Raw genomic sequence first — 55291 nt, 5'->3', positions numbered from 1 at the left:
CGCGCCGCGGCGATAGTCGCGCACGCCGTAATGCGCGAGCAGCTTCGTCATCGAGCGCGTCGCCGCGAACACGGCGCCCGCATCCGGAAACAGCTCGGCCGACAGCCAGGTGGTGGAGACGCAGATCGGGGTGCGGTCGGCAAGGCGGATCGCCTCGATCCGCACCAGGGGCGCGCCAGCTTTCAAGCCCAGCTCGCGCGCCAGCTCGCGGGTCGCGACATCCTCGGAAGCCTCGATCAACTGGCCGCGCGGCTCGCGGCCGCCGGCCCCGACGATCTCCGAGAAACGCGTGCGCGAGCGCAGGGGGTAGGCGAGCTTCTGCGCTTCGACATAGGTGCCGCTGCCGCGCTCGGCGCGCACCAGGCCGCGCTCGGCGAGAGCTGCCAGCGCGCGCCGCACGGTGTGGCGGTTGACGCGATAGGTCTCGGCGATCTCCATTTCGCCCGGCAATTTGTCGCCAGCCGCGAAGCGGCCGTCGGCGATGCCGCGCTCGATGCCGTCGGCAACGAGGCGCCACAGCGCGACGCCGGACGATGCAGTGTCTTGCATGCTCATATCGCCGGTCAGCCTAGCCCAGAAATCACGGCTTTGTCACGAAACAGTCATGGCGCTCCCGTATGAAGTTGTCTATTATCATAGACAACTTCGGCGCGGCAAGTTCTGTCAAAAGGTTCGGTGAATCGGGTGACCCAGCACGACAACCAGCAAGCCCAGCGCAAGGCCGCCATGGCCGTGCTGGCGCACGCGGAGGCGGGCGAGATCGCCGCCCGCCTCCGCGACTTCGCTCTTCCGGAGCATCAGGATCTGCGCGCGCCGGAGAACGGCCTCGTCATGCTGCGCGGCCGGGTCGGCGGCGACGGTGCGCCGTTCAATCTCGGCGAGGCCACGGTGTCGCGCGCGGCCGTGCGGCTTGCGAGCGGCGAGGTCGGGTTCGGCTATACGCTCGGGCGGAACAGTGAGAAGGCGCGGCTGATCGCGCTGTGCGATGCGCTGGTGCAGTCCCGTGATTTCGGCGGCGCGGTGGAGCGGGATGTAATCGCGCCGTTGCGCGAGCAGCTTATGATTCGCCGCCAGCAGGCCGCGGCCGAGACCGCCGCGACTAAGGTTGATTTCTACACCATGGTGCGCGGTGAGGGGTGAGATCATGACCACGATTGCGGAATTGCCGCCGGGGTTCGCCGACAAGGTGCTGTCGGCGCAATCGACCTTTCGCTCGGTGATGGACGCGATGGCGCGGCCGGGCTCGGTCCGGCCCATCGTGCCGGGCGCGGGGGCGCCCGGTCCGATGATGCGCGGCACCGCCGCGATCGCGCTGACGCTGTTCGACCACGACACGCCGCTCTGGCTCGATGCGCGGATGGCGGCGAGCCCGGACGTGGTCAAATGGCTGAAATTCCACACCGGCGCGCCGGTGGTGCAGGATAGCTCGATCGCGAGCTTTGCGCTGATTGGCGACGGCGCCGCGCTTCCGCCGCTCGAACGCTTCGCGCTCGGCACCAGCGAATATCCGGATCGCTCCACCACTATCATCCTCCAGGTGGAGAGCCTCGACGCGGGTCGCAGCTTCGAGCTGCGCGGGCCCGGCATCGACGGTGCCGCGACGCTCCAGGCGTCGATCAAGCCGTTCGACCTGTTCGAGCGCCTGCGGTTCAACGAGCCGCTGTTTCCGCGCGGCATCGATGTCGTGCTGGTCGCCGATGACGCCGTGGTCGCGATCCCCCGCACCACGCGTGTCGTGAGCAAGGGAAGCTGAAGCATGTATGTCGCAGTCAAGGGCGGCGAACGCGCCATCGAGAACGCCCATCGCCTGCTCGCCCACAAGCGGCGCGGCGACCACGGCGTTCCGGAGGTCACGCTCGACCAGATCTCGGAACAGCTCGGCCTCGCCGTGGACCGCGTCATGAGCGAAGGCTCGCTGTACGATCGCGAGCTCGCGGCGCTTGCGATCAAGCAGGCGCGCGGCGATCTGATCGAGGCGATCTTCCTGGTCCGCGCCTTCCGCGCCACGCTGCCGCGTTTCGGCGCCAGCGAGCCGGTCGACACCGGCGCCATGCGGGTGCAGCGGCGGGTGTCCTCGACCTTCAAGGACATTCCCGGTGGCCAAATTCTCGGGCCGACCTTCGACTATACCCACCGCCTGCTCGATCCCTCGCTCGCGCAAGGCTTTGCGCCGGAGGCGCCGGCCACGGCCGATGCCTCCACGGCGCCGACGCCGCGCGTGACGGACATTCTCGGCCGCGACGGCTTGATCGAATCCTCGCCCCAGGCCGAGGACGGCGCCAGCGTCGGCGATCTCACCCGCGAGCCGCTGAATTTTCCGGCGAACCGCGACCTGCGGCTGCAGAATCTGGCGCGCGGCGACGAAGGGTTTCTGTTGGCGATGGGCTATTCCACCCAGCGCGGCTATGGCCGCAACCATCCGTTCGCCGGCGAGATCCGCTTCGGCGAGGTCGAGGTGGAGTTCTTCGCGGAGGACGCCGGCTTCGCCGTGCCGCTGGGCGCGATCGAGCTCACCGAATGCCAGATGGTCAACCAGTTCAAGGGCTCCGCGACCGAAGCGCCGTGCTTCACCCGCGGCTATGGCCTCGCCTTCGGCCAGAGCGAGCGCAAGACCATGTCGATGGCCCTGGTCGATCGCGCACTGCGCGCCCGCGAGCTCGGTGAGGAGGTGCGTGCCCCGGCGCAGGACGAGGAGTTCGTGATGTCGCATTCGGACAACGTCCAGGCGACGGGCTTCGTCGAGCACCTCAAGCTGCCGCATTATGTCGACTTCCAGTCCGAGCTCGGCCTGCTGCGCAAGCTGCGTCGGGAGTTCGCGGATGCCCAAGCGCCCGAAGCCATGAAGGAGGCCGCGGAATGAACGCGCCGGCCTACAATTTCGCCTATCTCGACGAGCAGACCAAGCGGATGATCCGCCGCGCCATCCTCAAGGCGATCGCGATTCCCGGCTACCAGGTGCCGTTCGCCAGCCGCGAAATGCCGATGCCCTATGGCTGGGGCACCGGCGGCGTGCAGGTCACCGCCGCGATCCTCGGTCCTGCCGACGTGCTGAAGGTGATCGACCAGGGTTCCGACGACACCACCAACGCGATCTCGATCCGCAAATTCTTCGCCAAGACCGCGGGCGTCGCCACCACGACCGCGACGGAGGAGGCGACCGTGATCCAGACCCGTCACCGCATCCCGGAGGCGGCGCTGAGCGAGAACCAGGTGCTGGTCTATCAGGTGCCGATTCCGGAGCCGCTGCGCTTCCTCGAGCCGCGCGAGACCGAGACGCGGCGCATGCACGCGCTGGCCGAATACGGCCTGATGCATGTGAAGCTCTATGAGGACATCGCCCGCTTCGGCCACATCGCGACCGCCTATGCCTATCCGGTGAAGGTGAACGCGCGCTACGTAATGGACCCGTCGCCGACGCCGAAATTCGACAATCCCAAGATGGACAATTGCCCGGCGCTGCAATTGTTCGGGGCCGGCCGCGAGAAGCGCATCTATGCGATTCCGCCTTATACGCAGGTGGTGTCGCTCGATTTCGAGGATCACCCGTTCGAGCCCTATCGCTTCAACGCGCCCTGCGCGCTGTGCGGCGCAGAGAATTCTTATCTCGACGAGATCGTCACCGACGACAAGGGCAGCCGCATGTTCGTCTGCTCGGACACCGATTATTGCGAGGGCCGGCAGGCCGCGGGCCACCACGGCAGCCTCAGCGCCGCGCCGTACAAGGACAAGGCGCAAGGAGGCGCGAATGGCTGATCCAGACCTGCACGAGAACGACGAGCCGCTGCTGGTCGCGACGTCCCTCAGCAAGTCGTTCGGCCGCATCGCCGCGTGCCGCGACGTCTCGTTCGCGCTCTATCCCGGCGAGGTGCTGGCGATCGTCGGCGAATCCGGCTCGGGCAAGTCGACGCTGCTTCAGCTGCTGTCGGGCCAGCTCGCGGCCAGCGGCGGCCATGTGTCCTACCGCATGCGCGACGGTGTCACGCGCGATCTCGCCACGCTGGGCGAGGCCGAGCGCCGCTTCCTGTTCCGCACCGATTGGGGCTTCGTGCACCAGGATCCCGCGCAGGGCCTGCGCATGGCGGTCTCGGCCGGCGCCAATGTCGGCGAGCGCCTGATGGCGGTGGGTTGGAACCATTATGGCCGCATCCGCGATACCGCGTCGGACTGGCTGACCCGCGTCGAGATCGACGTCGCACGCATCGACGATGCGCCGCGCACCTATTCCGGCGGCATGCGCCAGCGCCTCCAGATCGCACGCAACCTCGTCACCGAGCCGCGGCTGGTGTTCATGGACGAGCCGACCGGCGGCCTCGATGTCTCCGTGCAGGCCCGCCTGCTTGATCTCCTGCGTAGCCTCGTCGCCGAGCTGCACTTGGCCGTCATCATCGTCACCCACGATCTTGCGGTCGCGCGGCTCCTGTCTCACAGGGTGATGGTGATGAAGGGCGGCAGGGTTATCGAGACCGGTCTCACCGACCAGGTGCTCGACGACCCCCGCGAGCCCTATACACAACTCCTCGTCTCCTCGATTCTGCCGCCATGAGCCTTTCGATATGAGTTCTGCAATGACCGCCATGATCGATATCGCCGACGCCAACAAGACCTTCACGATGCACCTGCAGGGCGGCATCGAGCTGCCGGTCGTGCGCGGCGTGACCTTCAAGGTCAATCCGGGCGAGTGCGTCGTGCTGTCGGGTCCGTCGGGCGCCGGCAAGTCGTCGATCCTGAAGATGATCTTCGGCAATTACCGCTGCGACAGCGGCCGGATCGGCATCCGCCATCGCGGCGCGCTGATCGATCTCGCCAGCGCCGAGCCGCGCCAGGTGCTCAACGTCCGCCGCGCCACCATCGGCTATGTCAGCCAGTTCCTGCGGGCGGTGCCGCGCGTTGCCACCATCGACGTCGTCGCCGAGCCGCTGATCGTGAACGGCACGGCCCGCGCCGACGCGCAGGCTCGCGCCGGCGAGTTGCTGCATCGCCTCAACATCCCCGAGCGGCTGTGGCGGCTGCCGCCCGCGACCTTCTCCGGCGGCGAGCAGCAGCGCGTCAACATCGCGCGCGGCTTCATCTCGGATCTGCCGATCCTGCTGCTGGACGAGCCGACCGCCTCGCTCGACGCCGCCAACCGCGGCGTGGTGGTCGAGCTGGTCGCTGAAAAGAAGCGTCAGGGCGTCGCCATGGTCGCTATTGTCCATGACGACGAAATCCGTCATCTGATTGCCGACCGCATCGTCGACGTCACCAGCTTTGCCGCGGCGGCCTGAGGGACATGGAAATGAACGCCAAGCCGAAGGACATTGTGATCGCCAACGCCAGGATCGTGCTGGCCGACCGGGTGATCGAGCAGGGCTGGTTTGCTCTTGCCGATGGCCGCATTGCCGAGATCGGCGAGGGCCGGGCGCCCGCAGGGGCCGAGGATGCCGGCGGCGACCTCATCATGCCGGGCCTGATCGAGCTTCACACCGACCATCTCGAAGCCCATTACGTGCCGCGGCCAAAGGTGTTCTGGAATCCGGTCGCGGCTGTCGTCTCCTATGACGGCCAGCTCGCCACATCCGGCATCACCACCGTGTTCGACTCGCTCCGGGTCTGGCGCGAGGACGGCGCCGAGGAGGTCGACGGCCGCGCCGGCGTGCTGGCCGCCGCGATCACGACCGCGCGCGATGCCAGCCTGCTGCGCGCCGACCACTTCCTGCACCTGCGCTGCGAGATCCCGATGCCGAGCGTGGTCGAGGAGGCCAGGGAGCTGATCGACCGTCCCGACGTCAAGCTGATGTCGCTGATGGACCACACCCCCGGCCAGCGCCAGTTCCGCGACGAGATCAAGCTGCGCGATTATTATCGCGGCAAGGGCGGCGGCAAGACCGATGCCGAGCTCGACGAGCTGTTCGCCAAGCGCTTCGAGTATCAGAAGCAATACGCCGCAACCAATATGCGCGAGATCGTGGCGCTGGCACATCGGTACAACATCCCGCTGGCGAGCCACGACGACACCACCGAGGAGAACGTCGCGGATGCCGTGCGCGACCGCGTCTCGGTCGCGGAATTCCCGACCACGCTGGAAGCCGCGCGTGCCCTGCACCAGGCCGGCATCGACATCCTGATGGGCGCGCCGAACGTCGTGCGCGGCGGCTCGCATTCCGGCAACATCGCCGCGGTCGATCTCGCCCGGGAAGGCCTGCTCGACATCCTGTCGTCGGACTACATCCCGTCGAGCCTCCTGATGGGCGCGCTGCAATTGCCCGAGCATGTGCCCGGCATCAGCCTTCCGGCGGCGATCCGCACGGTGACGAAGGCGCCCGCCGAGGCGGTCGGCCTCACCGATCGCGGCGAGGTCGCGACCGGCAAGCGCGCCGATCTGATCCGCGTGCATGTTGCAGGCCACATTCCCGTCGTCCGCAGCGTCTGGCGCGAGGGACACCGCGTCGCATGAGCGAGACGGCGACCACGGCCGAGGGCGAGGCGGGCGCGATCGGCCCCGGCCGGCTCGTGCTCGTGGTCGGCCCCAGCGGCGCCGGCAAGGACACGCTGCTGCGCCTGGCGCAGGCGGCCTGCGCCGATGATCCCAGCGTTTTGTTTCCGCGCCGTATCGTGACGCGTGCGTCATCGCCCGATGAAGACAATATCGCGATAAGTCCCGACGAATTCGACCGTGCGCGGGATCATGGTGACTTCGCCGTGCACTGGGACGCGCACGGACATTCCTATGCGCTGCCGCGCGAGATCAACGACCATATCCGCGCCGGACGAACGGTCGTCGCCAACGTCTCGCGCACGGTGATCGGCGCGTTGCGCCAAGCTTACGCAAATGTCCTAGTGGTCGCGATCACGGCGCCGCCGGAGGTGCTGGCACGGCGCCTTGCCGCGCGGGCGCGGCAGAGCGATGGCAACATCGCACAACGTCTCACCCGCAGCATCGACGACGCGACAGCGCAGGCCGATGTCACCATCCTCAACGCCGGCAGCGCGGAGGATCACAGCCGCGAGCTCGTGCGCGTCGTCAGGAACGAAGGCCGGCGAGAATAGCCGGTCCACCACGGAGAGAACGGAATGTCGGTGATCGAAACGGTCGAGCAGCTAGAGGCCATCTACGGCGTCACCAACGACGCCTCGACCGTGAAAGTCGCCGACCACGTCACGCCGCTCTATCGCGTCTTCGTCGAGAAGGCCCCGTTCGCAGCGCTCGCCACCATCGGCCCCGAGGGCATCGACTGCTCGCCGCGCGGCGACCTGCCCGGCTTCGTCCGTGTTCACGATCCCAGGACGCTGATGCTGCCGGACCGTCGCGGCAACAACCGTGTCGATTCGCTGCGCAACATCGTGCGCGATCCCAGGGTGTCGCTGATGTTCCTGATTCCCGGCTCCGGCAACGCGGTCCGTGCCAACGGCCGCGCTCATCTCTCGGTCGATCCCGAGCTCCTGGCCTCGTTCGAGGTGGAAGGCAAGGCGCCACGCAGCGTCATGGTGATGCATGTCGACGAGATCTACTTCCAATGCGCCCGCGCCATCGTCCGCTCCGATCTCTGGAATCCCGACAAGCGCATCGACCCCAAGATGCTGCCGACCCCCGGCCAGATCCTCGCCGAGATGAGCGACAACAAGGTCGGCGGCGCGGAATACGATCACGCGTGGCCGGCGCGTGCGGCAGCGACGATGTGGTGATCTTTTTCCCTCTCCCCTTGTGGGAGAGGGTGGCTCGCCGCGCTAGCGGCGAGACGGGTGAGGGGTATCCATCCTCACGAGAAGCGTTGAGCGTGGAGGGATACCCCTCATCCGGCGCTTCGCGCCACCTTCTCCCACAAAGGGAGAAGGAAAGTGGAGATTGCCGCTTTCGCTGCCATCCAATTAAACGCCATCCCGCCCTCAGGAATCGTAGGGTGGGCAAAGGCGCACTTGCGCCGTGCCCACGGTTTCTCACCGATCACACGCAAACCGTGGGCACGCTTCCGCCTTCGCTCTCCGAGCTACGGCGGACAAGTCGCTTTGCCCACCCTACGGCACCGAGAATCCCAAAGACAGGACCGTCGAAGTTCGACAATCTTGAACGCCGCCGGTTCCGCTCGGCGCGCGAAGCCGAGCGTGCCGCGCGCGCGGTATTGTCGGAGCGGAACCGCCGAGCTGATCAACTGCGGCGGCGCGCCCTGGTGCGTGCCGCCTTCTTTGCCGCGGTGGAGCGGACCTTGGCGCCCTTGGTCCGGCTGGCCTTGCGCGCCGCGGCGGAACGCGATGCTGCGGACCGTCTGCTCGCGGCGCGCTTGCCCTGCTTCGACAGCGCGCTGCGCGATGCCGTTGAGCGCGGCTCCTTCTTCAACACGCCTGCGACCGCGCGTGACACCTTCGGGCGCCGCTTCGCGGTGCGCTTGCCCTGACCGACCTCATAGGCATATTGGGCGCTGCGGCGCGTCGCCTTTTTGGTGCGTCCCTTGCGCGGTGGCGGCAGGTCGACGCCGGCGCGGCGTGCCTCGGAGAGGCCGATCGCGATGGCCTGTTTCGTCGAGCGGGCGCCGTGCTTGCCTTGGCGGATCCTGTCGATCTCGTCCTTGACGAATTCGCCGGCCTGCGTGCTCGGCGACTTTCCGGCGCGCTTGTCCTGCCTCGCTTTACGAATGATCTCTTGTCTTGGCATGGTCGAGTTCCCTTCTTGATTGAGAGGGATATCTCACCGCAACGCGCAAGGCAGAAGATCGATCCAGTCAGTTCCTCAGCGCCGCCAGCAGCTCATCCGGACGTTCTGCCATGATCATGTGCCCCGCGCCCGGCACCACCACGGTCTTTGAATGCGGGATTGCCGCGGCGAGCGCCTTGCCGGCTTTCGCCGGCGTCATCATGTCCCGCTCGCCCAGGATCAGCGTTGTCGGCACCTTGACGCTCGCCGCGGCCTGAAGCGCATTCGTATAGGAATTGCAGGCCGACAGATCCTTGAACAGGACGCCAGGCTCGCACGCCTTCAGCACCGCCTGCGCGCCGCCATGCATCCACAGGCCCGGCGCCAGGCTGCCGCCGAGCTCGGCGTTGAAGCCGAGGCCCCAGATCGAGACCATGTCGTTGGCATCCTGCGAGTTGGCCTCGGCGGCCTTCAGCAGATCCGGGCCGACCGTCATGGTCGCGGCGGTGCCGATCAGGCTCAGCGCCGAGACCTTGTCGGGATGCCGGGCCGCGGTCTCCAGCGAGATCAGCGATCCCATGGAATGGCCGATCAGATGCGCCTTTGCGCTTCCTGCCGCATCGAGCAGCGCCGCGGTCCAGTCCGCCATCTCGGCGATGCTCGACAGCGAAGGCCCAGCCGAGCGGCCGTGACCGGGCAGATCAGGCGCCAGCACGCCAAAGCCGTGATGAGCGAACCAGCGCGTATGCAGCGCCCAGGTCGAATGATCGAAGCCGGCGCCATGGATGAACACGACCGCAGGTAGCGACTTGTCGAAGTCGCGGCCGCCGGTTGCGACGAACACATCAGCGCCGTTGATGGAGAGCTTCATGGTGTCAGACCTTTTGCGAGATGCGCAGCGCCTGCGCCAGATCGTCGATGATGTCGCTCGCGGTCTCGATGCCGACCGAGAGCCGCACCAGCTCCTCGCCGATGCCGGCGTCCCTGAGCTGTTCGGCGTCCATCTGCTGATGCGTGGTCGAGGCCGGGTGGATCACCAGCGTCTTGGCGTCGCCGACATTGGCGAGATGGCTGATCATGCGCAGGCTCTCGATGAATTTGCGCCCGGCGGGCCGTCCGCCCTTGATGCCGAAGGAGATGATCGAGCCGGCGCCGCGCGGCAGGAGCTGCTTGGCGAGCTGATAATCCGTGTGCGTCTCCAGAGAGGGATGCAGCACCCAGTCGACCGCCTTGTTGGACTTCAAAGCTTCCAGCACGAGGTGGGTGTTCTGCATGTGGCGGTCCATGCGCACGCCCAGTGTCTCGACGCCCTGCAGCAGCTGGAATGCGTTGGTCGGCGACAGGCAGGCGCCGAAATCGCGCAGGCCTTCGGTCCGCGCGCGCATGATGAAGGCCGCCGTGCCGAATTGCTCGTCGAAGACGATGCCGTGATAGCCGCCATAGGGCTCGGTCAGCACGCCGAACTTGGAGGACGCCCGCCAGTCGAAGCGGCCGCCGTCGATGATCGCGCCGCCGATCGCGATGCCGTGGCCGCCGATCCATTTGGTTGCCGAATGCATGACGATGTCGGCGCCGAGCTCGATCGGCCGGCTGAGATAGGGCGTGGCGAAGGTGTTGTCGATCAGCAGCGGAATCTTCGCGTCATGCGCGATCTGCGCGACCTTGGGGATGTCGAGCACTTCCAGCCCGGGATTGCCGATGGTCTCGCCGATCACGAGCTTCGTGTTCGGCTTGATGGCGCTGCGGAACGCGTCGAGGTCGCGCGGCTTGACGAACGTGGTCGTGATGCCGAAGCGCGGCAGCGTATGCGCCAAAAGGTTGATGGTACCGCCATAGAGCGAGCTCGATGCCACGATGTGGTCGCCGGCATTGAGCAGCGTCGCGATCGCCAGATGCAGCGCGGCCATGCCGCTCGCGGTGCAGATCGCGCCGACGCCGCCTTCGAGCGCGGCGAGCCGCTCCTCCAGCACGCCGGTGGTCGGATTGGAGATACGCGTATAGATGTGGCCGGCGCGCTCCAGATTGAACAGTGCAGCGGCGTGGTCGGAATCCTGGAACACATAGGACGTGGTCTGATAGATCGGCACCGCGCGGGCGCCGGTTACGGGATCCGGATGCTGGCCCGCATGCAGGCTCAGGGTCTCGAAGGCAGGCGGTTTGGGCGCGGGCATGCATGGCCTCGTTGGTCGGTCGGCGATGGCGGCTCTTGTGCCACAAAATCGCGCGCCACGTCAGCCCATTGACAGCGCCGCATCGCCGGTGCGCCCCCTCGCCCCGCTTGCGGGGAGAGGGTTGGGGTGAGGGGGAGTCTCCGCGAGGACGGTGAGAGTCGGACTCGCGGAGGCTCCCCCTCACCCGGAATTCAAGCTTCGCTCGAATTCCGGCCTCTCCCCGCAAGCGGGGAGAGGCGAAGCAGCGCCGCCTGCGTGCTCTGCGAGACTAACCCCCGATCGCCTGCTCGATGATCCGCGCCTCCCGCAACAGAATCTCCGCGACCTCCTGCTCGCGGCGGGGGCCGAGCCGCGTTCGCACCGCGGAGACGGTCATGGCCGCGGCGGGGCGGCCGTCCGGGGTCTTGATCCAGGTCGAGATCGACTTCGTGCCCTGCACGAGGCCGATCTCTCTCATGCCGTATCCCAGCCGGCGCGCGGCGGTGATCTCGCCGAGGACCGTCGCCGTATCGGTCCGGTAAGCCTCGAACCGCTTCTCGTTGGCCGCGACGATCTTTCGCGCCTCCGGCGCCGGCATTGCGGCGAGGATGGCGACGCCCGCGCTGGAGACGCCGAGCGGCCGGCGCGCGCCGACCTCGATCGACAGCACCTGGATCGGATAGACGCCGATCCTGCGGTCGACGCACAGCGTGTCGTTGCCGGTGCGCACGGTCAGGAACAGCGTGTCGCCGATCTCGGCGGAGGCGCGCCGCAACGACGGATTGGCGGCGACCAGCAGCCGCGAGGGACGCGGCCGCGCCAGCGCCAGCTCCGGCACCTGATTGCCGATCGCGTAGCGGCCGCTGCGCGCGCTCCGCTCGACGATGCCTTCCTCGATCAGCACGTGGACGATGCGATGCACGGTCGGGCGGGTGAGGCCGGTCGCCTGCACGACCTCGGCCAATGGCACACCGGCCTCGCGGCCGGCGGCAAGAATGCGCAGCACGGCGAGCGCGCGCCGGATCGCCTGCGCGCCCTGCCGCGGTGTTGCCGCGTTGAGAGCGATCTTGGTTCTGTCCATAATATGGACAACAACGCCACAATTCACTCGACAGGTAAAGCGCGCATCTGGAGATTGCCGCCGAATCGAGTTGCCCTGCGGGGGACTCGACATGGAATTGAAGCGCTGCCGGGAGGTTAACATGAGATTAATCTGGATTGCCATAGCTGCCGCGGCCGCGATGCTGGCGGGGCCCGCATCGGGCCAGCAATGGCCGGCACGCAGCGTCAAGCTGATCGTGCCTTATCCCGCCGGCGGCAATGTCGACAGCGCCGCGCGCATCGTCGCCGACAAGCTGCAGGAAAAGCTCGGCCAGCCCTTCATCATCGAGAACAAGGCCGGCGCCGGCGGCATGATCGCGGGCGAAGCCTTCGCCAAGTCCGCGCCCGACGGCTACACGCTGTTCGTCGGCGCCAACGGCCCGGTGCTGTTCGCGACCGAGATCAACAAGCGCGAGGCCTATAATTGGAAGAAGGACTTCCTGCCGATCTCGACCATCTCGATGACGCCGCTGGTGCTCGAAGTGCATCCGTCGGTGCAGGCCAACACCTTCAAGGAGTTCGTCGAGCTCGCCAAGCGCGAGCCCGGCAAGTTGACCATGGCCTCGCCCGGCCCCGGCACCACCAACCATCTGCTCAGCGAGCTGATGCAGTCGAACCTCGAGCTGCAATGGGTCACCGCGCATTATCGCGGCAATGCACCGGCGATCAACGACCTGCTCGGCGGCCAGGTGCAGTTCGCGTTCGACCAGCTCACGGTCAGCCTGCAGCACATCAAGGCCGGCCTGTTCCGCGCACTGGCCGTCACCAGCCCGCATCGCCTGAAATCGCTGCCCGACGTGCCGACCTTCGCCGAGCTCGGCTACAAGGATTTCGACGGCCAGACCTTTACCGGCCTGTTCGCGCCCGCGGGCACGCCCGCGCCCGTCATCGACAAGCTGCACGAGACGCTGGTTGCGATCCTGAAAGACCCTGGCGTGGTCGACAAGTTCGAGAAGCTCGGCGGCGAAGCCACGCCGATGACGCCGGATGCGTTCAGGGCCTATCTCGAGCGCGAGGATGCCAAGTGGATTCCGGTCGTGCGCAAGGCCAACATCAGGGCGGATTGACCGATGCGGATCGATCCCAGCGAGCTCGGCGCCGAACGCATCTACCGGCTGATGACCGGCATCGTGGTGCCGCGCCCGATCGCCTGGGTCACGAGCCTGTCGAGCAAGGGCGTGCTCAACCTCGCCCCGTTCAGCGCCTTCACCTTCGTCTCGCAGAAGCCGCCGATGCTCGCCATCAGCGTCGGCCGCAAGGGCGCCGACTACAAGGACACCGCGCACAACATCCTCGACACCGAGGAATACGTCATCCACATCGCCGATACCCCGCTGATGTCGGCGGTGCACGACTCGTCGGTCGAGCATCCGCCAGAGATCAGCGAGGTCGAGCATCTCGGCCTGGAGACGCTGCCCTGCGAGCGCATCAAGGTGCGGCGGCTCGCTGCCGCGCCGGTCGCGATGGAATGCCGCTTCCGGCAATGCCTGGAGTTCGGCGATGCCAAGAGCCGGCTGATCGTCGGCGAGGTCGTGATGTTCCATCTGCGCGACGGCCTCGTGAACGACGGCAAGGTCGAACCCAGGGCGCTCGATCCGATCGCGCGCATCGGCGGTCCCCGCTACGCCCGCCTCGGCGAGATCGTGACGCTGAACACGGTGTTCCAGACGCCTAAATCGAAAGACTGAGCGCGCGGGCCGGTCGCCGGCCGGGCCGCCTCGACATCATCGGAGGAATCACAATGCGACTCCTGAGCTATCTCTTGGACGGAGCGCCGCGTTACGGCGCGGCCGTCGAAGGCGGCGTCGTCGATCTCACCAAGCGGATCGGCCGCGACTATTCGGATGTGAAGGCGCTGATCGCGGCCAACGCGCTTGCCGACGCGCAGGAAGCCATCGCCGGGCAAAAGCCCGACTACGCGCTGGACCAGCTCGTCCTGCTGCCGCCGGTGCTGGCGCCGGAAAAGCTCTGGTGTATCGGCGTCAACTACGCCGAGCGCAACGCCGAATACAGGGACAATTCGGACCTGCCCAAATATCCCAGCCTGTTCGTGCGCAGCATGTCGTCGATGACCGGCTCCGGCCAGCCGCTGGAGAAGCCGAAGGTCTCGGAGCAGCTCGATTATGAGGGCGAGCTCGTCATCGTGATCGGGCAGGGCGGGCGTCACATCCCGCGCGACCAGGCGTGGTCGCATATCTTCGGCATGACGCTGTGCAACGAGGGCACGATCCGCGACTGGCTGCGGCACGGCAAGTTCAACGTCACGCAGGGCAAGAATTTCGACCGTTCCGGCAGCATCGGCCCGTGGATCGTCACGTCCGACGAGCTCGACCCGCGCGGACCGCACGACATCGTCACGCGCGTCAACGGCGAGGTGCGGCAGCAGGACACGACCGAGCGGCTGATGTTCCCGTTCGATGTCCTGATCTCCTACCTCTCCACCTTTGCGACGCTCAAGCCCGGTGACATGATCGTCACGGGCACGCCGACCGGGGCGGGCGCGCGCTTCGATCCGCCGCGCTGGCTGAAGGTCGGCGACGTGGTCGAGGTCGAGTCGAGCCGCATCGGCGTGCTGTGCAACAAGGTCGCCGCGGAGAGCTAGATCATGCTGGACACTGCGACGATCGAGCGCCTTGCCGCGCGCCTAGATGAGGCCGAGCGCACCAAGACGTTGATTCCGATGTTCACGAAGGACTATCCGGATTTCAGCATCGAGGATGCCTACGCCGTCCAGCGCGCCTGGACCAGGCTCCAGCTCGGCCGCGGCCGGATCGTCAAGGGCCACAAGATCGGCCTGACCTCGAAGGCGATGCAGAACGCGGTCGGCATCTCCGAGCCGGACTACGGCGTGCTGTTCGCCGACATGTTCTATGCCGATGCGACGCCGATCCCGTTCGCTCGCTTCCACGCGCCGCGCATCGAGGTCGAGCTCGCCTTCGTGCTGAAGGCGCCGCTGCGCGGGCCCGATTGCACCATCTTCGACGTGCTCAACGCCACCGACTACGTCACGCCCGCGCTGGAGATCCTGGAAACGCGCATGCATCGCGTCGATCCCGAGACGGGCAAGACGCGAAAGGTCATGGACACCATCTCGGACAATGCGGCCAATGCCGCGCTGGTGCTCGGCGGCCGGCCGATCCGCCCGATGGATGCCGATCTGCGCTGGATCGGCGCGCTGCTGTTCCGCAACGGCGAGGTCGAGGAGACCGGGCTTGCCGCCGGCGTGCTCAATCATCCCGCCAACGGCATCGCCTGGCTCGCCAACCGCCTCGCGCCGCATGACGAGCATCTCGCCGCCGGCGAAGTGGTGCTGGCGGGATCGTTCACGCGGCCCGTCGACATCCGCCGCGGCGACACGTTCCACGCCGACTACGGCGCGTTCGGCTCGGTGTCGTGCCAGTTCGTCTGAACCAACAATAAGAGGGAGCGCACCATGACAAGTCAAAAGCGGCGCAAAAGCATCCACATCGGCGGCTTCAAGCACGTCAATCCGATTCCGAACGCCTGCCGTATCGGCAATCTCGTGATGTCGGGCGTCATCCTCGGCCGCGATGCGGCTGGGGTCATGCCCGAAAGTCTCGATGCGCAATGCGCCAACATGTTCGCGCATATGAAGGCGACTGTGGAGGCCGCCGGCGGCACCACCGACGACATCATCAAGATGACGGTCTGGCTGAAGGATCGCAGCAACCGCGGCCCGGTCAACGTCGAATGGCTCAAGATGTTTCCGGACGAGCATTCACGCCCGGCGCGCCACGCGCTGCCGATGGACAATATGGATGGCGGCGCGCTGGTGCAGTGCGACTTCACCGCCGTGATCGACTGAAGGAGCGCTTGCATGCCGACCTATCTGCCGTTCGATCCCAATCCGCGCCGGCCGGTGAAGGCGCCGCCGCCAAAGACCGTCGACAGCCAGTTTCACGTGCTGGGTCCGATCGAGAAATATCCGGAACGCCCCGGCGCCGCCTATCGGATGCCGAGTGCGACCTGGGAAGCGGCGCTGCGCATGCACAAGACGCTCGGCATCGAGCGCGGCATCATCGTGCAGACCACGACCTACGGCGCCGATCATGCCGTCGTGCTCGACGGGCTCAAAGCGATGGGCCCGAACTATCGCGGCTGCGCCAATGCGCTGGTATTCGCCGAGGCAAGCGATGCCTACCTCTCCAGGCTGCATGATGCCGGCGTGCGCGGCGCGCGCTTCAGCTTCCGCCAGGAGCTCGGCGCCGTGCTGTCGGACGCCGACTTCGCCCGTGCGATTGCGCGCATCCGCGAGCTCGGCTGGTACGTCAAGATCCAGCCCGAGAAGGATGGCATCATGTCGAGCGTCGCCAAATACGAGAACCTCGACGTACCCGTGCTGATCGACCACATGGCCCGGCCTGACCCGCAGGCCGGCAGGAACGATCCCAACCTGCGCAAGATGCTCGAGCTGCTCGGCAAGGGCAATTTCTGGGTGATGCTGTCGCTCGGCGAGAAGACCTCGAAGGCCGGCGCGCCCTACGACGACGTGATCCCAATCGCGCGCGCCTATATCGAGGCGGCGGTGGATCGCTGCGTCTGGGCCAGCGACTGGCCGCACCCGGTCTCGGTCAAGCAGCCGCCCAACGATGCCGATCTGCTCGAGCTTATGTACCGCTACGCGCCTGATCAGGCGGAGCTGGAGAAGATCTTGGTGCGCAATCCGGCCAAGCTGTTCGGCTTTGCGGATTAGAGAGCCCTAAGCTCGCTCACAAGACGGTGCGCTCCCTCTCCCGCGTGCGGGAGAGGGTCGGGGAGAGGGCTCTCTCCTCCAGGAGATTGTCCCATTGGGGAGGCACCCTCTCCCCAGCCCTCTCAGCGCGAGCGAAGCTCGTCGCGCCCCGCGAGCGGGGGAGGGAGCGCACCTCCGTCGTCGCAAAAGTCGCGCCTGCTCACACCGCCAGCCGATCCCGCACCTCGGCCGCGATCTCGAAAGAGCGCAGCCGTGCGGCATGGTCGTAGATCTGCCCGGTGGTGATCAATTCGTCCGCGCCGGTCTCGGCGATCAGTGCCTTCAATTTCTCTTCCACCACATCGGGCGAGCCGACCGCGGAGCACGACAGCGCTTGACCGACGCCCGCCTTCTCCGCCGGCGACCACAGCGCGTCCATGTCGTCCACCGGCGGCGGCAGCGGGCCGGGCGTGCCGCGGCGCAGATTGATGAACTGCTGCTGCAGCGAGGAGAACATCCGCTGCGCCTCCGCGTCGCTGTCGGCAGCAAACACGTTGACGCCGACCATCGCATAGGGTCTGGCGAGCTGCGCCGACGGCTCGAACCGCGCGCGATATTCGCGCAGCGCCGGCATCATCATCTGCGGCGCGAAATGCGAGGCGAAGGCGAACGGCAGCCCGAGCATCGCCGCCAGCTGCGCGCCGAACGTGCTCGATCCCAAAATCCACAGCGGCACCTTGGTGCCCATGCCGGGCACGGCGCGGATCGCCTGGTTCGGCTGCACCTCGCCGAGCAGCGCCTGTAGCTCCAGAACGTCCTGCGGAAAATTCTCGGACGTGGTCGCGAGGTCGCGCCGCAGCGCCCGTGCGGTGAACTGGTCGGTGCCCGGCGCCCGGCCGAGCCCGAGATCGATCCGCCCGGGATAGAGCGATTCCAGCGTGCCGAATTGCTCGGCGATCACCAGCGGCGAATGGTTCGGCAGCATGATCCCGCCGGAGCCGACGCGGATCGTCCTGGTGCCGCCGGCGATGTGCCCGATCACCACGGATGTCGCCGCGCTGGCGATCCCCGTCATGTTGTGATGCTCGGCGAGCCAGAACCGTTTGTAGCCCCAGCCTTCCGCATGCCGGGCGAGGTCGAGCGAATTGCGGAACGCCTGCGCGGCATCGCCGCCCTGGCAAATCGGCGCGAGGTCGAGCACGGAGAAGGGGATCATGCGGGAGTACCGGGTGGAGGGCTGCGCCATCACATGTAGTGTCGGTGCGCAGGATGGGTAGGGCACTTGCGAAACCTGTCGTCTCGTCGAACGAGCCGGATGGGCTTGGCTTCGCTCGACCCATCCAGCGAGACTGTTCGAGCGGCCCGCGCTCCCGTTCACAACACTGTTATTGCGACCCGTTGCGCCGGTCTTCTCAACTGGGCGTTCCAGACCTGTTATTGTATCTTTGGCGCCGCGATCATACGGCGGTCGCGTGTCCCGGACGCGGTGCAGCGTGAAGCGCTGCACCGCAGAGGCGGGATCCAGCCGCGATTGTGGGCCCCGGCTCTGCGGCGCATCACTGCGTGCTGCACCGCGTCCGGGGCACGTGAGTTCATCGTACGGTGTCGCACCCGTCGCCAGGAGGAACCGACATGACCATGGTCGCACTCAACCGCCGCAGCCTGCTAGTCGCCGGCGGCTCCGTCCTGGCGAGCGGGGTTTTCGCGACCGGCGTTTCCGGCCTGCTGTTACCCGCCCGTGCGAATGGCCTCGCGCCCACTGAATCGATGTCGGGCGGGGCGAACAATTACCGCAAGGGCGCGGCGATCGTCGATCGCATCGGCAAGGGCGGCTTCTGGATGAGCGGCACCGTGCGCCGCGCCGGCGACGGGGCTCCGCTCGCCGGCCAGCGCATCCAGATCTGGGCGCACACGGTCGAGGGCCGGGAGCACGAGCCGCAGAGCCACGGCGCTACGCTCACCGACAAGGACGGCAAGTTCCGGCTCGAAATGCCGCAGATCATACCGATCTTCGGCCAGCCGCATGGCCACCTCGCCTATGACAGCGGCGAGTTCAAGACCGTGTTCCTGCGGCCGGTGATGCGGAGCGCCAAGGACACCAGCCTCGAGGCGCATTTCGTGCTGCAGCCGGCCTGATCGGGCGCGCCAATGGCGGGATGGAGATCGGCTCGGGCGATCCTGATCTGGGTCGCCCTGGCCTTGGCCATCGGCGTGCCGACTGCGCTTGCTGCGACCAGCGAGCAGCTCGCCTGGCGCGATCCGGTCTACATCCTCGCCGGCTTCGCCGGGATCATCGCGCTCGGCCTCGTGCTGGTGCAGCCGCTGCTGATCGGCGGATATCTGGCGCCGCTGTCGGTCTATCGCGGACGGCGGGCCCATCACTGGATCGGCGGCGCGCTGGTGCTGGCCGTAATGATCCACGTCGCCGGCCTCTGGATCACCAGCCCGCCTGACATGATCGACGCGCTGACCTATTCGTCGCCGACGCCGTTCTCGCCGTTCGGCGTGACCGCGATGTGGGCGATCTTCATTGTCGCAGTCCTGGCCCTGCTGCGCCGGCGGTTAGACCTGCGGCCGCGCACCTGGCGCTTCATTCACATGCCGCTGGCGATCATCATCGTCGTGGGCAGCGTGGTCCATTGCCTCCTGATCGAGGGAACGATGGAGACGTTTTCGAAGGCCGTGCTGTGCGCAGCTGTTCTCGCGGCGGCCGCGAAAGCCATGATGGATCTGCAGGTGTGGCGAAAGCGGAGGACGCTGCGCGGGGAAGGCCCGTAGCCCGGATGCAGCGAAGCGAATCCGGGACAAGCGCGTCTGCGGCGAGGGCCTGGATTACGCTTGCGCTCCGTCCGGGCCATGCCGCTCTGCTTGTCCCGAATGGTGACGGGGCGTAACCTCGCGCCATGAACGCCACGGCCCCAGATCTGAAAGCGTTCCTGCTCGCGACGCCGTTCTTCGGCGGCCTGTCGGACCCAGGCCTCGACCTCCTGGTGTCGATGCTGGCCGAGCGCCGCTTCGAGCCCGGCGCGACAATCGTCGCGGAAGGCGAGCCGGGACGATCGATGTTCATCGTCAAATCCGGCCGGCTCGCGGTGAGCAAGCGGGCGAGCTCGGGCCGCGACGTCCCGATTTCCGTTCTCGAGCGTGGAGACTTCTTCGGCGAGATGACGCTGATCGAAATGCAGAACCGCTCGGCCAATGTGGTCGCGGAGGTCCCGACGGTGCTGTACGAGCTGACCGCCCAAAGTCTCTACACCTGCTACAAGGCCGACATCCACGCCTATGTGATCGTCCTTCAGAACATCAACCGCGAGCTGTGCCGGCGGCTGCGCCGGTCGGACGAGCGGTTCGCCGCGCGGCTGGCGAGTGACGGTTGATCGTGTGGAGTGCGTCCGCCATCGCTCCTTGAGCCAGGGCGGACTAGTCGCTCTATACGTCCTACGAATAACGGGCCTTCCATCCGCAGGCAGGCAATCGCATATGGGAGCGATCGCGCCCGTGGCCATCCTTCGAGACGCCCGCCGTTGGCGGGCCCTCAGGATGAGGGCCGGGTGCGCGGCAAGAGTCCAACAAGCACCAATGCTGCTTAGCCTCATCCTGAGGAGCTTGCGCAGCAAGCGTCTCGAAGGACGAGGCGCGCGCGCAGGTCCCGCGGAGCGCTATTTGCAATTGCCCTGCAAGGGGGCGGCGACCCGTCGGGCAAAACACCCAAACCTCCGTCAACCCCCTTCCGCAAAAATATTCCACTTTACCGAAATTCGGAATTACGGCATACTTCCGCCATCCCGGCCCAGGGAGAGGGGCGATCGTACGTCGCAACGAACGTGGGCCGGGCTGCGGTGGACGCGGCTGCGTCGGGCACGGCAAGGCGGACCAGGGCGGGTGAAGCTCGTGAGGTTCTTCTCCGTGCGACGAACGGCGCAGTGTCCGGCGAAGCCCTTTGGGCCAAGCCGGGCTGTCGCGTACGGCAAAACCATGTCGTCCTGGCTGTCGTTGCTACAGCCAAGCTTTCGCGAAGATGCATCGGCCAACCGGACGCGGTGCATCGGTTTTCGCGAGGTGACGGAGGCCAGAAGGAACTCGGCTCCGGGGAGAGCAGGCATAAGCCGTCAACCCATCGCGCAGGGAAGGCCGGGTGTTTTCCGGCCCACCTGTTTTCCGCCTGCGCATTTGCGTGTGCAAATTCTTTCGCGCAGCGGACCGCGGGTGCCAGCCGGCACCCGGCCTTCCCTGCGCCCTCTTCACAAGAGAGGGCGAAACAGAAGAGCAAAACTCGGGCGCTTCAGGCCGCGAGAACGCCGATCCATGCGTGATCGACGCGGGGAGAATGATGCTGCCAGACAGATGCACACAATCATTCCATTTTGCATCAATTTGATCGCATTTTATTCGGCCGGCGATGTGATCTTGTGTGGCACTCTTGCGCGGTGCCGTTGACGTCGAGGAGCAGGCGATGCCTTGGTCGATGCAATCCAGCACTTTGAAGTTCAACACTTGGGTACGTAACACTTGGGTACGTTTCGAGCCGGTACATGAACAGGATGCTTATCGGCTTTGCCGTCGTGCTGATCGGCGCTGTTGCGGCGGGAACCTCTGTCGCCAAGAAGCAGGCGTTCTTCGAATCGCATCGGTGGAGCCGTCAAGTCATCCTTCACTATACGCTGGCCCGGGTCGACGATCCCATCATCGTTCTCGGTGACAGTGTGGTCGAAGCCTCGGCGCTGCCGCGCGAGCTCTGTGGTCATGCCATCGTCAATGCCGGCCTGGACGGTGCCTCCACGACCAGCGACTTGGGTAATTGGTTGATGGATGTGCTCGACGGCAGACCTGCCGCTGCGATCGTGATGGCACTGGGTATCAACGACGCGCTCGGAGCCGCGCGCGATTTGTCGGAGTTCAAGGCGAACTACAGCGCATTGATGGCGCAGCTGTCCGCGACGAAAGCCCGCATTGTCGTGCTGGCGGTCCCTCCACTCGAGGTTTCACCTCGTCTGGCCGCCGAAGCGCAGACGAAAGCGATGCGCCTGATCGAGAGCTATAATTCCGCCTTGCCTGAACTCGCCAGCCGTGGCGGCGCGACCTTTGCCGCGCTGCCGCCCATGCCGGTGCCGCACACGATCGACGGGGTGCACCTGAACGCCGCCGGGTATCAGCAGTGGAATCAAGCCGTCTTGCAGGGAGCATCCGTCGCATGCAGGGCGAGCTGACAGCGTCGGTTGCTCCTGCCCGGGCGAACAAGCTCCTCGGATTGGAGCTGTTGCGCTTCCTGACGGCGTTCGCGATTCTGGTGTTTCACTATCGCCAATTCGCCTTCGTTGGCGACAGGGAAGTGGGGCTTCTCCAGGATCATCTGCCGCTTTATTGGCTGCTCGCCCCGCTCTACGGGAGCGGGCCCTATGCAGTCCGCATGTTCTGGTGCATCAGCGGCTTCATCTTTTTTTGGAAGTATCGCGACGCGATCGCCGATCGGGTGCTCGACGGCTGGAAGTTTTTCGTCCTGCGCTTCTCGCGGCTCTACCCGTTGCACCTCGCCACGCTCCTGCTCGTGGCCCTGTTGCAGCCCCTCTATGTCGGGCTCCATGGATCGTCTTTCGTGTATCAGAACAACGATCTCACCCATTTCGCGCTGCAGCTCCTGATGGCCGGCACTGCGACGTCGCAGGATGCGCTGAGCTTCAACGGTCCGATCTGGTCGGTCTCGGTCGAAGTGCTGGTCTATTTTGTCTTCTTCGTGCTGTTGCTGGCGAGCCGTTCCTGGTGGCTCAATGTGGCGCTGATCGCCATCAGCCTGACGATTCCCGGAGAGGTCGCGGACTGCTTTACCTACTTTTACGTCGGCGGGCTCGCGGCGATGGCGCGCCAATCCTTGCAGTCGTCGCCCGCTCATGCGCTGGCAGCCGAAGGCACCGCCTGGCTCGCTGTCGTGTCCGCGGTCTGCGGATATTGGCTGATGGGCGGCCAGCTGCGATCGATCGGCTTGCTGCTGCTTCTGATCTGTACGCCGCTGCTGCTCTATAGTCTCTCGCGCGACATCGTTTTGCCGGTCCGGCTTCAACGAATTGTCGAGGCGGCCGGCAACGTGACCTATTCAAGTTACCTGCTGCATTTCCCGATCCAGCTGGCGATGGTGCTGGGCTTTTCCTTGGTGCAGGCCCCGATCCCGCTCTACGACGACGCATTCTTCGCAACGTTTATCGGCATCACGCTGCTGGCGTCGCATTTCACCTACCGCTATTTCGAAGAACCGGCGCAGCGGCTGATCCGTGCCGCGTTGCTGCCGCTGCGCGGTGAGGCTGTCCGCCGCCCGGCCATGGCGTGAGCACGCAGCGGTGCTCCGCAGCCATAACCCTGGCTCAGGCCCGAATGTTCGATAAGATCAATGTTCACAGCAGGATGGATGGTGCTGCCAGACAGGATTGAACTGTCGACCTCTCCATTACCAATGGAGTGCTCTACCACTGAGCTACGGCAGCATGTGCTGGTGAAGAATCGGGCGCCCGAAGGGCCCTGCCAAGCGGGCCGATATCTGCCACAAGCCCCCCTCCCGCGCAAGCTCGCTCGGCCCGTCAAAACGAGAAAATCGGGCCGATATCGGGGCCAAAATGCTCGTTTTGGCTCGAAACCACCGGCTTTCCGCCGATTCGAGGTCCGCTCATCCCCACCAACTGGCCAGGTGGCCAAGCGATCGGATTCGGTTCATTTCGAGTTTCGCACGATCGGATCGCGAGGCACCTCTTGAGCTGCCGCAATCTCTGGGCATGCTATCGCCGATGGCCGGTATCGGATCCCCAATGATCGACGAGAACGAGAAGAGCGCGCGCCAGGCGAAGGCGTCCCGGGACGACCGGCTGAAATCGGCGCTGCGCGAAAATTTGAAGCGGCGGAAGCTGCAGGCGCGCGAACGCGCCGCAGGCGCTGAGCCCTCCTCAAACGACGATGGTTCCCTCAATGAGGGGACCGCCGGGAAGGCCGGCACGTGAGACATTGGAATGGTGAGAATGACGATGGGGCAGGACGGACGGCAACCAACCAATGGTGACGCGCTGATGTCGCGGTTCACGCGCCCCGAACAGACTTTTCCAGCGCTGACGCCGGCCGAGATCGAACGGATCAGGCATTTCGGCGAGGTCCGCAGCTACGAGGACGGCGAGTTCCTGTTCGAGACCGGCAAGCCCGGGCCCGGCATGTTCGTGGTGCTGAAAGGCCATGTCGCCATCACCCAGCGCGACGGGCTTGGTCACGTCACGCCAATAATCGACCAGGGGCCGGGGCAGTTTTTGGCCGAGCTCAGCCAGCTCTCGGGCCAGCCGGCATTGGTCGATGGCCGCGCCGAGGGCGAGGTCGAGACGCTGCTGCTGCCGCCGGACCGGCTGCGCGCGCTGCTGGTCGCCGAGGCCGAGCTCGGCGAGCGCATCATGCGCGCGCTGATCCTGCGCCGGGTCAATCTGATCCAGGTTGGCATCGGCGGCCCGGTGCTGATCGGGCCGCCGCATTCGGCCGGCGTGGTGCGGTTGCAGGGCTTTCTCACCCGCAACGGCCAGCCGCATCATCTGCTCGATCCCGAGCGCGATCGCGACGCCGCCGAAGTGATCGCGCGTTACTCGCCCAAGCCCGAAGACTGGCCGCTGGTCGTCGCGGCCAATGGCACGGTGCTGCGCAATCCCAGCGAGACCGAGCTTGCGCGCGCCATCGGCATGATCGGCGGCGCCAAGGATGATCGCATCTACGACGTTGCCGTCGTCGGCTGCGGGCCGGCCGGGCTCGCCACCGCCGTGTACGCGGCGTCGGAAGGGCTGTCGGTCGCCGTGCTCGACATCCGCGCCTTCGGCGGCCAGGCCGGCGCCAGCGCGCGCATCGAGAACTACCTGGGCTTTCCCACCGGCATTTCCGGCCAGGCGCTGACCGCGCGCGCCTTCACCCAGGCGCAGAAATTCGGCGCCGACATCATGATTCCCGTCACGGTGAAGTCGCTCGACTGCACGCGCACGGACGGCGCATTCTCGGTGGCGCTCGATGGCTGCGATCCCCTGCGTTCGCGCGCGGTGGTGGTCGCGAGCGGCGCGCGCTATCGCCGGCCCGACATCGCAAACCTCGACAAGTTCGAGGGACGCGGCGTCTGGTACTGGGCCTCGCCGGTCGAGGCGCGGCTCTGCGCCGGCGAGGAGGTCGCCCTCGTCGGTGCCGGCAATTCGGCAGGACAGGCGGCCGTGTTCCTGTCCGGTCATGCCAGGAAGGTCTTGATGATCATCCGCGGCGGCGGGCTCGGGGCCAGCATGTCGCGCTATCTCATCGAGCGCATCGAAGCGACGCCGAACATCGAATTGATGTTCAACACCGAGATCACCGCGCTCGAGGGCGACGAGACCTCGCTGCTGCGGCGCATCCACTGGAAGAGCCGGCTGTCCGACGACGTTGACTCCGCCGACATCCGCAATCTCTTCCTGTTCGTCGGCGCCGATCCCGCCACCGCCTGGCTCGACGGCTGCGGCGTGACGCTCGATCGCGGCGGCTTCGTCGTGACCGGCGCGCAGTCCGAGCAGAACCAGGGCCGCCTCGTGGCGCCGCTGGAGACCTCGGTGCCCGGCGTCTATGCCGTCGGCGACGTCCGCTCCGGCTCGGTCAAACGCGTCGGCGGCGCCATCGGCGAGGGGGCCCAGGTCGTGGCCTCCCTGCACGGCTATCTCGGCGACGCCGCAAAACCGGCGCTTTAGGCAACGACAAGTCAAGAGAATGGCAAGTCGAATGTGACTTGCCATCGTGCAGGCAACTACAGACTATCCCCTCGTCCTGAGGGGCTGCGAAGCGGCGTCTCGAAGGATGAAGGCCCGGATATGGCCGGGCCTGCATGGTTCGCGCGGCGATGCGCAAGCATCGTCCGCAGGGGCGCTCACCTGCCTCCTCACCATGAGGACCTAAGACGGATCAATAAAACGCTTAACGGGAGGACTAAATGGCTGAAGTTGTCGTGCTCTACAAAACGCCCAAGGATGCTGCCGCCTTCGACAAGTATTATGCCGAGACGCACATTCCGCTCGCCAAGAAACTTCCCGGCCTGAAGAAGTACGCCGTCAGCAAGGGACCGGTCGCATCCCCGACCGGGCCTTCCGGAATCCATCTCGTCGCCATTCTCACCTTCGACAGCGTGGCCGATATCCAGGCGGCATTCGGCAGCCCGGAAGGAAAGGCGACGGGCGCAGATGTGCCGAAATTCGCCAGCGGCGGCGCCGACCTCTTGATCTTCGACACCAAGGAAGTGTGAGACTTCGACTCAACTTTGGTTGAAAGCTGCTCGCATTTTGTGACAGCGATGCAAAAAATTCAGCCATGCGTTTGTCGATTCGCACGATGACGCATGGCTTCGCACATCCATGCGACGACAACGCAGATGGTAATCCGATGAGGACCGTAATACGACTCTCCTGAATCTCAATGGAGCGTAGGAGAGATGTCATGGTCCTTGGCTTGAGCCTGCCCGCCTTAACGATGGTCCATGTCATCATCAGCCTGATCGCCATCGCCGCCGGCCTCGTCGTGATGTTCGGTCTGCTCGGCTCGAAGCCGATGCCGGGCCTCACCGCGATCTTCCTGGCTTTCACCATCCTCACCAGCGCCACCGGCTTCCTGTTTCCGTTCGAGAAACTGCTGCCGTCGCACATCATCGGCATCATCTCGCTGCTGCTGTTCGCGATCGCTTGCGTCGCGCTCTATGGCATGAAGCTCATGGGCGTCTGGCGTCCGGTCTATATCGTGACCGCGATGATCTCGTTGTATTTCAACTGCTTCGTGCTGGTGATCCAGTCGTTCCTCAAGGTGCCGGCGCTGGCCGCGCTCGCGCCTGCCGTGCCGCCGGCGCCGCCGTCGGGTCCGGTGTTCGCGGTGGTGCAGGGCATCGTGCTGGTATTCTTCGTCGTGCTCACCGTCGGCGCCTGGCGCCGCTTCAAGCCGATGGCGTTTGCCTGATCGGTCCCCCCTCGTCATTCCGGGGCGAGGTGAAGCATCGAACTCCGGTGCGCAATCGCGCGCCTGAGAATCTCGTTCAACAATCTCTGGATTCCGGGTTCGCGCGGACGCGCGCCCCGGAATGACACTTAAGGAGCCCCACAATGCCTACCATCACCACCAAGGACGGCGTCGAGATCTTCTACAAGGACTGGGGCAGTGGCCAGCCGATCGTGTTCAGCCACGGCTGGCCGTTGTCGTCGGACGACTGGGACGCGCAGATGTTGTACTTCGTCACGCGCGGCTACCGCGTCGTCGCCCATGACCGCCGCGGCCACGGCCGCTCGGCGCAGGTCGCCGACGGTCACGACATGGATCATTATGCCGACGACCTCGCCGCCGTCACCGCGCATCTCGACCTCAAGAACGCCATCCATGTCGGCCATTCCACCGGCGGCGGCGAGGTCGTGCACTACATCGCGCGCCACGGCGAGAGCCGGGTGGCGAAGGCGGCGATCCTGTCGGCGGTGCCGCCGTTGATGGTGCAGACCCCCGCCAATCCCGGCGGCCTGCCGAAGAGCGTGTTCGACGATCTCCAGAAGCAGCTCGCCGCCGGCCGCTCGGCGTTTTACCGCGACATCGCGGCCGGCCCGTTCTACGGCTACAACCGCGACGGCGCAAAGCCGTCGGAAGCGGTGATCCAGAACTGGTGGCGCCAGGGCATGATGGGCGGCGCGAAAGCGCATTACGACGGCATCGTCGCGTTCTCGCAGACCGACTTCACCGAAGACCTGAAGAAGATCAACGTGCCCGTGCTGGTAATGCACGGCGACGACGACCAGATCGTGCCTTACGCCGATTCCGCGCCGCTCTCGGCCAAGCTGCTGAAGAAGGGCATCCTGAAGACCTACAAGGGTTTCCCGCACGGCATGCCGACCACCCACGCCGACACCATCAACGCGGACCTGCTGGCGTTTTTCAGGGAGTAGAGGCGCAACTCGCGCACCAATCTGCGCCGCTCTCTGTCCTCCCCTTGCGGGAGAGGGGGGCTCGCCGCGTAGCGGCGAGCCGCGAGTCCGTCAGAGGACATCCCGATGCAAGTCATCATCTTCGGCGCGACCGGCATGGTCGGACAGGGCGTCTTGCGCGAATGCCTGGTCGACCCCGGAATCGACAATGTGCTCGTGGTCGGCCGCAGCCCGACCGGCGTGCGCAACGCCAAGCTCGTCGAGATCATCCACGACGATTTTCTGGACTATTCGGCGATCGAAACGCAGCTGACCGACTTCGATGCCTGCTTTTTCTGCCTCGGCGTCTCCTCGATCGGCATGAGCGAGCAGCGCTACCGCCACCTCACCTATGATCTCACGCTTGCGGCAGCGACGACGCTGGCGCGCCTCAACCCGCAGATGGTCTTCACCTATGTCACCGGCGCCGGCACCGATTCCACCGAGCAGGGATCGCGGATGTGGGCGCGGATCAAGGGCAAGACCGAGAATGATCTGCTCAAGCTGCCGTTCAGGGCCGCCTACATGTTCCGGCCCGGCGCGATCCAGCCCCTGCATGGTGCCCGTTCCAAGACCGCCTGGGTGCAGGCGGTCTATACGGTAACCTGGCCGCTCTGGTCGGTGCTGCGACGGCTCTCGCCGCGGCTCGTCACCTCGACCGAGCAGATCGGCCGCGCCATGATCCGCGTCGCCCGGGAAGGGTATCCGCGCAAGGTGCTGGAGATGGAGGATATCAATAGCCTCTAGCCGGTCGGCCCGTTAGTTTGTGCGGAAATTTCACGGCCCGCGCGCGTTGAGGCCTGCCCATTCCGAAGGAGAAGCGTCGGCGATGTCGCCCCAGCTCAAACTGATCGCACTCGACGCCGACGATCTCGCCGTGATCTCGACCCATGTCCAGGACGCCCGTGTCCAGGCCTCCGATATCATCTGGCGGCAAAGCGAGAAACGGCTTGTGGTCGGAATGAGCCGGCTGGACTGGGAGCAGACGCTGGAGGGCGAGGCCGAGCCGCGTCGGCTGGTCGCCGCGCTCCGCTTCGACCGCGTGCTCGCCTGCAAGTCGCGCAACATCGATCTGGCTGCTCCCGACACGGTGCTGGACCTCGTCGGCATCGAATTTCACCCGAGGGGCGGGCGCGACGAGGAGCCCGCCGGCAGTGCCCTGCTGTTGTTCGCCCAAGGCGGCGCCATCCGGCTCGATGTCGAGTGCCTGGAATGCGAGCTGACCGACCTCGGGGCGGACGCGCTGGGAACGGGGGTGGAGATCGAGGGCGAGACGTGAAGCAGCCGGTATACCAGCCGCACCGCCCCAGGCCTGAGCCAGAACGGCACCCTGCAAGGGTTGACGCCGCTTCCCCGCCGCGCCATTGAGCATGGGACCTGGTGCGCCAATCCGCCCCAAGACCAGCCAGAAGCCAAGCCAGACATGCCCGTTCGTCTCGACCGCAGCAGCGCCGATTTTGACCAGCGATTCGCGGCCTTCCTCGCCGCCAAACGCGAGGCCTCGGCCGACGTCGAGGCCGCCGCGCGCGCCATCGTCGACGACGTGGCCAGGCGCGGCGACGCCGCCCTGCTCGAGGCCACCGCAAAGTTCGACCGCCTGAAGCTGGATGCATCCGGCCTGCGCGTCACCGCCGCCGAGATCGAGGCCGCCACCAAGGCTTGCGATGTCGCGACGCTGGATGCGCTCAAGCTGGCGCGGGACCGCATCGAGACCTATCACCGGCGGCAATTGCCGCAGGACGAGCGCTTCACCGACGCGCTCGGCGTCGAGCTCGGCTGGCGCTACACCGCGATCGAATCGGCCGGCCTCTACGTGCCCGGCGGCACCGCGGCCTATCCGTCCTCGGTGCTGATGAACGCGGTGCCTGCCAAGGTCGCCGGCGTCTCGCGCCTCGTGATGGTGGTGCCCTCGCCCGACGGCAAGCTCAATCCGCTGGTGCTGGCGGCCGCGCATCTCGGCGGCGTCACGGAGATTTACCGCGTCGGCGGGGCGCAGGCCGTGGCCGCGCTGGCGCACGGCACCGCGACCATCGCGCCGGTCGCGAAGATCGTCGGCCCCGGCAATGCCTACGTCGCCGCCGCCAAGCGGCTGGTGTTCGGCAAGGTCGGCATCGACATGATCGCCGGCCCGTCCGAAGTGCTCGTGATCGCCGACGACACCGGCAATGCCGACTGGATCGCCGCCGACCTGCTGGCGCAGGCCGAGCATGATGCCAGCGCGCAGTCGATCCTGATCACCGATTCGGCGCGCCTTGCCGCCGACGTCGAAAAGGCGGTCGAGGCGCAATTGAAGACGCTGCCGCGCGCCGCGATCGCCAGCGCGTCCTGGGCTGATTTCGGCGCCATCATCATGGTGAAGAGCCTTGCCGACAGCATTCCGCTCGCCAATGCGATCGCCGCCGAGCATCTCGAGATCATGACTGTCGATCCCGATGCGCTCGCCTCAGAGATCCGCAACGCCGGCGCCGTGTTCCTCGGGCCGCATACGCCCGAGGCGATCGGCGATTACGTTGGCGGCTCCAACCACGTGCTGCCGACCGCGCGTTCGGCGCGATTCTCCTCAGGCCTGTCGGTGCACGACTTCATGAAGCGCACCTCGATCCTGAAATGCGGCCCGGATCAGCTCCGCGCGCTGGGGCCTGCCGCGATGACGCTCGGCAAGGCGGAGGGGCTGGACGCTCATTCGCGCTCGATTGGATTGCGCCTCAATCTGTCATGACAAAGCCGCCCGAACAGGACGACTCCAACAATCGCATCGTCGGCGTCACGCTCGACGAGGAGTCGATCGGCCGTTCCGGGCCCGACATCGAGCACGAGCGGGCGATCGCGATCTACGACCTGATCGAGCAGAACCTGTTCGCGCCCGAGGGCGCGGAGGGGAAGGGCCCGTTCACGCTGCACATCGGCATCACCGGCAACCGTCTGATGTTCGACATTCGCCGCGAGGACGGCACGCCCGTCGTCGCGCATCTGTTGTCGCTGACGCCGTTCCGGCGGATCGTGAAGGACTATTTCATGATCTGCGACAGCTATTACCAGGCGATCCGCACCGCGACGCCCGACAAGATCGAGGCCATCGACATGGGTCGTCGCGGCATCCATGACGAGGGATCGCGCACGCTGCAGGAGCGGCTGAAGGGCAAGGTGCGGGTGGATTTCGAGACCTCGCGCCGGCTGTTCACGCTCATTACCGTCCTGCACTGGAAGGGTTAGGGCATGGCCCGGAAAAGTGTGCAGCGGTTTTCCGACAAGGCCATGCCCTCCATCGATAGAGGCTAGGCGCGATGGCGGCGCCGCCACGCGCACGCGATCCGCAATCGGTGCTGTTCGCCTGCGCGATGAACAGCGTGCGCTCGCCAATGGCCGAAAGCCTGCTGCAGCACATGTTTCCGCAGGGCCTCTATGTGAAGTCCGCGGGCACCAGAAAAGGCGAGCTCGATCCGTTCGCCATTGCCGTGATGGCCGAGCTCGGCCAGGACATCTCCGCCCACAAGCCGCAGACCTTCGAGGAGCTGGAGGACTGGGAGGGGCTGAATTTCGACCTCATCATCACGCTCTCGCCCGAAGCACACCACAAGGCGCTGGAGCTGACGCGGACGCTCGCGGCTGACGTCGAGTACTGGCCGACCCAGGATCCCACCACCATCGAGGGCAGCCGCGACCAGAAGCTCGCAGCCTATCGCGACGTCTGCGACCAGCTGTTGATGCGCATCCGCCGGCGCTTCGCGAAGGTGGGCGCGGCGTCAGACTGACCTCGTGCCGGGCGCGGCGCCTCCTCCCCCTCGCCCCGCTTGCGGGGTGAGGCAGCCGTAACACCCGCGTCACAGACCGCGGGCACAGCCATCTCGGCAATCTCGAATCACCAAACCCCGGGTTCCCGGGTTGTGAAATCTGCCCCCTTCCGATAGGTTCCGCGCGCAATTCACCCCCGCTTCATCCCCCAAATCACCTGATGCTTGGCCGCCCCAAATTCGTACTTGCCTCCGGTTCGCCGCGGCGCCTGTCGCTGCTCAACCAGGCCGGCATCGAGCCGGATGCGCTCCGGCCGGCCGACGTCGACGAGACGCCGCGGCGGGGCGAGCTGCCGCGCGCCTGCGCCAATCGGCTGGCGCGGGCCAAGGCCGATGCGGCGCTGAAATCGGTGCAGCTCGACGACGAGCTGCGCGGCGCCTTCATCCTCGCCGCCGACACGGTGGTCGCGGTCGGCCGCCGCATCCTGCCCAAGGCGAATCTGGTCGACGAGGCGGCGCAGTGCCTGCGCCTGCTGTCGGGCCGCAACCACCGCGTCTACACCGCGATCTGCCTGGTCACGCCGCGCGAAGCCTTCCGCCAGCGCCTGGTCGAGACTCGCGTCCGCTTCAAGCGCCTCTCGGAAGACGACATCCAGGCCTATATCGGCTCCGGCGAATGGCGCGGCAAAGCCGGCGGCTACGCCGTGCAGGGCATCGCCGGCTCGTTCGTGGTGAAGATGGTCGGGTCCTACACCAACGTCGTCGGCCTGCCGCTCTACGAGACCACCACGCTGCTCGGCGGCGAGGGCTTTCCGATCCGCTTCGGCTGGCTCAATTCCACCGCCGTGTGAGCCGGCAGGCCGCGGCCCGACAGAATCGCGAAAACAACCCCATGCACAGTAGAATGGCCCGACGGGGCGCATGCACCGTCGCCCCGGGAACCCGTTTGCCGACAGGCTCTTGAACCCTTTCACCCCGCGCAAGCTGCCGACATCATGGACGACCAGGTCAAAAAGCCCGCCAGCCCACTCAAGACCTGCCCGATCTGCGGCAAGCCGCAATCGGAAGCCACCCGCCCGTTCTGCTCCTCGCGCTGCCGCGACGTCGACCTGAACCGCTGGCTCAAAGGCACCTACGTCATCCCCGGCCGCGACGACGACGTCGATGACGTCGAATAAGAAGGAATATCAATTAGATAGTTAACAGTCCGCCCCGCCGCGCGCCAGCCGCCCCACCTTATGCACAGCCGGGCCGCGCCCGGCGGAGCCCCGCCGAAGCCTCTTGGCGAAGCCGGGTGGACAGGCCGCTTCCGGCCCACTATAACCCGCCCGCTCGATGGGCTTTGGCCCCTCTCTTGGAGCACGCCCAGGTAGCTCAGTTGGTAGAGCATGCGACTGAAAATCGCAGTGTCGGTGGTTCGATTCCGCCCCTGGGCACCATTTACAGGCAATCCGAGCAAAGTTGCGAATTGCCCGAGATATGCCACGTCAGCTTCGCGGCGGAACGGCCATTCTTGAATGTCAGACGCGAGCGCTCAAAGCCGACCGGGACAAGCCGGTCGATCGCGAAGTTTCCAGAAATGATCAGATCGTGAGTTTTGCCGCAGCTTGCGCGTTTGCGCTCTGACTAGCTTATCTCGCGCTCCAGCGCTCGCAACCGGATCAAGTTCGATGCGGCATCGGCAATGGTGCCGAGCGCCTCGCGTTCATTTGCGCTCAACTTTCTCGGCTTCACATCGATCACGCATGTTGACCCCAAAGCAAAACCGAGGGGGTCGCGGACGGGGGCGCCCGCATAGAAGCGAAAGCCGTACGGCTGAGCCAGTGTGGGGTTCTGCGAAAACTGAGGTGCCTTCGAAAGATCTTCGATGACGGTCAATTCGTTGGCGACGAGCGTTTCGTTGCAAAACGCCCAATCGCGAGGCGTCGTTGATCCATCAAAACCCGTCCGCGATTTGAACCACTGTTCGCGCTGCGTGATGAGCGTGAACATCGCAATCGGGGCCCGAATCGCATGCGCCGCCAATCGGACGAGCCTGTCGAAATCCGGATCGGGGGGAGATCCAAGCAGCCCCGATTCCTTGACGGCTGCCAATCGTGCGCGCTCGTTCCAAGGCGTTCGAAAGGCTGACGTGACATCTTTGCGCCTGGTCTTCATCAATTCCTTGACGACGACTGCGCTTGTCGCAGGGACATCAGGCAACATTCCGAGTTGAACACGATTTGACCCTTGCGGGACAGGATCATCACGGCCTGACTTGGTGAGACTGACGATCGCCGTTTGCGCGAGATTGACGTCCCGGTACAGCAATGAGACCAGCCGTCTGCGCTCGCCCTCGTCTGCATTTTCGACAACGATCAGCATGGGCGGCGTGAGTGCAAGCCACTCTCGGACCTGCTGGACATCTTCCGTCACATGAAGGAGCAGGCCCAAGCCCGGAAGACCAGCGTTGAGCCAATCGGCGCCGCGCCCCTTGTCCGCCAATACGATTGCGTGGGCTCTGACCCCCGATTGCTGTTGCGCAGGACGCTCGATCAGGCTGAGCACAGCCTCTCGCGGTATCCGTCGATGTCCCCCCGGCGTTTTCCACGATGGAAGCTGCCCGCTCTCCACCCAGAGTTGGGCGGTACGGGTCGAAATGCCCAGCAGATGTGCCGCCTCGGCGGTCGTCAAAATGTCTTTCACACGATCATCCAATGTGTGAACTTACATAATGGATAGCGCCGAATTCGCAATAAAGGGAAGATAGCTGGCAAAACGTTGCGTTCGGCCCATATTCGCGTGCTGGATCGACCGACCCTCGGCGCCTGGTCTCCCGGCGAGCGGCCCTAGATGCAGCGCTCGTCGGAAAACTCGTGTCGGGCCTCTGCACAAAAGGCTCAAATCTGGGCTGTCAGGGGGCCATAAGACCGCTGGTAAAAATGCGTGCCCGCAAAGCGCAGGAGGACGTTTCTCAGTCTGCGGGGGAAGCGACGCATCTTGTCCCGAGACACACATTGGCGGTGAACCCAATCTACCCGTTTTTTTCGCCGTGTCTGGTATCGCAAGAGCGCCGTATCCACGCACAGCGCATCCGCAAGTTCGTTGGCCAGAACGATGGCATCTTCGACTGCCATGCTCGCGCCCTGAGCCATGCTCGGTGGAGATGCGTGCGCAGCGTCTCCCACGAGCACGACCCGGTTCCGGCACCAGCTGTCCAATTGGAGGCTCATCAGCTCTCCATAGTGAACCTGCGCCTGCGCGCACAGCTCGAGGACTGGACAAAGCGGACCCGCGATGTCCTCGAATAGCGGCCTCAAGGGTGTCGCTGGTGAGTAAGACTTGCGATGCTTTTCGTCAGCCGACTTGTCGGCGTAGACGTAGAGTTCAGAGGATGACACGGGTTCGAAGAGAAGGCTCTTCGTAGTTCCGAGCATCAAGGTCCATTGCTTGATGTGACAGATATTCGGCACGATGGACCGCCAGCATACGTTTCCCACATATTGAGGCGCCGGCGCCTCCGGGAAGACAGACCGCCTCACCGTGGAATTCACGCCGTCGGCACCAATGACCAGATCATACTCCTCTGTTTCGCCATCCTGAAATGTCACGCGACTGCAGTAGCGACCGCTGCTGATGTCGAGGATGTGTCGGTGCTGAATGACGCCGTCGCTCACCCCGTCCTTGAGTAATTCCCAGAGGGCTGAGCGCTTCATGCTTCTGCACGGCGCGACACCGCGCCAAAATTCATCCGCGTCGATCTCGCTGAGCAGGCGGCCCTCCTCATCGAAGAACCGCTGGTGAGAGATTGGATATGAGATCTCCATGAGCGCGTCGCGCAGTCCCAGCTCGCCGAGTGCCCTGACGCCGTTGCCGGGAAGAAACAGCGCAGCGCCACCGACGCCGGCCAGATTGTTTCGCTCGACAATGCGGGGCTGGAAACCCCTTTGAGACAAAGCTCGGCAGGTCGCGAGCCCGGCGATGCCGGCTCCTACGATAAGTATACGCATTTCATCGTCCGATATTGATTGATTTCAGCGGAGCTCTCTTCGAGCTTTCGCATTTCAGGCGTTGCGAGCAGATGCGACGGAGATCGCCGCTCGGTGATCGATCCGGCTGCCGCTACAATTCAGGCCGTGAGGCACGATGAGAAGCTACCGAAGCCTCGTCTCCCAGCGGACACCGATCAATTGCTCCGCCTTCCTGTGAGCTCCTTCAAAAACTCCGACAGCAGGTGATTGACGATGTGCGGGACTTCCCAGAAGGGGGAATGCGTCGCATTCGGAATGCGGAAGCATTTTCCCCTCCAGAGGTTCGCGTAGCGAACGCTGTCGACATAATCGAGGTTGATGATTGCGTCGTTCTCGCCATTCACGATTGCGGTCGGGACGGTCGTCAGTTCGAGTACCGCGCGTTGATTGACGCCTGCACCGCTTCTTGCGGCACTGAAAAGATTGCCCCTGAACTCGCGATCGGCTCGCTCGATGGCCCGCTGCATGAACGGCTCAAAATCGCTGCCGTATACCAACTCCGCGAATTCCCGTGCCTCTTCTGACGTGAGCTCTCCCCTCGATGCCAGGCCGTTCAATGGCTTCGACACGAACCCTTCCGAAAAATTTGAACCCACTGCTGGCGTCCCCATCAGAAACTGTCCGCGCGAGATATTAGAGCGTGACAGCATCTCGATGGCGATATGTCCGCCGAGCGAGGCGCCGACGATCGCTGCATGGTCGATGCCAAGCTCACCAAGAAGCTCGATGACAAGATCCGCCAGTCCAGGACGCGAGTAGGTTCGCGCGCGATCCTTGGCATCTTCCGAATCGCCATGGCCGGGCAGATCGAAGCTGATCAGATGGTAGCTATCCAGCAGCGGTGACAACATCTGCTTCTGAAATACCGCCCGGCATGCCGAATTTCCATGAATGAAGACGACGGGAAAGCCGGCTCCTCTCGTTTCGACAGCGATCGTTCCATGAGAGGTTTTGACTTTGAGAGTTGTTGTTGGCATGTCCATTTTCTGCACACTGCGCCGGCCCGACGACAGGCGAACGGGCTGGTCACGCTGATGAGGTAAGTCGTGGCGTGCTTGCGTGCACGCCTCGCGGTTATGTTGGATGCCTCGCCGGAATCAGGCGTGGTGAGTGGCTTCGAGGCCTTGCGCATGGGACAAGCCGTGCTGTGCCCGGATCAGGTCTGCAGCCCGCTCTCCGATGACGACGCACGGCGCCATCGTGTTTCCCGTCGTGATGCGCGGCATGATCGATGCGTCGGCGACCCGAAGGCCCTCGATGCCGTAGACCTTGAGCCGGCTGTCCACCACGGACATGCTGTCGCGTCCCATCTTGGCAGTGCAGGACTGATGCCAATAGGTGACCGCTGACTTGCGTATGAAATCGATCAGACCCGGACGATCGCGTCGACCTGGCGCTGCCTCGCCGCTGACGAGCGGAGCGAAGGCCTCGCTGTTGCCGACCTCCCGACACAATTCCACCGCTGCCAAAGCAGCCGCCAGATCTTCCGGCTCGCTCAGGGAGTTCGGCTCGATGAGAATGCGATCGCTATGGTCCGGCCCGGAAAGACGCAGCCAACCCCGGCTTTTCGGTTGTGCAAGCCCGGTGAACATCGTCCAGCCATGTTCCGGCGTGGCGATCTCCGCTTCCGCAGGCGCCGGCACCGCAAATTCGAGCTGGCACTGCAGGATGTCCGGCTGAAGCAGCCGGGAATCGCTTTTCCAATAGAGCGTCGCTTCGCACCCCCCGCCACCGACAGCCTCCGGCTTGCGGTAGGCCCAGGTGCACCCAAAGGCGAGATGATCCTGATGATTGCGACCGACCCCCGGCAGATGCTGAACGACCGGGATGCCGTGGAGCTTCAGCTCGTCGCTCGAGCCGATACCTGACTGCATGAGAACCTTGGGCGTCTGGACGGCCCCCAGCGACAGCACCGTCTCGCACGTTGCGCGAAACCGACGGCGCGCGCCATTGACCAGAGCTTCGATGCCCGTGACCGTCTTGCCGTCGAACAGCAGACGCGTGACCAGCGCATCGGTGAGAACGGTGAGATTCGGCCGCCCCATCGCCGGGTGAGCATAGGAACGGAAAACCGACTCCCGCTTGCCGTCACGAATCCTGAGTTCCGCGATCGACGCCCCTCCCGGACCTTCCATCATCTCGCCGTTGGCGCTGTCGAAAACCGGAATGCCCATGAGGCCGGCGGCATTCACCAATGCGCGTGCGACAGCCTGAGGTGCGTCCGGTTGCGCAACATAGACCGGGCCGCCGCTTCCGCGTCGAACTGCATCGGGCGCACCGCGCCAATCTTCGATCCGGCGATAGTAGCCCAGCACCGACTCGTAGCCCCACGCATCGTCGCCCGCTTCCGCCGCGAAGTGATTCCAATCTTCCTTGTGGCCACGTGCCCACACCATCACGTTGATGCTTGAGCCTCCCCCGAGCCCTCTGCCCATGCTGAGCGGCAGTCTTCGGCCGCCGAGCCCGGATGCGGGCTCACCGACGAATCCCCAATCCCGCGCACTGCCGAGGTTGACTGGCCACTGCGACGGATCGGAGACGGAGGTGCAATTGTCGTCGCCGCCGGCTTCGAGAAGCAGAACGCGTGCCCTTCCGTCTTCGGCGAGCCTGGCCGCAACAACCGATCCGCTGGATCCAGCCCCGCAGACGATGAAGTCGAATTCGGTACCGCTCTCTCCCGCACAGGAGACGCCGTTTGATGCTGCCTCGTGGCGCCGAAAGGCTTGGGATGCGTCGTTCATCTGGTTGACCTCTGTCGATGAGTTCGAGTGACGAGGCGTGCCTGATAGATGGATCAGATTTCAAATTCAACAAATTTATCAATTCCAGCAATTTTTGACTCGCCGAAATTTGGTGCCGAGCATCATGGCAAGCGATTGATACGACGCGGTTTTTGTGACCGACTCGCCAAAGCTCTAGGAAATCGAGCCTGGGCCCGTTGCTTTCAAACGATTTCGTGATGTGTCGGTCCGAATGCCTCAGTTGCGGGAGGCGCGATGGGATCTGCCGCCATTCATCACGGTCAACTGCGTTCGACGTCCGCTTGCTATCGGTGGGGTTGTTGAACCCACAGCAACAGTGAGACGCTCGCCTGACGCCTTCTGCCGGCCGCGATCGGGACGAGAAACAATGACAATCGGGAGCGGCACGCGTTGCCGCTCCGCATCGAGCGGGATACCCCATCTGGGGTAGCATCGCCTTCGCTACGCCGTTGGCACGGTTCCGCCGTCGATGGTGTATTCAGCGCCGGTTATTGCCGAAGCACGATCGGACGCAAGGAAGGCGATGAGGCTGGCGACCTCGTCCGGAGTCGTCGGGCGGCCTAGCGGGATGCCGCCGAGCGACTCCATGATGATTTTTTTGCCGCCCTCGTAGTCGGTGCCGGCATGCTCGGCCAACCGATGGGCAAGCGCCGCCGACGCTTCCGTTTCGATCCACCCTGGCGAGACCCGCACGACGCGGACGCCCTTGGCCGCAACTTCCTTCGAGAGCGCCTTGCTATAGGTCGAAAGCGCAGCCTTTGCGGCGGCATAGGCCGTCGTCGATTCCGGCAGAGGAAGTTGCCTTTGAATGGAGGATACATGAATAACGACGCCGCTTCCCTGAGCGATCATGCCCGGCAGAAGATGCTTGTCGAGGCGGACGGCCGGGAAAAGATTGAGATGGAGTTCCTCGTGCCAACCGGCGTCGGTGATCGCCATGAAGCCGCCTCCGGGCGCTGACGATCCGCCGAGCATGTGCACGATAATGTCCACGCCGCCAAGTCGCTCACCGACGGCTTCGGCAACGGTCGAGCAACCCTCCTCCGTGGTGAGATCGGCCGCGACGAAAAGTGCCTCAGGCAACGTTTCCGTACGGCTACGCGCGCATGTCATCACTTGCGCGCCCAGCTCGCGGAACATCTTCAAAGTCGCGGCGCCGGCGCCCTTGGTTCCGGCGGTGATCAGCGCGCGCTTTCCTTTCAATGTGAGAAATTCGGCCATTACCCGATCTCCAGGCCGGCGATTTCACCGTTCGCAATCGTGAAGGTGTAATTGAGCACGGCAGGGCTCCCGGGAAAGCGGCCCGTCACTGTTGCTCTCACTCTCAATTTATCGCCCGCGCTTGCGACCTCGACCGGTACGGCGACGTGGTGATATTTGTCCTTGGCGGCTCTCCACCAAATCCGGACTGCGTCGCTCCCCTGGTGAACAACGCCTTCGTCCGTCACCGATCCGTTGCGAGAGAACGCTGCGACTAGGGCGTCTGGATCGTTGCGAGTATCCGCGTCAAAAAACGCTTCGATTATGCGGGGCAAATTCAACATCTCGATCCTCCAGTGCATGAACCTGCCCTCAGCTAGCACTCGACCATTGCTGCAATAAGTGGGATAAATCGGGATGAGGAATTGAATGGTTTGGGATAATGGAGCGTGCGGGGCTGAACGATCTGGAAGCGGTCATCGCCATTGCGCGGCGGGGAAGTTTTCGGGCTGCCGCGATTGACCTTGGCATGTCCACCACTGCGCTGAGCCATGCGATCGCGAAATTCGAGGAACGCCTCGGTGTCCGCCTGTTCAACCGGACGACCCGCAGCGTATCGGTGACCGATGCAGGGCGGTTGTTCGTGGAGCAGGTTGGCCCCGCACTCCAAAATCTCCAGGGGGCATTGGACGCGGTGCGATCCCAGCGCGAGACCCCGTCGGGCACGATCAGGATCAATGCGGCCCCGTTCGCCGCCCGGGAAATCATATCCCCGCTCGTCATCGAATTTCTGCGCCGCTATCCGGACATGAATGTCGATCTGGTCACCGAAGGTCGACTGGTCGATGTCGTTGCCGACGGCTTCGATCTCGGCGTTCGGGTCGCCAACCTTGTGCCCAGCGACATGATCACTGTGTCGCTTGGCCGCGCGCAGCGATATGCCATTGTGGCGTCGCCGGAATATCTGAAGAATCATGGCCGCCCGCGCGTGCCCCCCGACCTTTTGAACCACCGATGCATCCGGGTCCGGCTGCCGGATGGAGCGTTGTTCCGCTGGCGGTTTGAACGGGACGGAGAAGCGATTCAAATCGATCCGCCCGGCCCAATTGTGCTCGACGAAGTGACTCTTGCTCGCGTTGCCGTCGCCGAGAATATCGGTATTGGCTGTTTTATGGAGCAAAGCGTATTGGCCGACATCAAGGCAAAGCGCTTCGTGCGCCTGCTGGACGATTGGACGCCCCCTTTTCCCGGACTGTGCCTGTATTACCCCGGACGTAGAAATCCGTCGGCAGGGTTGAAAGCGTTCCTCGCTCTGGCGCGCGAGCTAGCGAGTTCATCTGCGCCAAAGTTAGGCAATGGGATCGAGAATTGACGACTTAGATGTCCGCTCCACGTCACGAACGGCATTGCCAGTTTTAGAACGTCATCGCTGCTCAATTACATCATGATTTCAATGACATACAAGTTCGTATTTATGTCCGTAGTGGCGCACCATTCCAACGCTAACGATCGCCGGGCGCCCGCGAGATACTTGCGGCGACATCAGGCCGGTTCTTCTCCAGCCAGGCCATAGCCTCCGAACCATCGACGACACACTCGAAGGTTTCCCAGGTTGGGTCCTCCAGCGATTCTGATTGCAGGCGCTGCGCGGCATACTCAACGAGGTCATGCAAGCGCGCATATCCTGGTCGGCCCTCGAGGGATTCCGCGATCGCGGCGCTGGACCAGCCTTGTCGGGCCAACTCGACAATGCTTGGCGCGTCAGCCGCACTGAACCATGGTGTGGCATCGAACTCGAGGCAGAGGACGTTGTCGGCGGTATGGCAGGTCGCGTGGGTCATTGGGTCCCTTTCCGTCGTGCATCAGCCCTTGACCAAGTCCCCCAGCAAATTGGCCGCCACCGTCAGCTTGGCGAGCGTCAGGCCGCTGGCCGCGATTTCCTCGACCGAGCGGCGGATGCGCGTCGCCTCAGGATGAGCCGCAAGCCAGTTGCCGGCGGCCTCTTGGCCGGACTCGCCGTTTGCCAGCATGTTGGCGACCAGTCTTCTTTCCGCGGCCGCGATCTGGTCGACGGCGCGATCGATCGCGAGACGTTCATAATTGTCGTTTGCCGGCACACTGCGCGCGGCGGCGATGATCCGATCGAGCCTGAAATCGGCCTCGACGGCGAAGAAGGTCGTGGCGGCGTCACCGATGGCCCGGCTGGTGCGCTCCGCGACGGTGACGATATCCGGTGCGGAGACGAGCACGTCGAGATCGGCGAGCTCTGCGGCAAGTCCTGCTGGGACGCCGGCACCGATCAGATCCTGCCGCCGCTTGGTGCGCCCAGCCTGCAAGTCCTGCGGCAGGGTCTTGTCGAGCCCGGCGGCGACCTCCCGAATTCCGGGACTGAAGTGCGCGATCACGGCGTCCAGACCGGCTTTGAAATCAGCATTGCGCACGTACCACACCATGCGTGAGAGCAGGAGATCCTGGATCGTCGCGTAGAGGCCGAGTTGCAATTGCCCGTCGATGCGGGTGTCGAGTGCATCGATCGCGGCATTGAGCCGCTGGAGGCCGTAGGATTCATTGACCGCGACGAAAGCCATGACGATGGTGGCGACATCGGCATCGGTCTCGTCGGCCAGGCGCACGACACAGGCCGGACCGCCCCGGTTGATCACGGCATTGGCGAGACTGGTGGCGATGATCTCCCGCCGCAACCGATGCAACTGCACCGCCGTGGGGAATTTCTCCTGCACCTGGCGCGGAAAATACTGGGATAGTTCGCGGGCGAGATAGGGATCGTCAGGCACGCCGGTCGCGAGCAGGTCGTCGTAGAGCGTCAGCTTGGCGTAAGCGAGCAACACGGCAAGCTCGGGCCGTGTCAGGAGCTGGCCGCGCCTGGTGCGCTCGGTGATCGCCGCGTCGTCGGGCAAGAACTCCACGGCGCGGCTGAGTAGGCCGCGCTGCTCGAGCGATTGCATCAGGCGGGTGAGGAAGCCGATCTCGGCCACGCCCTTCCGTTCGGCCAGCGAGAGCGCCAGCGTCTGAAGATAATTGTTGCGCAGCACGAGTGCGCCAACCTCCTCGGTCATCGCGGCGAGCAGGCTGTTACGGTCGCCAAGACTGAGGTGTCCCTCGCGCTCGGGGCGCGCCAGCGCGATCTTGATGTTGACCTCGACGTCGGACGTGTTCACGCCGGCCGAATTGTCGATGGCGTCGGTGTTGAGCTTGACGCCCTTCTGCGCCGCCTCGATACGGCCGCGCTGGGTGACCCCGAGATTGGCGCCTTCGCCGATCACCCGCGCACGGACATCGGCGCCCGCGATGCGGATCGGATCGTTGGCGCGGTCGCCGGCCTGATCATCGCTTTCCGAGGACGAGCGAATATAGGTGCCGATGCCGCCAAACCACAGGAGGTCCACGCGGGCCTTGAGGATCGCTGTCATCACCTCGAACGGCGTGGCCTGCGGCTTGTCGAGATCAAGCAGTGCGCGCACTTCCGGTGCAAGCGGGATCGCCTTGAGCGAGCGCGAGAACACGCCACCGCCTTGCGAGATCAGGGACTTGTCATAGTCCTGCCAGCTCGATCGCAGCAGGCCGAACAGGCGCTTGCGTTCGGCGAGGCTGATCGCCGGTTCAGGCGATGGATCGATGAAGATGTCGCGGTGATCGAACGCCGCGACGAGCTTCGTCGCCGGCGAGAGCAGCATGCCGTTACCGAAGACATCGCCCGACATGTCGCCGACGCCGGCAACCGTGAACGGCTTGGTCTGGATGTCGGCGCCAAACTCGCGGAAGTGACGCTTGACCGCCTCCCATGCGCCTCGTGCCGTGATCCCCATCTTCTTGTGGTCGTAGCCCTGGCTGCCGCCGGAGGCGAAGGCATCGCCGAGCCAATGGTGCTTCTCGGTCGAGATCGCGTTGGCGATGTCGGAGAAGGTGGCGGTGCCCTTGTCGGCTGCGACGACCAGGTAGGGGTCGTCACCGTCATGCCGCACGGTCGAGTCGGGCGGCACTATGGTGTCGCGGTCAAGATTGTCAGTGAGTTCGAGCAGCGTGCGAACGAAGATACGATAGGCTTCGGTGCCTTCCGCCATGAAGTGGTCGCGACTCGAGGGCGACGGCAGGCGCTTGGGCACGAAGCCGCCCTTCGCGCCGACCGGCACGATCACGGCGTTCTTCACCTGTTGTGCCTTCACGAGGCCCAGGATCTCGGTACGGAAATCCTGCGGCCGGTCGGACCAGCGCAGACCGCCCCGCGCGACCTTGCCGAAGCGCAGATGAATGCCTTCGACGCGGGGCGAGTAGACGAAAATCTCGTACAATGGTCGCGGAGCCGGCAGGGCCTCGATCTTGCGCGCGTCGAACTTGAAGGAGATCACCGGATGCGGGTGCCCGTCCTGACCGACCTGCCACAAATTGGTGCGGATGGTTGCCTGCACCAGATTGGTGAAGCGGCGCAGGATGCGGTCTTCATCGAGCGAGGCGACGGAATTGAGCTGCTCCTCGATCTCGGCGACGAGGGCCATCTCGCGCGACGATCGCTCCGCAATCGTGAGTCCAAGGCGCGGATCGAGGCGGCCCTGGAACAGGGCAACGATGTTGGCGGTAATCGCGGCATTCTTGCGCAGTGTCTCCCACATATAGTCCTGGGTGAACGGAGCGCGGATCTGATGGAGGTAGCGCGACAGCGCGCGGATCGTCGATACTTCCCGCCAGCTCAGGGCTGTGCGCAGGATCAGTGCGTTGAATCCGTCGGATTCGGCGCGATCGCGGACCACTGCCATGATCGAGGCTTCCAGACGATGGTTGAATTCATCGTTGATTGCGATCGGCTTTCCGTCGCTGGTCTCGATTGTCATATCGTGCAGCCATGCCGGCGACTGCCAGGTGCGCGGCACGATCTGATAGGTGCGTTCGTTGACCACGTTCAGGCCGTGATTTTCAATCACCGGCACGCGATAGGATAGCGACAGCGGCGTGGCGTCCGAGAAGACCTTCAGGCCGAATCGTCTGGGATCGTCGTCCCCCTCGAGGCGGTAAACCGAAATCGTCACCGGTCTGGCTGAGGAGAGCTTTTCGATGGTTGCGATGTCGGCGAGCGCCTGTTCGGCGCTGAATATCTCGGTGTAGCCGGCGGAAAAGGCCTGGGCATAACGGCTTGCGAGCATGCGCGCCCGCATGCCATCTGCAGACGCAGCCAGCGCGACCTTCAACTTGTCGGCCCAGGTCTCGGCAATGGCGCTGATCCCGGCTTCGAGGGTCGGGCGTTCGACCACCGGAGTTTTACCTTCATATCGGCCGATGATGTAGTGGACGCGCGCAAGCGAACCTTCCGGGAAGGATACGTAGGAGGCCGACAGGATCCCCTTGTAGACCTGCGACAGGAAGGCGCCGACGCGCGTGCGCACGTCGGTGTCGTATTTGTCGCGCGGAATGAAGCAGAGGATGGAGACGAAGCGATCGAACTTGTCCACGCGTGCCAGCACCCGGACGCGGGGGCGCTCATAGAGGATCAGGATCTCCACGACGAAATTGTAGAGCGTGTCGACGTCGATCTGAAACAGATCGTCGCGCGGATAATCCTCGAGAATATGCGTGAGCGCCTTGCCCGAATGGCTATTCGGGTCGAAGCCGGCACGCTGCAGCACCTGCACCACTTTGTGGCGGGCATAAGGGATTTGCTTGACCGAGCGGGTATAGGCGCCGGAGGTGAACAGACCGACGAGGCGCAATTCCCCTTCGAGCCCGCCGTCGGGTGTGTAGAGCTTGATGCCCACATAATCCATCCGGATGCGGCGATGAACGCGGCTGGAGACGTTGGCCTTGATGACGATGAGGAGGCTCGGCTCCCGCATGAACTCGCGAATTTCCGACGTCATCACCACCATTTCGTGACCGCGGCGCAGGACCTTCACCTCGGGATCGCGCAGGATGCCGAGGCCCTCACCGGTCGTGATGTCGTCCGACGCATCGCTGTCGGGCGAGAAACGATATTCGCGCACGCCCAGAAAGGTAAAATTGTCTAAGCACAGCCATTGCAGGAACTGGCTGGCTTCGGCGATCTCGTCGATCGGCAGCGGAGGCGGATCGGTCGCGAAGGTCTTGATCGCCTGCTCGATGCGGGCACGCATGGGCTTCCAGTCGGTGACGCAGGCGCGCACGTCATTCAACGTCATGGTCAGCTCATCAACCAGCTTTTGGCGGTCGGCGTCGACGTCCATGCGGGCGATGTGCAGATGAATGAGGCTTTCGCGGGCGCCCTTTGCTCCCTCCAGGCCTTCGCCATGGAAGCGCATCAGCTTGCCTTGCTCGTCGCGCTCTACCGCGATGATCGGATGAGCGACCAGGGTGACCTCGATACCCTGCTCGGCAAGCTCCGCCAGGGTGGAATCGAACAGGAACGGCATATTGTCGTTGAGAATTTCGAGCACGGAGATCTCGCGGCCATCCGGCATCATCGGATTGACGATGCGAATATCGGCGTGACCCGCCGTGCGCCGCTGTACGTGCTCCCAGGCCTGCTCGGCCAGGAAGGCCAGCGAAGCGGCGTCGTGGTTGGCGAGATCCTCGCTGTTGGTGTGGCCGAACAGGAGTTCGGCGAAAGTCCGGGGCGTGTTGCCTAGCTGTACGCTTCCCGCTGCATCGCGAATGAGGGTCGACCGGGCCTTGTCGTCGCGCCACGCTTCCATAACGTCCTCCATCTCTCGCAGCGTCCGATCGCAATCGCGATCATCAGCTTGCTTCTGGAGTTCATCACTTCGAGCGCCGTCATCTTGACCGCGATCCGGCGCCGCGAAATCTGCCCTCGGCACCTGATCTTACCACTCCGAGCGGTCAAGGCGCGCGGAGTCGCGGCGAAAAGCCCTACGACCGCTGCGTCGTCGGCGTCATGATAAATCGTAAGTACATTCAATGACATACGAGTTCGCAGGTTTGTTCGGAGTGGCGCACCGTGTTCCTGGCGTCGGTCATCTCCGAGATGTACTACGACCTTCGGTCGCTGTACGTGTCCGGCTGCGACTGATATGATCGTAAGACGGTAAACGGCAGCTCGCCACCATACTTTTCTGCGATGCCGGCCTTCTGATCGGACCTCGATCCCGCTCGCGCCTCTTTGCATTGCCTCGACAACAACGCTGAACAAGTTCGTCAACAGCTGCCGCGTCCTCGCTCACACTGGGAGTTGTGCCATGGCTGCATCGGATTGGCGTCTCGAAGGCGAATGGATGAAGAATTGCACCTGCGCGTTTGGCTGCCCCTGCGATTTCAACGCGCCGCCTACCAAGGGCTATTGTAAGGGCATGGTCGGCATGCGGATTGCCAAAGGGCATTTCGGGGCGACCAGGCTCGACGGTCTCTGCTTTGCGATCACGGTCGATTTCCCCGGGGCGCTGCATGAGGGCAACGGGACAATCCAGCCCATCATCGACGAACGCGCCACGGCGGAGCAGCGTCAGGCGCTGTTCGAGGTCTTTTCCGGCAAGCATTCAGCCGAGGGCACGCTGTTCCAGATCGTCAGCATGATCGTCACCAAGATCCACGATCCGGTGTTTGCGCCGTTCGAGTTTTCCTTCGACAAGGACGGGCGCGTCGCCAAGCTCGTGGCCAAGGGCGTGCTCGAGACCGATGTCGAGCCGATCAAGAATCCGGTGACGGGTCAATCGCACCGCATCCAGGTGGTCATGCCGGAGGGCTTCGAGCACAGGGCCGCCGAGGTTGCGTCCGCCAACATCCGCTCGACCGGCGCGATCCCGTTCGAGACCAAGGGCACGCACAGCTCGCTCGCCAATGTCGTGCAGACGCCCGAGGGCGTTGCGGCATGATGCAGCGCCGACATCGGGACGAGATCTCGATGTCGGCTCCTCATCGCGATCCCGGACAAGTCCATGCAGGGGCGCTTGATGCTGGAACATCTGCTCCGTCGCGACCGGCTGGTCGTCGCGATCGGGACCGCCGCAGTGGCGGCGCTCGCCTGGGCCTATCTTGCGAGCGGTGCCGGCATGGATACCGAGATGATGGCGGACATGCCGGACATGGCGCCGATGCCTTGGACGCCGCTCTATGCCGCGCTGCTGTTCGTGATGTGGTGGGTGATGATGATCGCGATGATGGCGCCGAGTGCAGCGCCCACCGTGCTGTTGTATGCGACCGTCAAGCGCAAGCAGGAGACCGAGTCCCGCGCCGCGATCGATGCCTGGATCTTCCTTGCCGGCTACCTCGTGGCATGGGCCGGGTTCAGCCTCGCTGCGGTCCTGGCGCAAGGGGCGCTCGAACGCTACGGGCTGTTGTCGATGGCGATGGCAAGCACCAGCGCGATCCTGGGCGGCGGCATCCTGGTTGCCGCGGGGCTCTATCAGTTCACGCCGCTCAAACATTCCTGCCTGCGCTATTGTGAGAGTCCGTTGTTGTTTCTCAGCCGGCACTGGCTGCCCGGCACGCTCGGAGCATTCCGGATGGGACTTCGCCACGGCAGCTACTGCATCGGCTGCTGCTGGTTTCTGATGGTATTGCTGTTCGTCGGCGGCGTGATGAATCTGACCTGGATCATCGGCATCGCGCTCTATGTCGCCGCTGAGAAACTGCTGCCGTTCGGCCGACGATTGAGTCATGCGGCGGGCGCGATCCTCGTCCTGTCCGGTATGATCGTCCTGGCACGCGCGATGTGAGAAACCGGTACAGAGTTGAAATATCGTCTCCCATTTTACCAATACCGCGTGGTTAACAGCGGACCTCCGTGATCATACGGAGATCGAAAGTTAAAGAATTGACCTCGGCCCGAACCGAAACTTAAGGCTGTGATGCCTAGCTTTGGGCTATGAACCGGTCCGCGCGCCGCTTTCGGCCGCGCTGGTCCCCGGGGCAATCGAGGCAGAGACGGGCGATGCCACTACTGGCGGTGAGCGCAGTTCTGCCCCGGCGGCCGAGGCGAGGGCGCATTTCGTGATTCCGGCAAGGTCAGTCCGCAAAGCCGGAAGGACGATCCTGCGGAATGCTCCGCTGCAGATCGCATTGTTCTTCCTGCCCCTGATCTGGATCGGCTATTTCGCGATCACGTCATCGGAACGCACGGATGCGGTCGAGCAGGCGCGGTCGCACGGCAACAGCGTCGCCGAATTGTTCGAGGAGAACACCGAGCGCATCTTCGAGCGGGTGGATCAGTCGTTGCTGGTGGTGCGAGCGCTCTACGCCCAGGATCCGATGACCTTCAGCCTGAAGTTCTGGTCCGACAAGGCCCGCATCGCCACCGGTGACGTCGTCCAGTTCGCCCTGATCGGGTTGGACGGGTACATGATCGAGACGACGGCGGGCTATTCCGGCCCGCCCCTCTACCTCGGCGATCGCGAACACTTCATTCGTACCATGTCGCAGTCCGAGGATCGCCTCTACGTGGGCAAGCCGGTGCTGGGCCGCGCGTCCAACAAATGGACCATACAGCTCGCAAGGAGGATCTTCGACCTCGCAAGGAATCCGGCAGGCGTGGTCGTCGGCTCGATCAGCATCGAGATGGTCGGCCGGTTCTACGACACCGCAAAGCTCGGCGCCGGCGGAACGCTGGTGCTCAGAAACGCAGACCAGGTCGTACTCGCCGCGCGCGGCATCGATGCGGGCTCCGTGTTGGGGCAACGTTCGCCGAACCGCGTCGGAGGCGAGCTGGGGGACGGCTTCTACGCCCAATACTGGAACGAAAACCACCCCAGCCGCCCTGACAGGCTGGTGACCGCACGCAGATCGCGGCTCTTTCCACTCATCTTCACGGTAGGTATCTCGGAGCGCGAGATCTATTCGCGCGCGGACGCCAGGCAGAAGGTCTATCTCGGCGGCGCACTGCTGCTCACGTTCATCATTCTGACTGCGATGCTGTTCTACTGGCGGCGCCAGTTGGCGCTCGATCGCGCCCAGCGCGAGCTGCGCGAATTTGCCAGCAAGTTCGAAGATGCGCTCAGAAACCTTCCCCAGGGGTTGAGCATGTTCGACGGCCGCGACCGCCTGATCGCATTCAATCGGCAATGGATCGAGCTTTACGGCCTCGCGCCGGAGGAGATTCGAATCGGCGTGGATTTCCGCGAAGTGTTTGCGAGACAGACCGCCGTCCTCGACGTCGAGGCTTACCTGGCCGATCTGAAGCAACGGCTCACCCAGTCGGAGCACACCTCGAACACCGTGCAGTTTCCGGATGGGCGGGTTGTCTATATTTCCTACGGACGGCGCGAGGATGGCGGGTGGGTCGCCACCCATGAAGACATCACCGAACGCAAGGCATCCGAGGATCGCATCGAAAGGCTGGCGCATTACGACAGCTTGACCGGACTTTGCAATCGCAATCTGTTCAAGGAGCGCATCGACCAGGCGCTCGCGAAGTCCGGCGCCTCGGAAGCTCCCTTCGCCGTGCTCCTGCTGGATCTCGACAAGTTCAAGTCGGTCAACGACGCGCTCGGTCACCAATGTGGCGATGCGTTGCTGAAGCAGGTCGCGGACCGGATCAAGGCGCAGATATGCGACACCGACACGGCGGCGCGGATTGGCGGCGACGAGTTTGCCGTAATCTTCGCACCGGGCCGGGCCGCGATGCAGGACGGGGCCGCCAGCCTCGCCGCGCGGCTGGTCAAGGCCATCGCCGAGCCTTGTCACATCGACGGCCATCCCGTCGTGATCGGCTGCAGCATCGGCCTTGCTCTCGTGCCCGAGCACGGCACGCGCGTCGATGAGGTTCTTCGCAATGCCGATCTGGCGCTGTACAGCTCGAAGAACGCCGGCCGAAACTGCTTCCAAGTCTACTCGGCGGAGCTCAAGGCCGAGGCCGATCAGCGCAACGTACTCGAGATCGAGCTGCGTGAGGCGATCTGGCGCGAGGAGATCGAGGTGTTCTATCAGCCCGTGATCGAGCTCGGCACCGGCCGCGTGAAGTCGGTCGAGGCGCTGGCGCGCTGGCAGCACGCGACCAGGGGCTTCATTCCACCGGCCGAGTTCATCGCAGTCGCGGAGGCTGGCGGGCTGATCGTCGAGCTCGGCAATCAGGTGCTGTCCAAGGCCTGTCGAGATGCGATGACCATGCCGGTCGATGTCAGGGTCGCGGTCAATCTCTCCGCCCTGCAGTTCGCCGGCACCGATCTCGTCGATACGGTGAGGTTCGCGCTGGCGCAGAGCGGGCTGGCGCAAAGCCGGCTCGAGCTCGAGATTACCGAGAGCGTGTTCCTGGCCGACACGCAGGAAAACCTCAGGACGCTTCAGCGCCTCAAGGCGCTCGGCGTTTCCATTGCGCTCGACGATTTCGGTGTCGGTTACTCGTCCTTGTCCTATCTGACAGCGTTTCCATTCGACAAGGTCAAGATCGACAAGTCCTTCATCGACCGGATTGATCGCAGCGAAACCGTCGCCGTGCTGAAATCCATCGTGCAGCTTGCCAAGACCCTGAAGCTCTCGATCGTTGCCGAGGGCGTCGAGGCTTCCGAGCAGGCCGCACGGCTCCGCGCCCTCGGTATCCCGCTCGGCCAGGGCTTTCTCTTCAGCAAGCCTGTGCCCTTGGCCGACCTGTCATGGCAAGGCCACGCACCGCAGCGGGGACGGCAGGCGGTGGCGTGAGGCGTTCCGGCTCCCGGGTGAGGCCGCACTCGCCAGCGACCGCGCATCGCCCTGAGCACCAACAGCTTGTTGGCCGGGCTTGACGAGCCTTCGCAAGGGCTCCGAGAGGGCCATGACGTCAGCTCTCCACCGCCCGTGCATTGCGGGTTGATTCCGGGGCCGGAACGCGCCCCCCATTCCTGGCACTCTGCTTGCTCAGTCATGACCAAAGCCGGGCCTCGGCAGAGAGGCCCGTTTCAGGTTGAGGCAAGCGATGCAAGAAGTGTCCCGTACTGGTACTGCCGGCGAACTCCGGCTCGATGCGTTGATCGCCGATCTGTGGTGGCGCGTTCGGCTCTTGAATACGGATATTCTCGAAGTGGAAGCCAAAGCCGGGGTGTTCGACGCCCAGCAGCCTACCTATCCGCTGCTTGCGCTTAACCTTCGCGCGCGGCGGGACAATCTGGTCGCCACCATCGGTGTGCTCGAGCGGCGCGCGAAATCGCTGTCGGAAGCGGCTTGAGAGCAGCCTTCGGTGACGTCGGGAGCGGCAGCGATGCCGCGCCTGGCGAGATCGACGCATCGCTACCGCGACAGGCAATGCACTGTCTTCCTTAAAAGCCCGACAATCGCCGATGTCCATTCGCGATTGTGAGGCCTGAGCACGCGCCAGGTTGGCGCCGCCATGCTATGGCTGTTCGCGCAACTTCCCGCGAGGACTTCCATGCTTCCCATTCCCGCCGACATCTTCACCGAGCCCGAGGACGTCTCGCCCGACGGCCTTGCCAATCTCGGTCCGCTGCGCCGCCTCGCAGGCCGTTGGCAGGCGGACAAGGGCATCGACATCAATCCGAAGGCGGAGGGGCCGGAACGGCGGAGCTTCATCGAGCGCATCCGCATGGACCCGATCGATCCGCAGGCCAACGGCCCGCAGCTGCTCTACGGGCTGCGCTATCACATCCACATCAACACGCCGGAGGAAGACATCACCTTCCACGACCAGGTCGGTTACTGGCTGTGGGAGCCCGCGACCGGGCTGATCATGCAGACGCTGGCGATTCCGCGCGGGCAGGTGCTGCTGGCCTCGGGCAAGGCGGGGCCTGACGACAGGACCATCTCGGTCACCGCCAAGCGCGGCGACACCGCCTACGGCATCTGCTCGACCGATTTTCTGGAACAGGCGTTCCGCACCGATTCCTATCGCTGCGACATCACCTTCAACGACGACGGCAGCTGGACCTATCTGATCCAGACCGAGTTGTTCGTGCGCGGCGCGCCGTTCAATCATCGCGACACCAACACGCTGCAGCTGGTCGCGCCGCCAAAGCTCAATCCGCTCGCAATGATCGTCAACAATCGCGCCAAGGGCGATGAGAGCGGCGTTGAGCCGACGGTGTAAAGCGCATTCCGGAGAGTTGCATGAAGCCCTACGTGATCTGCCTGATGCACGCCAGCCTCGACGGCCGCACGCATCCCAGCCGCTGGCGTCCGAAGGGAGCGGGCACCGACTGGTTCGAGAAGATCCATGAAGAGCTCGGCGGCGATGCCTGGGTGATCGGCCGCGTCACCGGGTCGGAGTTCGCCAAGGGCCAGCCCTATCCTGCGACAGACATGAAGTTTCCGCGCGAAGACTGGTTCGCGCGGCGCGACGCGAAAACCTATGGCGTCGTGCTCGATGCGCAAGGCAAGATCGGCTGGGGGCGCTCGGACATCGGCGGCGATCCGATCGTCGTCGTGCTGACCGAGAGTGTGCCGGATTCGCATCTCGCGGGGCTCCGCGGCGAGGGCGTGTCCTACATCTTTGCCGGCAAGTCGGAAATCGACCTGGCGCTGACGCTGGACATCCTCAACCGCGAGCTCGGCGTGAAGCGCCTCCTGGTCGAGGGCGGCGGCGTCGCCAATGGCGCGTTCCTGCGCGCCGGCCTGATCGACGAATTCAACCTGATCCTCAGTCCCGCGATCGACGGCGCCAGCGGCGCGCCCTTCGTGTTCTCGTCGACGGAGGCGGACAGCGACAAGCGCGCGCCGATCGCGGCGATGACGCTGGAGAGCACGCGCCCGCTTGGCGGCGGCGTCCTGCTGCTGCGCTATCTGATCAAGAACGATCCGTCCGCCGCAGGCCGGTGAAGCCCGCCATGTCCGAGACGTCGGAGCACATCGTCATCGTCGGTGCCGGCGCGGCGGGCCTGATGGCGGCGCGCGAGCTGGCGCGTGCCGGCCGGAAGGTGACGGTCCTGGAGGCGCGCACGCGCTGCGGCGGCCGCATCCATCCGTTGCCGGCTTCGGAGTTCGGCTATCCCGCCGAGGGCGGCGCCGAATTCGTCCATGGCGAGGCGCCGGTCACGCGCGGATTGCTGCGCGAGGCCGGGCTGTCGCTTCGGGAGATCGAAGGCGAGCAGTGGAGCTTTGACGGGACGAGGCTCTCGCGCGAACGGCGCGGCGATGCCCACGAGGCCAGGCTGCAAGCCGTGCTGAGGGATTTGCAGGACGATCTCCCCGTTGCCGAATTCCTGCGCCGGCATTTTGCCGGGGACGATTATGCGCCGATGCGCCGTTCGATCGAGCGGATGGTCGAGGGCTACGACGCGGCCGACCCCGAGCGCGCCTCGACGCTGGCGCTGCGCGAGGAATGGATGGATGGCGGGCACGCACCGCAGGCGCGCATCGATGGCGGCTATGGCGCGCTGGTCGACTTCCTGGCGGCGGACTGCCGCAGGCATGGGGTCACCATCCGTCTCGGCTGCGTGGTGTCGGCGATCGAGGAGGACGGCCGCGGGGCTGTCGTTCGCTGCGCCGGCGGCGACGGATATGGCTGCGGCCGTGTGATCCTCACCGTGCCGCTGCCTCTGCTGCGCGAAATCGCCCTGCCGACGAGCGCGCGTGCGAAGCTTGCCGCCACCGGCGACATCGGCTTCGGCAACGTCATCAAGATCCTGCTGCGCTTCGCGCGGCCATGGTGGCGCGAGCGGCAAATGGATCTCGCAGGCATGACCTTCCTGTTGTCCGAAGAGAAGATCCCGGTGTGGTGGACGCAATATCCGAGCCGGCATGCGATGCTCACCGGCTGGTTCGGCGGCCCGCGCACGGTGGAGCTGGACGGCCTCGATCCGCCAGGATTGATCGAGGCCGGGCTCGATTCGCTCGCCGCCATCTTCAGGCTGCCGCGCGAGGACGTCGCGGGCGAGCTGGTGGCGGCGGCGGCCACCAACTGGGCGCACGATCCCTTTGCCCGCGGCGCCTATTCCTGGGCGACCCCGCGGACGCGCGCGGCGCAGGCGATTCTGGCGCGCGCCGACGGAAGGGTGCTGTTCTCCGGTGAAGCGCTCTATCGCGGACCCGACATGGGCACGGTGGAAGCGGCGCTGGCGAGCGGCCTGGAGACGGCGGGGATGATCCTGCGGAAATAGAGAGAGGCCCGCATCGCTGCGGGCCCCCTGTCTCAATCGCTGCGGGCCTCGTGTCTCACCAGCGTCCGCCGCCAAAGCTGAACGTCACGCCGGGGCCGCCGCCATAATATCCGTACGGTCCGCCGCCGTAATAGCCGTGATGGCGCGGGTAATAGCCGTAGCTTTGGTAATAAGGCCGGTAGCCGTGCCGCCAATGATGATGGTGACCATGCCAGCGATGGTGCCTGCGGTGCGCGCTGATGTCGGTGGTCTGGCTTTCCTGCGCGCTCTGCTTCGCGCTTGAACTGCCGGCCGCGTTCGCCGCCGATCCGCCGCCAAGCGCCGCAGCTCCGACCGCCATCGCGACAATGAGATACTTCATGTCATCACTCCAGTTGAATGTCGCGAGACAACAAATACGCGCCGGCTGCGTTCCGGCGTCGAAACGACGCAGACGCTGGTTCCGATGAACGTACGTTCACGTTCGTGAACGATTCAACCTCGCGCGATCGATCGTCGCGCCGCCTTGCCTTAGTATCGCCCCAGGTCTTACGCCGCGACGAATGACGCGATCATCTCACTGGTCTTCACGATGCGGGCGAACTCGCCGTTGTTGGCCTCCGGAATACGAAAATTGCGCGAGCCATGTGCTCACGGATGCGGATCTGGAAAGCCGTGCCGTTCGGAGAGTGCGGCGAGGATCGCGTCCTTGTCGGCGATCAAGGCGCGGCCCTGATGGCTGCCGGTCTGATGCGGCGATGTCGCTCCGTCTGTAAGCACCAGCAGCGGCAGCGACTGGTTCTGCTCGCCGACCAGTGTGATCACCGGCTGCCGCGGGCGCGGCCACGGAATGCGCTCGACGTCGAGCTTTGCGGCAAGTTGCGGGAACGAGGCCAGCACGCCCTCGATCAGCGCGCAATGCCAGCAATAGAACAGGCGTCCCGGAAAAGCCGGGTCCTCGAAACCCGGGCGCAGCAGAAACAGGCGGTCGCGCGTCATGGGTCGCTCCAAAGCATGGCCGCCTTGCTGAGGATCAAAGCGGCAAGGACTGGCCGGCCTAGTGTCGAGACACCAAATGGTTGGGAATCGATGCGATGCGAGAGAACGCCATGCCGGGGCCGACGAGTCAACCGGACGGCCTTGCCGGGATCAGGACGCTG

General features: G+C 64.8%; 57 protein-coding genes and 2 tRNA genes (2 of these 59 only partly in view). 42 read left to right on the top strand and 17 right to left on the bottom strand.

The genetic code is table 11. From position 1 onward, the window contains the following. Nucleotides 1–555, bottom strand: the 5' portion of a protein-coding gene (phnF, locus tag AC066S_RS09170) for a phosphonate metabolism transcriptional regulator PhnF (RefSeq protein WP_126260294.1). Its footprint begins 174 nt before the window's first position; the window shows 555 of its 729 coding nt (coding positions 1–555); the start codon lies at nt 553–555; its stop codon lies beyond the left edge, outside the window. Nucleotides 556–675: 120 nt separating this feature from the next. Here phnF and phnG point away from each other — a divergent pair, with 120 nt between their 5' ends. The 9 genes from phnG to AC066S_RS09125 are packed head-to-tail and all read left to right on the top strand — an operon-like array spanning nt 676 to nt 7662. Beyond that, nucleotides 676–1140 carry a phosphonate C-P lyase system protein PhnG gene (phnG, locus tag AC066S_RS09165; RefSeq protein WP_126260383.1) on the top strand — a complete coding sequence of 155 codons (465 nt, stop codon included), beginning with the start codon at nt 676–678 and terminating at the stop codon, nt 1138–1140. Between the two features lie 4 nt (nt 1141–1144). Continuing rightward, nucleotides 1145–1753, top strand: coding sequence for a phosphonate C-P lyase system protein PhnH (gene phnH, locus AC066S_RS09160; protein ID WP_164718909.1), 609 nt, complete (start codon nt 1145–1147; stop codon nt 1751–1753). A gap of 3 nt (nt 1754–1756) precedes the next feature. Beyond that, nucleotides 1757–2860: a carbon-phosphorus lyase complex subunit gene (locus AC066S_RS09155; protein ID WP_126260296.1), complete on the top strand. Its 1104-nt coding sequence runs from the start codon at nt 1757–1759 to the stop codon at nt 2858–2860. Then, nucleotides 2857–3753: an alpha-D-ribose 1-methylphosphonate 5-phosphate C-P-lyase PhnJ gene (locus tag AC066S_RS09150; RefSeq protein ID WP_126260297.1), complete on the top strand. Its 897-nt coding sequence runs from the start codon at nt 2857–2859 to the stop codon at nt 3751–3753. The genes AC066S_RS09155 and AC066S_RS09150 overlap by 4 nt, the downstream gene beginning before the upstream one ends. Further along, nucleotides 3746–4543, top strand: coding sequence for a phosphonate C-P lyase system protein PhnK (gene phnK / locus AC066S_RS09145; RefSeq protein WP_126260298.1), 798 nt, complete (start codon nt 3746–3748; stop codon nt 4541–4543). Before AC066S_RS09150 ends, phnK begins: the two co-directional genes overlap by 8 nt. A 22-nt stretch (nt 4544–4565) precedes the next feature. Further along, the gene (gene phnL, locus AC066S_RS09140) at nt 4566–5264 is read left to right on the top strand and encodes a phosphonate C-P lyase system protein PhnL (RefSeq protein WP_478269467.1); all 699 of its coding nucleotides are present in this window, start codon (nt 4566–4568) and stop codon (nt 5262–5264) included. A gap of 11 nt (nt 5265–5275) precedes the next feature. Further along, nucleotides 5276–6433, top strand: a complete 1158-nt coding sequence (locus tag AC066S_RS09135) for an alpha-D-ribose 1-methylphosphonate 5-triphosphate diphosphatase (RefSeq protein ID WP_478269466.1) — start codon at nt 5276–5278, stop codon at nt 6431–6433. Further along, nucleotides 6430–7026 (top strand): phosphonate metabolism protein/1,5-bisphosphokinase (PRPP-forming) PhnN, encoded by a 597-nt coding sequence (gene phnN, locus AC066S_RS09130; RefSeq protein WP_126260301.1) that lies wholly within the window; start codon nt 6430–6432, stop codon nt 7024–7026. The genes AC066S_RS09135 and phnN overlap by 4 nt, the downstream gene beginning before the upstream one ends. 24 nt (nt 7027–7050) lie before the next feature. Then, nucleotides 7051–7662 carry a pyridoxamine 5'-phosphate oxidase family protein gene (locus AC066S_RS09125; protein WP_126260302.1) on the top strand — a complete coding sequence of 204 codons (612 nt, stop codon included), beginning with the start codon at nt 7051–7053 and terminating at the stop codon, nt 7660–7662. Between the two features lie 460 nt (nt 7663–8122). Here AC066S_RS09125 and AC066S_RS09120 read toward each other — a convergent pair whose 3' ends face one another. The 4 genes from AC066S_RS09120 to AC066S_RS09105 form a co-directional block, all read right to left on the bottom strand. Further along, complete coding sequence (locus tag AC066S_RS09120; RefSeq protein ID WP_478269465.1) at nt 8123–8626, bottom strand: DUF6496 domain-containing protein; 504 nt, start codon at nt 8624–8626, stop codon at nt 8123–8125. A gap of 67 nt (nt 8627–8693) precedes the next feature. Continuing rightward, complete coding sequence (locus AC066S_RS09115) at nt 8694–9476, bottom strand: alpha/beta fold hydrolase (protein ID WP_478269464.1); 783 nt, start codon at nt 9474–9476, stop codon at nt 8694–8696. Between the two features lie 4 nt (nt 9477–9480). Then, nucleotides 9481–10776, bottom strand: coding sequence for an O-acetylhomoserine aminocarboxypropyltransferase (locus AC066S_RS09110; protein ID WP_478269463.1), 1296 nt, complete (start codon nt 10774–10776; stop codon nt 9481–9483). Between the two features lie 268 nt (nt 10777–11044). Continuing rightward, complete coding sequence (locus AC066S_RS09105) at nt 11045–11836, bottom strand: IclR family transcriptional regulator (RefSeq protein ID WP_478269462.1); 792 nt, start codon at nt 11834–11836, stop codon at nt 11045–11047. A gap of 121 nt (nt 11837–11957) precedes the next feature. Between AC066S_RS09105 and AC066S_RS09100 the strand changes: the two genes are divergently transcribed. Genes AC066S_RS09100 through AC066S_RS09075 form a run of 6 tightly spaced genes read left to right on the top strand, consistent with a single transcriptional unit; the run spans nt 11958 to nt 16570 of the window. Next, the gene (locus tag AC066S_RS09100) at nt 11958–12923 is read left to right on the top strand and encodes a Bug family tripartite tricarboxylate transporter substrate binding protein (protein ID WP_126260307.1); all 966 of its coding nucleotides are present in this window, start codon (nt 11958–11960) and stop codon (nt 12921–12923) included. Nucleotides 12924–12926: 3 nt separating this feature from the next. After that, nucleotides 12927–13544 carry a flavin reductase family protein gene (locus tag AC066S_RS09095; RefSeq protein ID WP_478269461.1) on the top strand — a complete coding sequence of 206 codons (618 nt, stop codon included), beginning with the start codon at nt 12927–12929 and terminating at the stop codon, nt 13542–13544. Nucleotides 13545–13597: 53 nt separating this feature from the next. Further along, nucleotides 13598–14458, top strand: coding sequence for a fumarylacetoacetate hydrolase family protein (locus tag AC066S_RS09090; RefSeq protein WP_478269460.1), 861 nt, complete (start codon nt 13598–13600; stop codon nt 14456–14458). Between the two features lie 3 nt (nt 14459–14461). Next, nucleotides 14462–15265 carry a 2-oxo-hept-4-ene-1,7-dioate hydratase gene (gene hpaH / locus AC066S_RS09085; protein ID WP_478269459.1) on the top strand — a complete coding sequence of 268 codons (804 nt, stop codon included), beginning with the start codon at nt 14462–14464 and terminating at the stop codon, nt 15263–15265. Between the two features lie 24 nt (nt 15266–15289). Next, a complete protein-coding gene (locus AC066S_RS09080; protein WP_478269458.1) occupies nt 15290–15682 on the top strand; it encodes a RidA family protein in 393 nt (130 codons plus the stop codon). 12 nt (nt 15683–15694) lie between these two features. Continuing rightward, entirely contained in the window at nt 15695–16570 is an 876-nt protein-coding gene (locus AC066S_RS09075) for an amidohydrolase family protein (protein WP_478269457.1), read from the top strand. Nucleotides 16571–16769: 199 nt separating this feature from the next. Here the strand turns inward: AC066S_RS09075 and AC066S_RS09070 are convergent, their stop codons facing one another. Next, nucleotides 16770–17765 (bottom strand): LLM class flavin-dependent oxidoreductase, encoded by a 996-nt coding sequence (locus AC066S_RS09070; protein WP_478269456.1) that lies wholly within the window; start codon nt 17763–17765, stop codon nt 16770–16772. 416 nt (nt 17766–18181) lie between these two features. Between AC066S_RS09070 and AC066S_RS09065 the strand changes: the two genes are divergently transcribed. The 5 genes from AC066S_RS09065 to AC066S_RS09045 all read left to right on the top strand — a co-directional run bounded on the left by AC066S_RS09065 (nt 18182) and on the right by AC066S_RS09045 (nt 22868). Next, nucleotides 18182–18685 (top strand): peptidase associated/transthyretin-like domain-containing protein, encoded by a 504-nt coding sequence (locus tag AC066S_RS09065; RefSeq protein WP_135168851.1) that lies wholly within the window; start codon nt 18182–18184, stop codon nt 18683–18685. 12 nt (nt 18686–18697) lie between these two features. Continuing rightward, nucleotides 18698–19327, top strand: a complete 630-nt coding sequence (locus AC066S_RS09060; protein WP_478269455.1) for a ferric reductase-like transmembrane domain-containing protein — start codon at nt 18698–18700, stop codon at nt 19325–19327. A gap of 125 nt (nt 19328–19452) precedes the next feature. Next, the gene (locus AC066S_RS09055) at nt 19453–19926 is read left to right on the top strand and encodes a cyclic nucleotide-binding domain-containing protein (protein WP_126260316.1); all 474 of its coding nucleotides are present in this window, start codon (nt 19453–19455) and stop codon (nt 19924–19926) included. A gap of 1164 nt (nt 19927–21090) precedes the next feature. Then, on the top strand, nt 21091–21756 hold the full coding sequence (locus AC066S_RS09050) for an SGNH/GDSL hydrolase family protein (RefSeq protein ID WP_164718912.1): 666 nt from the start codon (nt 21091–21093) through the stop codon (nt 21754–21756). Beyond that, entirely contained in the window at nt 21741–22868 is a 1128-nt protein-coding gene (locus AC066S_RS09045) for an acyltransferase family protein (protein WP_135168848.1), read from the top strand. The genes AC066S_RS09050 and AC066S_RS09045 overlap by 16 nt, the downstream gene beginning before the upstream one ends. Nucleotides 22869–22947: 79 nt before the next feature. On the opposite strand, the gene AC066S_RS09040 is transcribed toward AC066S_RS09045, so the two are convergent. Next, nucleotides 22948–23022: transfer RNA gene (locus tag AC066S_RS09040), tRNA-Thr, on the bottom strand. Between the two features lie 318 nt (nt 23023–23340). Here AC066S_RS09040 and AC066S_RS09035 point away from each other — a divergent pair. The 13 genes from AC066S_RS09035 to AC066S_RS08975 all read left to right on the top strand — a co-directional run bounded on the left by AC066S_RS09035 (nt 23341) and on the right by AC066S_RS08975 (nt 32665). Beyond that, on the top strand, nt 23341–23529 hold the full coding sequence (locus AC066S_RS09035; RefSeq protein WP_135168847.1) for a hypothetical protein: 189 nt from the start codon (nt 23341–23343) through the stop codon (nt 23527–23529). 24 nt (nt 23530–23553) lie between these two features. Further along, entirely contained in the window at nt 23554–25260 is a 1707-nt protein-coding gene (locus AC066S_RS09030) for an FAD-dependent oxidoreductase (RefSeq protein ID WP_478269598.1), read from the top strand. A 239-nt stretch (nt 25261–25499) separates the two neighbouring features. Then, nucleotides 25500–25808 carry an EthD family reductase gene (locus AC066S_RS09025; RefSeq protein ID WP_126260320.1) on the top strand — a complete coding sequence of 103 codons (309 nt, stop codon included), beginning with the start codon at nt 25500–25502 and terminating at the stop codon, nt 25806–25808. Between the two features lie 191 nt (nt 25809–25999). Beyond that, nucleotides 26000–26509, top strand: a complete 510-nt coding sequence (locus AC066S_RS09020; RefSeq protein WP_478269454.1) for a hypothetical protein — start codon at nt 26000–26002, stop codon at nt 26507–26509. Nucleotides 26510–26652: 143 nt separating this feature from the next. Beyond that, on the top strand, nt 26653–27477 hold the full coding sequence (locus AC066S_RS09015; protein WP_135168845.1) for an alpha/beta fold hydrolase: 825 nt from the start codon (nt 26653–26655) through the stop codon (nt 27475–27477). Between the two features lie 105 nt (nt 27478–27582). Then, complete coding sequence (locus AC066S_RS09010; RefSeq protein ID WP_478269453.1) at nt 27583–28242, top strand: NAD-dependent epimerase/dehydratase family protein; 660 nt, start codon at nt 27583–27585, stop codon at nt 28240–28242. An 82-nt stretch (nt 28243–28324) separates the two neighbouring features. Continuing rightward, nucleotides 28325–28774, top strand: coding sequence for a DUF2948 family protein (locus tag AC066S_RS09005; RefSeq protein ID WP_126260324.1), 450 nt, complete (start codon nt 28325–28327; stop codon nt 28772–28774). 144 nt (nt 28775–28918) lie between these two features. Beyond that, nucleotides 28919–30214, top strand: coding sequence for a histidinol dehydrogenase (gene hisD, locus AC066S_RS09000; RefSeq protein ID WP_126260325.1), 1296 nt, complete (start codon nt 28919–28921; stop codon nt 30212–30214). Further along, nucleotides 30211–30708, top strand: coding sequence for a UPF0262 family protein (locus tag AC066S_RS08995; protein WP_126260326.1), 498 nt, complete (start codon nt 30211–30213; stop codon nt 30706–30708). Before hisD ends, AC066S_RS08995 begins: the two co-directional genes overlap by 4 nt. Before the next feature lie 71 nt (nt 30709–30779). Next, a complete protein-coding gene (locus AC066S_RS08990) occupies nt 30780–31247 on the top strand; it encodes an arsenate-mycothiol transferase ArsC (RefSeq protein ID WP_478269452.1) in 468 nt (155 codons plus the stop codon). 200 nt (nt 31248–31447) lie between these two features. Continuing rightward, nucleotides 31448–32077 (top strand): Maf-like protein, encoded by a 630-nt coding sequence (locus AC066S_RS08985; RefSeq protein ID WP_126260329.1) that lies wholly within the window; start codon nt 31448–31450, stop codon nt 32075–32077. 144 nt (nt 32078–32221) lie between these two features. Further along, on the top strand, nt 32222–32404 hold the full coding sequence (yacG, locus tag AC066S_RS08980) for a DNA gyrase inhibitor YacG (protein WP_126260330.1): 183 nt from the start codon (nt 32222–32224) through the stop codon (nt 32402–32404). Between the two features lie 185 nt (nt 32405–32589). After that, nucleotides 32590–32665: transfer RNA gene (locus AC066S_RS08975), tRNA-Phe, on the top strand. A gap of 187 nt (nt 32666–32852) precedes the next feature. On the opposite strand, the gene AC066S_RS08970 is transcribed toward AC066S_RS08975, so the two are convergent. The 6 genes from AC066S_RS08970 to AC066S_RS08945 form a co-directional block, all read right to left on the bottom strand. Continuing rightward, a complete protein-coding gene (locus tag AC066S_RS08970) occupies nt 32853–33911 on the bottom strand; it encodes a helix-turn-helix domain-containing protein (RefSeq protein ID WP_164718913.1) in 1059 nt (352 codons plus the stop codon). 194 nt (nt 33912–34105) lie between these two features. After that, nucleotides 34106–35215, bottom strand: a complete 1110-nt coding sequence (locus tag AC066S_RS08965; protein WP_126260332.1) for an FAD-dependent monooxygenase — start codon at nt 35213–35215, stop codon at nt 34106–34108. Nucleotides 35216–35391: 176 nt separating this feature from the next. After that, the gene (locus tag AC066S_RS08960) at nt 35392–36213 is read right to left on the bottom strand and encodes an alpha/beta fold hydrolase (protein ID WP_164718914.1); all 822 of its coding nucleotides are present in this window, start codon (nt 36211–36213) and stop codon (nt 35392–35394) included. A gap of 120 nt (nt 36214–36333) precedes the next feature. Then, nucleotides 36334–37977 (bottom strand): GMC family oxidoreductase, encoded by a 1644-nt coding sequence (locus AC066S_RS08955; protein ID WP_126260334.1) that lies wholly within the window; start codon nt 37975–37977, stop codon nt 36334–36336. 462 nt (nt 37978–38439) lie between these two features. Then, nucleotides 38440–39219 carry an SDR family oxidoreductase gene (locus tag AC066S_RS08950; protein WP_126260335.1) on the bottom strand — a complete coding sequence of 260 codons (780 nt, stop codon included), beginning with the start codon at nt 39217–39219 and terminating at the stop codon, nt 38440–38442. Continuing rightward, nucleotides 39219–39542, bottom strand: coding sequence for a nuclear transport factor 2 family protein (locus AC066S_RS08945; protein WP_235885053.1), 324 nt, complete (start codon nt 39540–39542; stop codon nt 39219–39221). The genes AC066S_RS08950 and AC066S_RS08945 overlap by 1 nt, the downstream gene beginning before the upstream one ends. A 98-nt stretch (nt 39543–39640) precedes the next feature. On the opposite strand from AC066S_RS08945, the gene AC066S_RS08940 reads away from it, so the two are divergent. Then, complete coding sequence (locus AC066S_RS08940; RefSeq protein WP_126260336.1) at nt 39641–40570, top strand: LysR family transcriptional regulator; 930 nt, start codon at nt 39641–39643, stop codon at nt 40568–40570. Between the two features lie 130 nt (nt 40571–40700). On the opposite strand, the gene AC066S_RS08935 is transcribed toward AC066S_RS08940, so the two are convergent. Both AC066S_RS08935 and AC066S_RS08930 read right to left on the bottom strand, forming a co-directional pair. After that, complete coding sequence (locus AC066S_RS08935; protein ID WP_478269451.1) at nt 40701–41039, bottom strand: hypothetical protein; 339 nt, start codon at nt 41037–41039, stop codon at nt 40701–40703. 21 nt (nt 41040–41060) lie between these two features. Continuing rightward, nucleotides 41061–45887 carry an NAD-glutamate dehydrogenase gene (locus AC066S_RS08930; protein ID WP_478269450.1) on the bottom strand — a complete coding sequence of 1609 codons (4827 nt, stop codon included), beginning with the start codon at nt 45885–45887 and terminating at the stop codon, nt 41061–41063. A 489-nt stretch (nt 45888–46376) separates the two neighbouring features. Between AC066S_RS08930 and AC066S_RS08925 the strand changes: the two genes are divergently transcribed. The 7 genes from AC066S_RS08925 to AC066S_RS08895 all read left to right on the top strand — a co-directional run bounded on the left by AC066S_RS08925 (nt 46377) and on the right by AC066S_RS08895 (nt 54152). Further along, nucleotides 46377–47009 (top strand): DUF1326 domain-containing protein, encoded by a 633-nt coding sequence (locus AC066S_RS08925; protein WP_126260339.1) that lies wholly within the window; start codon nt 46377–46379, stop codon nt 47007–47009. 63 nt (nt 47010–47072) lie between these two features. Further along, complete coding sequence (locus AC066S_RS08920) at nt 47073–47852, top strand: DUF2182 domain-containing protein (protein WP_126260340.1); 780 nt, start codon at nt 47073–47075, stop codon at nt 47850–47852. A gap of 343 nt (nt 47853–48195) precedes the next feature. Then, nucleotides 48196–50766 carry a bifunctional diguanylate cyclase/phosphodiesterase gene (locus tag AC066S_RS08915; RefSeq protein ID WP_478269449.1) on the top strand — a complete coding sequence of 857 codons (2571 nt, stop codon included), beginning with the start codon at nt 48196–48198 and terminating at the stop codon, nt 50764–50766. Between the two features lie 253 nt (nt 50767–51019). Beyond that, nucleotides 51020–51268: a hypothetical protein gene (locus AC066S_RS08910; protein WP_126260342.1), complete on the top strand. Its 249-nt coding sequence runs from the start codon at nt 51020–51022 to the stop codon at nt 51266–51268. A gap of 201 nt (nt 51269–51469) precedes the next feature. Then, entirely contained in the window at nt 51470–52144 is a 675-nt protein-coding gene (locus AC066S_RS08905; protein ID WP_478269448.1) for an FABP family protein, read from the top strand. Between the two features lie 20 nt (nt 52145–52164). Beyond that, nucleotides 52165–52872: a RibD family protein gene (locus AC066S_RS08900; RefSeq protein WP_478269447.1), complete on the top strand. Its 708-nt coding sequence runs from the start codon at nt 52165–52167 to the stop codon at nt 52870–52872. Between the two features lie 8 nt (nt 52873–52880). Continuing rightward, nucleotides 52881–54152: a flavin monoamine oxidase family protein gene (locus AC066S_RS08895; RefSeq protein WP_478269446.1), complete on the top strand. Its 1272-nt coding sequence runs from the start codon at nt 52881–52883 to the stop codon at nt 54150–54152. 55 nt (nt 54153–54207) lie between these two features. Here AC066S_RS08895 and AC066S_RS08890 read toward each other — a convergent pair whose 3' ends face one another. After that, nucleotides 54208–54513 (bottom strand): hypothetical protein, encoded by a 306-nt coding sequence (locus AC066S_RS08890; protein ID WP_164718915.1) that lies wholly within the window; start codon nt 54511–54513, stop codon nt 54208–54210. A gap of 269 nt (nt 54514–54782) precedes the next feature. Continuing rightward, nucleotides 54783–55130, bottom strand: coding sequence for a DUF3088 domain-containing protein (locus AC066S_RS08885; RefSeq protein WP_478269445.1), 348 nt, complete (start codon nt 55128–55130; stop codon nt 54783–54785). A gap of 110 nt (nt 55131–55240) precedes the next feature. Between AC066S_RS08885 and AC066S_RS08880 the strand changes: the two genes are divergently transcribed. Continuing rightward, nucleotides 55241–55291, top strand: the start of a protein-coding gene (locus AC066S_RS08880; RefSeq protein ID WP_478269444.1) for an AMP-dependent synthetase/ligase. 1797 nt of this gene lie beyond the right edge of the window; the window shows 51 of its 1848 coding nt (coding positions 1–51); it begins with the start codon at nt 55241–55243; its stop codon lies off the right edge, out of view.

The organism is Bradyrhizobium sp. CFUWI, from assembly GCF_056429085.1.
The sequence above is the reverse complement of the archived record's forward strand: the minus strand, read 5'-3'. Positions and strand labels throughout refer to the sequence as shown.

Coding starts and splice junctions, on each gene's coding strand:
- AC066S_RS09095 (WP_478269461.1), top strand. CDS start 12,927: ATGCGGATCGATCCCAGCGAGCTCGGCGCCGAACGCATCTACCGGCTG.
- AC066S_RS08930 (WP_478269450.1), bottom strand. CDS start 45,887: ATGGAGGACGTTATGGAAGCGTGGCGCGACGACAAGGCCCGGTCGACC.
- AC066S_RS09150 (WP_126260297.1), top strand. CDS start 2,857: ATGAACGCGCCGGCCTACAATTTCGCCTATCTCGACGAGCAGACCAAG.
- hisD (WP_126260325.1), top strand. CDS start 28,919: ATGCCCGTTCGTCTCGACCGCAGCAGCGCCGATTTTGACCAGCGATTC.
- AC066S_RS08885 (WP_478269445.1), bottom strand. CDS start 55,130: ATGACGCGCGACCGCCTGTTTCTGCTGCGCCCGGGTTTCGAGGACCCG.
- AC066S_RS08965 (WP_126260332.1), bottom strand. CDS start 35,215: ATGCGTATACTTATCGTAGGAGCCGGCATCGCCGGGCTCGCGACCTGC.
- AC066S_RS09060 (WP_478269455.1), top strand. CDS start 18,698: ATGGCGGGATGGAGATCGGCTCGGGCGATCCTGATCTGGGTCGCCCTG.
- AC066S_RS08925 (WP_126260339.1), top strand. CDS start 46,377: ATGGCTGCATCGGATTGGCGTCTCGAAGGCGAATGGATGAAGAATTGC.
- AC066S_RS08900 (WP_478269447.1), top strand. CDS start 52,165: ATGAAGCCCTACGTGATCTGCCTGATGCACGCCAGCCTCGACGGCCGC.
- AC066S_RS08905 (WP_478269448.1), top strand. CDS start 51,470: ATGCTTCCCATTCCCGCCGACATCTTCACCGAGCCCGAGGACGTCTCG.
- AC066S_RS09155 (WP_126260296.1), top strand. CDS start 1,757: ATGTATGTCGCAGTCAAGGGCGGCGAACGCGCCATCGAGAACGCCCAT.
- AC066S_RS08890 (WP_164718915.1), bottom strand. CDS start 54,513: ATGAAGTATCTCATTGTCGCGATGGCGGTCGGAGCTGCGGCGCTTGGC.
- AC066S_RS08960 (WP_164718914.1), bottom strand. CDS start 36,213: ATGCCAACAACAACTCTCAAAGTCAAAACCTCTCATGGAACGATCGCT.
- AC066S_RS09135 (WP_478269466.1), top strand. CDS start 5,276: ATGAACGCCAAGCCGAAGGACATTGTGATCGCCAACGCCAGGATCGTG.
- AC066S_RS09035 (WP_135168847.1), top strand. CDS start 23,341: ATGATCGACGAGAACGAGAAGAGCGCGCGCCAGGCGAAGGCGTCCCGG.
- AC066S_RS09100 (WP_126260307.1), top strand. CDS start 11,958: ATGAGATTAATCTGGATTGCCATAGCTGCCGCGGCCGCGATGCTGGCG.
- AC066S_RS09115 (WP_478269464.1), bottom strand. CDS start 9,476: ATGAAGCTCTCCATCAACGGCGCTGATGTGTTCGTCGCAACCGGCGGC.
- AC066S_RS08935 (WP_478269451.1), bottom strand. CDS start 41,039: ATGACCCACGCGACCTGCCATACCGCCGACAACGTCCTCTGCCTCGAG.
- AC066S_RS09075 (WP_478269457.1), top strand. CDS start 15,695: ATGCCGACCTATCTGCCGTTCGATCCCAATCCGCGCCGGCCGGTGAAG.
- AC066S_RS09015 (WP_135168845.1), top strand. CDS start 26,653: ATGCCTACCATCACCACCAAGGACGGCGTCGAGATCTTCTACAAGGAC.
- AC066S_RS09110 (WP_478269463.1), bottom strand. CDS start 10,776: ATGCCCGCGCCCAAACCGCCTGCCTTCGAGACCCTGAGCCTGCATGCG.
- AC066S_RS08955 (WP_126260334.1), bottom strand. CDS start 37,977: ATGAACGACGCATCCCAAGCCTTTCGGCGCCACGAGGCAGCATCAAAC.
- hpaH (WP_478269459.1), top strand. CDS start 14,462: ATGCTGGACACTGCGACGATCGAGCGCCTTGCCGCGCGCCTAGATGAG.
- AC066S_RS09055 (WP_126260316.1), top strand. CDS start 19,453: ATGAACGCCACGGCCCCAGATCTGAAAGCGTTCCTGCTCGCGACGCCG.
- AC066S_RS08920 (WP_126260340.1), top strand. CDS start 47,073: ATGCAGGGGCGCTTGATGCTGGAACATCTGCTCCGTCGCGACCGGCTG.
- AC066S_RS09010 (WP_478269453.1), top strand. CDS start 27,583: ATGCAAGTCATCATCTTCGGCGCGACCGGCATGGTCGGACAGGGCGTC.
- phnL (WP_478269467.1), top strand. CDS start 4,566: ATGACCGCCATGATCGATATCGCCGACGCCAACAAGACCTTCACGATG.
- AC066S_RS08895 (WP_478269446.1), top strand. CDS start 52,881: ATGTCCGAGACGTCGGAGCACATCGTCATCGTCGGTGCCGGCGCGGCG.
- AC066S_RS08945 (WP_235885053.1), bottom strand. CDS start 39,542: ATGTTGAATTTGCCCCGCATAATCGAAGCGTTTTTTGACGCGGATACT.
- phnH (WP_164718909.1), top strand. CDS start 1,145: ATGACCACGATTGCGGAATTGCCGCCGGGGTTCGCCGACAAGGTGCTG.
- AC066S_RS09105 (WP_478269462.1), bottom strand. CDS start 11,836: ATGGACAGAACCAAGATCGCTCTCAACGCGGCAACACCGCGGCAGGGC.
- AC066S_RS08940 (WP_126260336.1), top strand. CDS start 39,641: ATGGAGCGTGCGGGGCTGAACGATCTGGAAGCGGTCATCGCCATTGCG.
- AC066S_RS08910 (WP_126260342.1), top strand. CDS start 51,020: ATGCAAGAAGTGTCCCGTACTGGTACTGCCGGCGAACTCCGGCTCGAT.
- AC066S_RS09005 (WP_126260324.1), top strand. CDS start 28,325: ATGTCGCCCCAGCTCAAACTGATCGCACTCGACGCCGACGATCTCGCC.
- AC066S_RS09080 (WP_478269458.1), top strand. CDS start 15,290: ATGACAAGTCAAAAGCGGCGCAAAAGCATCCACATCGGCGGCTTCAAG.
- phnN (WP_126260301.1), top strand. CDS start 6,430: ATGAGCGAGACGGCGACCACGGCCGAGGGCGAGGCGGGCGCGATCGGC.
- yacG (WP_126260330.1), top strand. CDS start 32,222: ATGGACGACCAGGTCAAAAAGCCCGCCAGCCCACTCAAGACCTGCCCG.
- AC066S_RS08985 (WP_126260329.1), top strand. CDS start 31,448: ATGCTTGGCCGCCCCAAATTCGTACTTGCCTCCGGTTCGCCGCGGCGC.
- AC066S_RS09045 (WP_135168848.1), top strand. CDS start 21,741: ATGCAGGGCGAGCTGACAGCGTCGGTTGCTCCTGCCCGGGCGAACAAG.
- AC066S_RS09065 (WP_135168851.1), top strand. CDS start 18,182: ATGACCATGGTCGCACTCAACCGCCGCAGCCTGCTAGTCGCCGGCGGC.
- AC066S_RS09025 (WP_126260320.1), top strand. CDS start 25,500: ATGGCTGAAGTTGTCGTGCTCTACAAAACGCCCAAGGATGCTGCCGCC.
- AC066S_RS09030 (WP_478269598.1), top strand. CDS start 23,554: ATGGGGCAGGACGGACGGCAACCAACCAATGGTGACGCGCTGATGTCG.
- AC066S_RS09125 (WP_126260302.1), top strand. CDS start 7,051: ATGTCGGTGATCGAAACGGTCGAGCAGCTAGAGGCCATCTACGGCGTC.
- AC066S_RS09020 (WP_478269454.1), top strand. CDS start 26,000: ATGGTCCTTGGCTTGAGCCTGCCCGCCTTAACGATGGTCCATGTCATC.
- AC066S_RS09050 (WP_164718912.1), top strand. CDS start 21,091: ATGCTTATCGGCTTTGCCGTCGTGCTGATCGGCGCTGTTGCGGCGGGA.
- phnK (WP_126260298.1), top strand. CDS start 3,746: ATGGCTGATCCAGACCTGCACGAGAACGACGAGCCGCTGCTGGTCGCG.
- AC066S_RS08990 (WP_478269452.1), top strand. CDS start 30,780: ATGGCGGCGCCGCCACGCGCACGCGATCCGCAATCGGTGCTGTTCGCC.
- AC066S_RS08950 (WP_126260335.1), bottom strand. CDS start 39,219: ATGGCCGAATTTCTCACATTGAAAGGAAAGCGCGCGCTGATCACCGCC.
- AC066S_RS09090 (WP_478269460.1), top strand. CDS start 13,598: ATGCGACTCCTGAGCTATCTCTTGGACGGAGCGCCGCGTTACGGCGCG.
- AC066S_RS09120 (WP_478269465.1), bottom strand. CDS start 8,626: ATGCCAAGACAAGAGATCATTCGTAAAGCGAGGCAGGACAAGCGCGCC.
- AC066S_RS08995 (WP_126260326.1), top strand. CDS start 30,211: ATGACAAAGCCGCCCGAACAGGACGACTCCAACAATCGCATCGTCGGC.
- AC066S_RS09070 (WP_478269456.1), bottom strand. CDS start 17,765: ATGATCCCCTTCTCCGTGCTCGACCTCGCGCCGATTTGCCAGGGCGGC.